This is a genomic window from Brevibacillus sp. SYP-B805, from assembly GCF_011059135.1.
GTDB lineage: Bacteria > Bacillota > Bacilli > Brevibacillales > Brevibacillaceae > Brevibacillus_F.
This window is the reverse complement of record NZ_JAALGD010000023.1, coordinates 1-53,782: the sequence shown is the minus strand read 5'-3', so window position 1 is coordinate 53,782 and position 53,782 is coordinate 1. Positions and strand designations below refer to the sequence as shown.

The window sequence follows — 53,782 nt, the reverse complement described above, 5'->3', positions numbered from 1 at the left end:
CCCCTTTAGGGGCCGGCCCGAGGCAACACGCGGTTGGCAGACTTTCAGCGCGCCTTTGAGGCGCTTGCTTGCAACATGCCCTTATAGGGCTAATGGAAGCCACCGGCTAAGCCGGTGGTTATGACTATCACTTTTGGACTTTGACGCCTTTTTGCTCCAATTGCTGACGAATCCGGTTCGCCTGCGCATCCGTCTTCCAATCGACAGCAATCTCAATCAGGCTGACTTCCTTCAGAGAGGGGAGGGAGGCAAGCGGCGCCAAGTCCTTCACTGGATTCTTGTAGATGGTAAGGCGTTCCAGTTGGGGCAAGCCTGCCAGCGGTGCCAGGTCCGTGATCTGGTTTTGCTCCAGGTCAAGATCCCGCAGCTGCGTGAGACCGGCGAGCGGTCGGATATCCTTGACCGGCGCCTGATTCACCGTCAAGCTGGTCAATTCGGCCAGCTTTCCAACGGGGGTAAGGTCCTCCACCGGCACACCGGACAGGCGGAGGGTATGCAAATGCGGCATGCCTTCCACAAAACGGATCTCTTTGGTCTGGACATAATCCAGGCTCAACTCTTCCAGCGAGGAAAGGGAGCCCAGGACGTCCAGATGAGCCGCCTGCGCCGCATTAAGGAACAGGTGTTTGAGATTGGTCGCATGCTCCAGGCCGGTCAGGTCTTTGACGCCCATAAGCATGAGCGAATCCAGGGATGTCAGATCCTCCTTGGTAAGAGGCCCTGTCGGTTTGTTGAGCCGCTCACGGATGGCCTGCTCCAGCACGCTGTCCTTCAGAAACGATGCGGGCTGGGCGGTCGTGATCAGGACAAGCCGCTGGTTGGGAACCCATTCCACTTTGGCGCGGAAACTTTCGCTGACAAAGCGGAGCGGCACCAGCGTCCGTCCATTCCGGATTTCGGCAGGGACATCCAGGCCGACGGGATACTCCTTTGCTTCTCCCATGGAAGACGAGCGGACATAGGCCGTCGTCGAACCGATCTGCATGACGATATTGCCCACCGCTTCCTTGGTCGCCGTTACCGTTCTTGTTTTCGGATCCCACGCTACCTGGGCCCCCAGGCTTTCAAAGATTTTGCGGAACGGCACAAGCACACGCCCGTTTTTGATCACGGGCGGGACGTCAAACGTCTGCACGGCGCCGTTGATTTTTACCGTCACGTCAGGCTCTCTGGCCGAGACGGCGGGATGATTGCCTGTCACGAGCACGCTTGCCGCCAGCAGCAGGCCGATCAATCGTTTCATGTTTCTCCTCCTCGATCCTTTTTCATGAAGCGTCCTGCAATTGGACGGCATCAGCGGCGGAAATGTTTCATGGGAGTGGATATGTAATATTTATTTTACAAAATGTAAAAAATAGTTTACAAAAGACAATAACTGGAATATGATGGAACATAGGGGGTGATGGATGGGTGAAGCGCAACGGTTGTCTAAAAAACGAGCTGCCGGCCTTGCGTGCATCGCGGCGGTGGACGCAGCAGGAACTGGCGGATCGGCTGGGGGTTAGCCGACAGACGATCATCTCGATCGAGGCGAATCGGTACAATCCCTCGTTGATCCTTGCCTTCGAAATCGCGCGGCTGTTTGAAGTGGATATCAACCAGGTGTTCCAATACGAAATAAGGGAGGAACTGTCATGAAAGATGCTGTGATGATCGTTTTGTCGGTCCTGTTCGGCGCTAGTATTCTTTATGTGATGTGGTTCCAGGTGAGGGAGGGAAGGGACGAACGGGGACAATTTATCCTCAGGAGGACCTATGGCATTGCGTATGGCGTGATCGTGCTGGGCGTCATCGCGCTCATCACCTTGTGCAACTGGGCGACTCCGGAGATTTACCCCGGTTACACGCTCAGGGATGCGCTGTATCTGGTGCTTTGTCTTTCGGGCATTGCCGCCGGTGTCTCCCTGATCGCCGTCAAAGCAAAATACTGAACGTGCAGCATCCCGGCTGAAGCGGTGGCGGCATGGCGGGTGGGATTCTCCGTGGGACTCGCCGATAGTAGCCGAGTGTAGCAAAAGATAGTAAAATGGGAAAGAAAGATTCGGCGGCAGGTGGGGCCCATGACCCGGGATCGGCGCGCAGCCGATTCCATCTTTCAGCCGAGGCTGTAGCCCGGGAACGGGGAAATGGAAGCTGAATCCAGGAGACTTGGAATGAAATGGAGGAATCGTCATGAAAATCATGGTGATCAACGGCGGAGCACGAGCCATGTCCCGCACGCGCGAGTTGACGAAAGCATTTGAACAGGCGCTGACGAAAAAAGGGGTGGAGATCCTGCCGTTCGATGTGGGCAAAGATATGCTTCCAGTCTATACCGGCAGCGAAGCGGAAATGGAAACGGCAACGGTGAAAAAGCTGATCACCTTCGCGGAGCAGGCGGATGCCTTCATTATCTGCACCCCCGAGTACCACGGCAGCATGAGCGGAGCCCTGAAGAATGCGCTCGATTTCCTGGGAGGCAAGCAGTTCAAGGGAAAACCGGCCATCATCGGTGCCGCTGCCGGCGGTGGAAAAGGCGGGATCAATGCGCTGAACAGCCTGCGGCAGGTGCTGCGCGGCCTCTACACGCTGGCGCTGCCTGACCAGATCGTGGTGGACCCGGAGCATTTTGACGAGAACCTCCGGCTGGTCAACCAGGATGCGCTGGAGCGGATCGAGGCGATGACGGACGAATTGCTGCGGATCACCCGTTGTGTGGGCAGGCGGGAGGAAGCGGCGGCGAAATAACATTTTGTAACGGAATTTGAACACCTCCGTTGATTATGCAGCGGAGGTGTTTTACATTGTAGAGAGAAGGCAGTTCCAGCATAAGGAAATGGAAGGGCCATGAACTTTGCATGGTTGTGCCGTTCGGAAAATTCGTGCAAATCCGGCGGCACCGGCCGTCATGCCCTCCTTTACAGCGGATGACAAGCTGCCCAGGCTTGCGGAGATCCTGCCGCGGATCGCCAGCGGCAAAGTCGTGAAACATGGGCTGAGAGAAAAGAAAGGAAGGGAAGAAGGATGACAAACGTACAGGCGCTGGTTAACGAAAGGGCGTACGCCGACAATATTCCCCCGGAACGCGACCGGCAGACAGACAATTTCTTTACGGCTGATCCCAACATCCAGTATCTGCTGCGCCGCTATCTGCCGCCTCATTTTCAAGCGTGGGCGGCCCGCGAGCTCGGCAGGATGGGGGCGCTTGCGGCAGGCCCGATGGATGAAAGGGCGGCATTTACGGATCGGGAAGGTAAGCCCCGCCTGCGCAAATACAACAGGCTGGGGGAAGACATCTCGGAGATTATCACCAATGACGGTTACAAGCAGACGGCCGCCGAGGTGTATGGCGCGGGGATCGTGCACTATCTCTACCATCCGGTGCCGGAAGTGGGCGAAAAAGCCCCGTACCTCTATTCCTACCTGATGGGCTATCTCGTTTCCCAGACGGAGCCCGGCTTCTATTGTCCGGTCACCCTGACGATGTCGGCCGCGTATCTGGTGGACCGCTTCGGCAGTCAGGAACTGAAGGAGCGGTATGGCAAAGGGCTGACCTCCAAAGAATACGATTCGCTGTACGAGGGAGCCACCTGGCTGACGGAGCGGCAGGGAGGTTCCGATGTGGGGGCCAACGCGACGGTTGCGGTTCCGGTGGAGGGGCGGCCCGGGGTGTATCAGCTCACCGGGGAAAAATTTTTTGCCAGCAATGCGGGAGCGATGGTGGCCACCGTCCTGGCGCGGGTTAATCCGGAGCGGCCGGGGACAAAAGGGCTGGGCCTGTTTCTCGTTCCCTGGATCAAACCGAACGGGGAGAAAAACAGCATCTCCGTCCGCCGCCTGAAAGAGAAGCTGGGCGTCAATGCCGTTCCCTCCGCGGAAGTGCTGCTGGAAGGGGCGGAAGGGTATCTGATCGGGGAGGCGGAGAACGGCTTTCGGTATATGGCGGAAGCGCTCAATATCTCCCGGATCTGCAATGCGGTCGCTTCCGTCGGCATCATGCGGCGGGCTTTCCATGAAGCCAGGTATTACGCCGCCTACCGGCAGGCGTTTGGCGCGCCGATCACCGATTTTCCCATGGTGCGGGATATGCTCGTCTCCCTGCTGCTGAATGCGGAGGCCAGCACCGGCGCGGTGTTTGACATGATCCATTATTATGACAAGGTGCAGACCTACGGCAGCGCGACGGAGGAGGAACGCCGGCTGGCCCGCGTTCTCATTCCGCTGCTGAAGTACCGGACGGGAGAAGAAGCGATCAGTTCCGCCCATACCGCCATCGAAGTCCATGGGGGCAACGGATACATCGAGGAGTATGTGACCCCCCGCCTGCTGCGCGACGCCCAGGTTCTGACCGTGTGGGAAGGGACGGCCAACATTCTGGGGCTCGACCTGCTCCGGGTGATGAGAAAAGAGGAGGGGCATGTGGCGTTCGACCGGCTGATCCGGGAGAGGGTCCGGCAGTGGAAGCAGCCGCTGTCGCAGCCGTTTGCCAGGCGATTGCTGGAGGAGGCGGACCAGCTGCGGGAGAATGTGGCCTGGCTCATGCAGCAGCCGGAAGCATACATCACCTACAAATGCAAAACGATCGCCGACCAGATGGTTGATTTGTATACGCTTTCCTGCCTGGTGGACGAGGCGGAGGATCAGCTGGCGCAGGAGGGGAATGCGCGAAAATACCTGCTGGCACAGCTGTATTGGCACAAGCATTTCGCGGTCAAACCGGATCGTGGACTCCGGGGCGATCACATGCTGGACGTACGTTTTTTTCAGGAACTGGTTGACTACGGGTTTGTCCCGGAAGAACGGGCGAAGCCTTTCCTGCCGGCGTGAACAAGCATGGCGAAGCGCCCCGTTACTGGATAACGGGGCGTCAGTGTGCCGACAAAGTCGGTCGATCATGGGTAATGGTTCCTGCTCGCTCTCTTGACGACCCGCGAGGAAGTGGGCCGTGTCCGCTCCGAAACGCGACGCGGGCAGGGGGCTCAACATCTGGGCGTCTCGGCGAAGTGAGACTCACGCCCCCTGGGACCCCGCGTCTTTGTTTCTCCGCTGAGTCGGTCGTCAAAGGAGCTCGCCTGGCCCCATTCCTCCATGCCCCAAATCAAGTACCTGCCATCATCTGCTTGTCCAGCTGCTCCAGTACAAACGGCCATGCCTGTTCGTGCCGATCCCTCGACTCCTCATCCGGAAAACCGGCATGCGTAAGACGCAAAAGCGTGCCGCTGCCGCGGGGCTCAAGCTCAATCGTGACAACCGTCTCCGCTCCCTTTGTTCCCGCTGTCCCTGTCACCCACGTCAATTCGACGAGACGATCCTGTTCCAGCCTCAGAAATCGCCCGTAATGGGGATGACGCTGTACCTCCTGCGTCTCGGATGTGAAGATGGTCTCAAAGAAGAAGACGGTGTTGACTTCTCCTGCCATGATCACCGTTCCCGGCGCCGCAAACCAACGGTCGAACTGCTTCGTCCACGCCCGGAACAGGATGTCGGGCGATGATTCCATCAAACGTTCCACCGTCAGATGAAAGGGTCTTGCTGATAGATCGGGTATGGAAACAGGCATTGACATCGTTTTCTCCATCCTTTCGGTCAATTGGAGCCTATGAGTGATCCTTCCCTCATTTTAACCATAAAAGGCGGTAGGCAGAAGAGGGGGCTGAAGGCATCTGCCCAATTGGCAAACAGGAGCCGTCTCCAAAAAAAGAATTCACAAAATATTGACAAAGCAAATGCCCGGTGTTATTTTTTGGATAGGAAAACGTTTTCCTGTTTTCCTGATTGCTGCGGAAAGAGAGTGAAGAACCATTTCTGTCACCATTAAAGACATCGCCCAACTGGCCAATGTATCGATCGCCACCGTCTCCCGCGTCCTGAACAACTCGAAGCCGGTCAGCCCGGAACTGCGGGAAAAGGTGATGCGAATCGTGGAAGAGACCGGCTTTCAGCCCAATGCGGTGGCCAGAAGCCTGGTCAGCAAGGAGACGCGGCTCATCGGGGTGATGATCCCGGATATCGCCAACAATTTTTTTTCCCAACTGTTGTATGGCATCGACAGCGTCATCAGTGAGTACGACTACAGCCTGTTTCTGGCGATTACCGACGAAGAGGTGGAAAAGGAGCTGAAGTACCTGCGGCTCTTCAAGGAGAAGCAGGTGGATGGCATTATCGTGGGCAGCGTCCATTTCCTGGACGAACACGGCCATTATCTGAAGGAGAATCAGGTTCCCCTGGTCGTCACGGGCCATGATTTGCCCGGCTACGACATACCCACCGTGAACGTCAACAACGTGCAGGCCGCATTCGATGCCACCTCCTATCTGATTTCGCAGGGGCATCGGCGCATCGCCTGCATCCCGGGGCCGCTGTGGGATCCGCCGTGCGGGCTGGACCGTTTGGGCGGCTACCGGAAGGCCATGCGGGCGCACGGTCTCTCCATCCCGGACGGCTACGTGGCGGAGGGGGATTTCACCGCCAAGAGCGGGTACGAAGCGATGGCCCGCATCATGCAGGCGGCGGAGAGGCCAACTGCCGTCTTTGTCGCGACAGACCTGATGGCGGTCGGTGCGATGAACTACCTGCACGATCAAGGGATCCGCGTCCCGGAGGACATCTCTGTCATGGGGTTTGACAATCTGGAGATCGCCTCGCTTACCCGGCCCATGCTGACCACGGTCCACAACGATCCGTACATGTACGGACAGGCAGCCGGACAGAATTTGCTCAAACAGCTGCGCAGCGAGCCGGTGGAGAGAATCAGCACGGTGCCCCACAGCCTGGTGATCCGCCAAAGTGTAAGCGCTTTACCAACATAGCGCGATATTTGTGAAAAAGGTTGTGCAATTGAGGAAAAAGGGGTGGAGCGGCATGAAGCTTGGTGTGTTTACCGTTTTGTTTGGAGAAAAGTCATTCGAAGAAATGCTGGATTATGTCAAAGCGGCCGGATTGGAGGCGGTGGAGATCGGCACGGGCGGCTATCCCGGCAGTGCCCACTGCAATCCGGATGAGCTGCTGGAGAATCCCGACAAGCTGCGCGCCTACAAGAAAGCGGTGGAGGACCGCGGACTGATCATCAGCGCGCTCAGCTGCCACGGCAATCCGCTGACGCCGGACAAGGACTTTGCGAAGGCTTCGCATGAGACCTTCGTCAAGACGGTGCAGCTGGCGGAAAGGCTGGAAGTGCCCGTGGTCAACTGCTTCTCGGGTACGGCGGGCGACCATGAAGGGGCCAAATACCCGAACTGGCCGGTAGCGCCGTGGCCCAACGAATATCGCGACGTCCTCAAGTGGCAGTGGGAGGAGAAGCTGATCCCCTACTGGCGGGAATGGGGTGCCTATGCCGCTTCCCACCGCGTGAAGGTTGCCCTTGAGATGCACGGCGGCTTTCTCGTCCATACGCCCGGAACGCTCCTGCGGCTCCGCGAGCAGGTGGGCGAGGTAATCGGCGCCAACTTCGACCCCAGCCACATGTGGTGGCAGGGCATCGATCCGGTAGCCGCGGTCAAGATTCTCGGCAGGGAAAAGGCGATCCACCATTTCCATGCCAAGGATACGTACATCGATCAGGAAAAAGTAAATCTGCATGGGCTGACGGACATGACCTCCTATGCCGATCTGACGGAGCGGGCCTGGTACTTCCGCACCGTCGGCTACGGGCACGACCAGCAGACATGGGCCAACATGATCAGCGCCCTGCGCCTGTACGGCTACGATTACGTGATCAGCATCGAGCATGAGGATGCCCTGATGTCGATCGAAGAAGGCTTTCAGCGGGCCGTTGCCAATCTGCAGCAGGTCATGTTGAGGGAGCCGGTAAAAAATCTCTGGTGGGTATAGACCCGCCGGGCACCCGGAGTTGACGTGGAACGGCTCCGCCATCGCCCATGGCCCGGCGCTCGCCGGGTGGAGCGTTCGCTATCGGCAGTGGGCAGAGCGTTCGCTTCAGTCGGCGGGGCTTTTGAACCGGGGAAGGATTTCGACGCAGAAGCGCCTAGAAACAGGAGGGGAAACATGACAGGACAGCGCAAGTGGAAAATCGGCATCATCGGAGCAGGAGGCATCTCGGAGGCCCATCTGGAGGCGATCAGGGACGAACCGCGAGCGGAGGTGGTCGCCATTGCGGATGTGTCGGAGGAGACGGCCGCAATGCGGGCCGCCCGCCACAACATCCCCCGCGTCTTTGCCGACTATCGGAAGATGCTGGAAGAGACGGAGACGGACGCCGTGGTAATCTGCGTCCCCAACTATCTGCATGCCGCAGCGGCGAAGGCGGCCCTGGCGGCGGGCAAACACGTCCTCTGCGAAAAGCCGATGGCGATGAACAGCCAGGAGGCGGAAGAGATGATCGCCGCGGCCAAAAACGCGGGCACCATCCTGATGGTGGGGCAAAACAACCGCTTTCGCAGCGAAGCCCGTTACGTCAAGCGGCTGCTGGATGAAGGGAAGCTGGGGCATGTCTACCATGCCAAGGCGGGCTGGGTGCGCCGCAGCGGGATTCCCGGCTGGGGAAGCTGGTTTACCCGCAAGGAGATGGCGGGTGGCGGTCCGCTGATCGATATCGGCGTGCATATGCTGGATTTAACCTTATGGCTGGTGGGACACCCGAAGCCGGTTACCGTACTCGGTCAAACGTACGCCCAGTTCGGCCCGCGCAAACGGGGCCTGTCGGAATGGGGAAGGATCGATGACGGCGGCTACTACGACGTGGAAGATCTGGCGGTGGCGATGATCACTTTTGAAAACGGATTCACGCTGAATCTGGATGCCAGCTGGGCTTCCCATATCGAAAAGGAAAACGTTTTCCTGCATCTCTACGGCAGCGAAGGAGGAACCTCGCTCCACCTGCTGGATGAGCGCCTCAGCCTGTATCACGAGTGGAACGGGGCGCCTGCCACGACAGACATACAGCCCAAGAAAGAGAAGGAAAGGGTCCTGCTGTTCCGCAATTTTATCGATTCGATCGAAGGGACCGACACGCCGGTCTGCACGCCGGAACAGGCGCTGTACATCAACAGGCTGATCGACGCCATCTATCTGTCCGCCCAAACGGGTGAAGCCGTCAAACTGTGAAGATAGGCCCTGTCAACCAGGGTCATATCGATAAAACATGCAGAAAAATGTTAGGGGGTACATTGCGTGAATGTCATGAATGTTGTGAGAAAACTTTCGTCTGTCGGACTTACCTTGTCCGTCGCTTTCTCGCTGGCTGCATGTTCGTCAACGCCGCAGCAGTCGTCCTCGCCCGCACCGCAGCAGCCGACGCCCGCAGAAGCACCCAAGGCAAGCGACTCCACCCAACCCTCCGGGGAAAAGGTGAAGATCGTCTACGCACGGGGGCAAGATGCCACGGGTTCCACGCTGAAGGTGATTGAGGCGTTCGAGAAAGCCCATCCGAACATCGATGTGGAATTCCGGGAGATGCCGACAGACACCGGCCAAAGCCATGACCAGTATGTCACCATGTTCAGCGCGCAGTCTTCCGAGATCGATGTGTTTGACCTCGATGTGATTTGGCCGGCGGAATTCGCCCAGGCTGGTTATCTGCTGCCGCTCGACCGTCTGATCGAACAGGATGGCATTGAAACCGACAAATACATCAAGGGAGCGATGGAAGCCGGCAACTTCGGCGGCCAGCAGTGGACGCTGCCGAAGTTTGTGGATGCCGGGCTGCTCTTCTACCGCAAGGATCTGGTGAAAGAACCGCCGAAAACATGGGATGAACTGATCGCCCAGGCGAAAGAACTGAAAGGCAAGGGCGGCACCAAGTTCGGCTACCTCATGCAGGCCAAGCAATATGAAGGGCTGGTCTGCAACTTCATCGAGTTCAGCGCAGCCTACGGGGGCAAGATTCTCGATGAACAGGGCAATGTGGCCGTCAACAATCCCGGCACCATCAAAGGCCTGAAGAAGATGATGGAGATCGTGAAGTCCGATTTCGTGCCGAAAAACATCACCACCTTTACCGAAGTGGAGTCCCACACCGCTTTCCTGGAAGGTCAATCGGCGTTTATCCGCAACTGGCCTTATCAATATGCGCTTGCGCAGGATCCGGCGCAGTCCAAAATTGTCGACAAAATCGGGTTGGCACCGCTTCCGGCGGGGGATACGCGCTCCGCTGCGGCACTGGGCGGCTGGATGGGCGGCATCAACAAGTACAGCAAACATCCCAAGGAGGCATGGGAACTGCTGAAATTCATGGCCGGTCCGGAGGGGCAAAAGATCTCCGCCATCTATGGCAGCCTTACGCCCACGTACCTGCCGGTCTTTGACGATCCCGAGGTGCAAAAGGCCAATCCGCTGTTCAGCAACAAGGACTTTGTCAACGGGGTAAGCGCGGCGGTTTCCCGTCCGACCACGCCCATCTATCCGAAAATCTCGGAAGTTATCCAAATCGAAGTGTCGAAAGCGCTTGCAGGCCAGCAAACGGCTGAACAAGCGGTGCAAAACATGGAAACGAAAATGAAAGAATTGATGAAGAAGTAAGAAGCAGGAAGGCTGCCGGAGAAAAGCTCCCAGGGATGCTTGTCAGGCATCCTTGGGAGGCGGCAGTCCTTTCTTTGAAGAATATAGGAAAATTAAAGATCTTTAAAGCACGAAAGCGAAGTAAGAAAGGTTGGGGGCCCCGCCGACACCAGCAAGGGCCCCCACTCGTCGATCGCGATCGACGAGTGGGTAGAGCGTTCGCTTCAGTCGGCGGGGTTTTCTTACATCGGGAGGGTAGCGGATGTACGGATGAACAGAGAAAGCAGAATAACATTGTCGGAAAAGCAGATGGGCTATCTGCTGATCTTCCCCGCGTTGCTGCTCATACTTGTGATCGCGATCTGGCCGGTCATACGTTCATTCTGGATCAGTCTGCACGACATACGGTTAAACGACCCGACGAAGACGGAGATCCACAATGCCTATGGCCTGGATATGGAGCGGTATGTGAATACCCTGCCGAATTTGCTCCGTTACCTGAAGAAGGAAGCGGAAACGGCGCAGGGGCCTGCCAAGGATCAGCTCCTGGCGCTGCGACAGCAGGTGGAGCAAATGAATGCCTCGCTCAATCAGATCGGCGAGTTTGCGCATCGGTACGAACAGATCGATCAACTGCTGCTGCAGTTTCAACCCGTCCCAGCGGAATGGAAGTATATGGAATTAACCGATGAACAGACCGAGACTGTCCGGAAAACCCTGGAGAATGTCGAGGCGCAGTTAAGGGAAATGATCAATGGGAAGATGCTCCAGAAGCCGGAAGGGGCGATGGGCGTCATCCAGGGCGTATCCTCGTCCATCATTGAACCCAACTATGTCGGCTTTACCTATTACAAGCAATTCCTGACGGAAGGCAGAATGTGGGCGGCTCTTTGGAATACGCTGTTCTTTACCGTGGTATCGGTGGCGGTGGAGCTGGTCCTGGGCTTATGGATCGCCATGCTGATCAACAAACAATTCAGGGGGCGCGGACTGATCCGGGCTGCCGTACTGGTTCCCTGGGCGATTCCGACGGTCATTTCCGCGCTGATGTGGAAGTTTCTGTACGATGGCCAGAATGGGATCGTGGCCTATTTGTTTGAAAAGACCGGCCTGATTGCCGATATGGGAACGCTGCTGACGACGAAAGCGGGCGCCATGTTTTCCGTCATCTTTGCGGATGTGTGGAAGACGACGCCGTTTATGGCCCTGCTGTTGTTTGCCGGACTGCAGACCATCCCGCACAGCTTGTACGAAGCGGCGGAGGTGGACGGGGCGTCCAAGGTGCAGCAGTTTTTCCGCATTACGCTTCCCATGCTGAAATCGACGATTCTGGTTGCCCTGCTGTTCCGCACGCTGGATGCGTTTCGGGTGTTTGACCTGATCTACGCCCTGACAGGGGGAGGACCCGCCAACTCCACCGAGACGATTTCCATCTACGCCTACAAAACCATGTTTGCCCAAATGAGCTTTGGGGAAGGGTCCGCGCTCGCCGTCATCGTCTTTGTGTGTGTGGCGTTGATCTCCATCGGCTACATCAAAATCCTGGGTGCTGACCTGATCAGCGACTCCAGCGGCAAATAGGGAGGGAGAAGCATGCAGAAAAAAGCCGGCCCCTTGTTTTATCTGTTTCTCATCCTGTTTGTCTTCGCCATCATGTTTCCGTTCCTCTGGATTCTTATTGCCGCCCTGAAGCCGCCCGCTGAACTGTTCGGGGAACGGGCATTCAGCGCAATCATCCAGCATCCGACATGGGAGAACTTTCGCCTGGTCTTTACGGAGCGCCCGTTTGGCCGATATCTGCTCAATTCCACCATCGTGGCTTCCCTGACCACGCTGTATGCCATCACGATCGCGTCATTCGCCGCCTATGCGATCGCCTGGCTGAAATTCCGGGGAAAAACCATCGTGCTGGGGATTGTGCTGGCGGTCTCCATGTTTCCGCAGATCGCCACCATCTCGCCGATCTTTATGTTTATGCAGTCGACGGGCTTGACCAACAGCTATCTGGGGCTGATCATTCCGTACACGACCATTGCCCTGCCGCTTGCGATCTGGAACTTGACGGTCTTTTTCCGCAAGATCCCCGTCGATCTGGGGGAAGCGGCCAAAGTGGACGGTGCCACCGTCTGGCAGACGATGGTCAAGGTGTTCTTCCCGCTGGCCATGCCCGGCGTGTTTACCACCGCCATCCTGGTGTTTATCGCCGCCTGGAACGAATTCCTCTTCGCTCTGACCATCAACACGAAGGAGATGATGAAGACGGTTCCGGTGGGAATTGTAATGTTTCAGGGACAGTTCACGATCCCGTGGGGGGAAATTTCCGCCGCTTCCATCATCGTCACTGTCCCGCTGATCATCATGGTGCTGATATTCCAGAAACGGATCGTTTCCGGCCTTACCTCCGGCGCGGTGAAGGAGTAAGCCATCCCTGCCGTCTGCAAGCGGCGGGGATTGCTGTTCGACCTCATGGGCCCGAAGCAGAAAATGATTCTGCAAAAAGAACGGTTGCTGGAGCAGTTGAAACGGTTCCGATTGCTGTAATGGAACCATCGCGGCTCCCAAACGAAAAGGGTGCGAAAGGGAAGATGATCCCTTCCGCACCCTTGCTATTTGCCCGAAATGCCCTGCTCCTGAAACATCCGCTCCACGTCGGCCCGTCCCCTGCCGATCTCCGGATGAAACTGGATCGTCGCGCTGCGGCGGACCCGCTTCACATGGGCGATCGCATCCGCCAATGCAGTCCGGTCTCGCAGCCGCCCGAGGTGCTCCGCGATGGCAAGTCCGGCGACGGCTCCCTGCGCCATGGCAACCTTGGCGCTCTCGATGCCGGTGATGTTGCCCGCGACGTACAGGCCGGCAAGCGGCGTTTCCATCCGTTCATTGTGCAGCGGCACGTGTCCGCCCAGCTCGGGCAGATACGCAAACGGACAGCCGGCCACCGCCGCAAGCTCTGCGAGCGGATGCAGTCCGCCCGCGATGCAGACGAAGTCGGCAGGGATGTCATGCTCCGTGCCGGGGAGCGGTTCACCGTCGGGAGAGACCCGGGCCAGCCGGACGCCTTCCACCTTGGAGGTCCCCAAAATCTCCACGGCGGCCGTGCGCAGATGGATCGGCATCCGCCACATCTTCACGCCGCCAGCTGGATAGCAGCGAACGGCCAGGCGCAGCAGCGGATCGCTTTTTACCAGCCTGCTGCCATAACGGATGAAGGCGGACGGGGCCAAATGGGCGACGCGCAGCAGGGATTGCATCACATGATACGGGCTGGCGGCCTCCTGTGTGACGGGATTGCGCGGCGGGAGCACCATCCGGTCGACATGGATCCCGGCGAGCTGCAGCTCGCGGGCGATTGCCACCGCCAAAATATTGACACCGATGATCACCCCGCGCTCTCCCACCCGGACCCGGTGGACGTTGGTCATCACCTGCGCCGCGCCGATCGACATCACGCCGGGAATCGTCCAGCCGGGGAGGGGCAGGGCCGTTTCCGCCGCGCCGGTGGCCAAGAGGAGCACCGGCGCCTCCAGGATCCCCTCGGTCGTCGAGACGACCCATCCTTCTTCCCCCCGCGCGGCATCGTAGACGGATACTCCGCACGCCACGCTGGCTCCGAGCCCCACGGCCTGCTCGTACAGGCGGCGGGCTTCCTCGATCCCGTTCCACCAGGTGCCGTCCGGTTCTTCATGCAGCTGGCCGAGCAGGCGTCCGCCCGGTTTCATGAATTCATCCACCACCCGCACGGAGAGCCCGTGCCTCGCACAGGTGGCGGCAGCGCTGAGTCCGGCAGGCCCGGCCCCTACGATCAACACGTCCGTCATGCCGGATGCCCCCCTTTTTTCAAGGGCGTCGGCAGGATTTCTCCCGCCGTGATCTCCATCCCTTCTTCGACGAGGGTCAGGCAGGCCCGGATCCCCGTCCTTCCATTCACGGTGACGCGGCATTCAAAGCAGTGGCCGATGTTGCAGTAAATGCCGCGGGGCGTGCCTTTCTCTTCGTGGAGACGCAGCGTGCGGATGCCCGCTGCCAGCAAGGCTGCGGCGATGGTCTCCCCCTGGTAGGCCTGCATGGGGACGCCGTTGAAACGGAACGTGACGACGCTTCGCTCGGGCAGCGGTCCCAGGATGGGATGCTCCTCGATCCGTCCGGTTGCGCTCATCCAATCACCCCTCCAAGCTGGCCGAAGGCAACGGGGCGAACAGGAGGCTGATAGCCGAGCGGGATCCCGTGGGAAGGCGCTTCGCCGGTCGCCTGGCGCGCCACCATGTCGATGAAGCGGCGGCAGGTTCGTCCCCCGCAGCAGCCCATCCCGGCTCTTGTCCGCAGTTTCAACTCCCGCGCCGAACAGCGGTAGGTTTCCGCCGCGGCGATCAATTCCTTCAATGTTACTTCTTCACAGCGGCAAATCACGATGTTTCCTTGATCCATGTGCAGATTCCTCCCTTTCTCCGCTGCCCACCCGTTTTTGCAAGTATCGTGCCGACAGCAGGATGTATCGACGCGCCCTGCCTCGCATGGCCGAAAAGGGGGCAACTGACCAATTCTTTATACACGCCAGCGTTTGGTGTACAGGCTTTTATACAGAAAAAGGGGCTGCTGCTTCGTCCAGGGTATTGGCACGGGTGTTGCAATATTTTGAAATTGCAAAAATTCTCAAAATGAAAATGGGGGGATTTCCATGAAACGAATCTGGCAAAACATCGGTGTGCTGTCGCTGCTGCTCGCATGCGTGGTCAGCGGGTGTGGGGGAGGATCGTCCGGGTTCGGTGCGGGCGGCTCGGGGCAGGGGGCCGACAGCGGAGAAATCGTGGTCGGCGCCATTTTGCCGATGACGGGCAACAATGCGACGGACGGCAAGGATATGTACAATGCGCTTGACATGGCGGTGAAGGAACTGAACGAGGCGGGCGGCGTGCTCGGCAGGAAGCTGAAGATCGAGGTGGCGGATGACGGCTGTGATCCGCAGATGGCGACCAGCGCCGCCAACAAGCTCGTTTCGCTCAATGTCACGGCGGTGGTGGGCGGCTACTGTTCCGGCGCCACACTGCCGGCTTCCGGCGTGTTCAAAAACGCCAACATACCGATGATCGTAACGGCGGCCAACTCCTCGAAACTGCCCGCCCAAGGGTATGACACGCTCTTCTTGATCAACGGCCTGGTGCCCGATCAGACGCAGAAGGCAACCGAGTATTTCATGGCTCACAACGCGAAAAGGATTGCGCTGGTGCACGACAACTCGGCCTATGCCAAGGATATGGCCGACTCCGCCAAGGCGCAAATCGAGAAGGCGGGCGGCAGCGTCATCGCCTATGAAGCGATCAATCCGGAAGAGAAAGATTTCAGCGCCCTGGCAACCAAATTAAAGGGACTGTCGCCGGACGCCACCTATTTCACCGGCTATTATGCGGCGGGTGGGCTGATGATCAAGCAGTTCAAGCAGAAAGGGGTGCCGGGCCTGTTCATGGCTGGAGACGGTTCGTTCAGCGAAGACCTGATCAAGATCGCCGGGCCGGAGAACGCGGAAGGGGCCTTGATCTCCGCGACGCCGACCGCAGAATTCATCGAGGGAGCGGAAGAATTCGTCAAGGAATACAAGCAGGCTTACAACCTGGCGCCCGGGCCGTTCTCCGCGCTCACGTACAACGGGATGAACCTGCTGGCGGACGCCTTGAAGCGGGCCAATTCCACGGATCATGAAGCCGTGAAAAAGGCGCTCAAGGAGACGAAAGATTTCAAAGCATTGGGGGAAACGATCACTTTCAATGACCAAAACACGCTGAACGAATCCAACTTCGCCATCCTGAAGGTGGAAAACGGCAAGTTTACGCTGGCGAAATAACGACAGGCGGCCGCTTGGAACGACCGTTGGGAAGGAACCTTCCATCCTGACGGTCGCTCTGCCGCCGGACAAGCAGGAGGTCACATGAATACACTCGTGCAAACCTTGATAGACGGACTGGTGATCGGCGCGTTTTACAGTCTGATCGCGCTGGGCTACACCATGGTATTTGGCATCATTAAGCTCCTTAACTTCGCCCATGGCGATCTCTACATGCTGGGCGCATTCATAGGCTACAGCCTGCTTTCCCTCGTGACGGGCAACGGGGAGGGGGCGGCCGGCCTGCTGGGCATCGCGGTTGTTTTGCTCTTGACGATGACCGTTGTGGGCGTCATCGGGATGGGGATCGAGCGGATCGCTTACCGTCCGCTGCTGTTGGCACCGCGTCTCTCCATTCTGATCACGGCCATCGGGGTGTCGCTTATTCTGGAAAACGGTTCCATGGCGATCTGGGGCGCGCAGTACCAGGTGTATCCGCTGCAGCTGCCGCAGACCGGCTGGTCGTTTGGGGGGGCGCAGCTCACCTATACGCAGGTGGCGATCATCGCGATCTCGGTCCTCCTGATGGCCGGATTGCAGTTGTTCGTCCGGCACAGCATCTACGGCAAGGCGATGCGGGCCATCGCTCTGGATCAGACGGCGAGCAGCCTGATGGGCATCGATGTGCATCGGGTGATTGCGCTCACCTTTTTCATCGGGGCTGCGCTGGCTGCCGGAGCGGGTGTCATGGCGGGCGCTTATTACGGAACGATCAATTTCATGATGGGCTTCATCATCGGCTTGAAGGCATTCACCGCGGCGGTGCTGGGAGGGATCGGCAATCTGCCGGGGGCGATGGTAGGTGGGCTTCTGCTCGGCCTGATCGAGACGGCCGGCACGCTGGTGCTGGGCGGATCGTGGAAAGATGTCGTCGCCTTCTCCATTTTGATCGTGATCCTGGTGTGCAAGCCGACGGGCATTCTTGGCGAAAAAGTGACGGAGAGGATGTAAGCGATGGGACCCAAAACCACCAAGCTGCTGCGTCTCCTGCTGCTGGCGGCCGCAATTCTGCTGCCGTTTGTCAGCAACAACTACTGGCTGGATGTGGCGACCCTGGCGCTGTTCTATGTCGTGCTCGGCCAAGGGCTGAACATCGTCGTCGGCTTCGCCGGGCTTCTTGATCTGGGATACGCCGCGTTCTTTGCGGTGGGGGCGTATACGACGGGCATTCTGATGACGGTGTACGGCTGGTCTTTCTGGCTGACGCTGCCTGTCGCCGCGCTGCTTGCCGCGGGATTCGGGGTGGTCATCGGAGCGCCCACCCTGCGCTTGCGCAGCGATTATCTGGCGATCGTCACGCTGGGGTTCGGGGAGATCATCCGCATTTTGGCGATTAATCTGAGCATCACGGGTTCCGCATCCGGGATTTACGGCATTCCCCGCCCGGCCATCGGCGGCTATCCCTTTTCCAGCCAGAAAGATTTCTACTTCCTGATGCTGATCATCGCCTGTCTCGTCATCGCGGCGGTCTCCCGGCTGGGCCGCTCCCGCATCGGCCGCGCCTGGGCGTACATCCGCGAAGACGAGGACGCAGCGGAAGCGATGGGGATCGACCGGGTGCGGATGAAGCTGCTGGCCTACTCCATCGGCGCGATCATCGGCAGCCTGGCCGGCTGTGTGTTTGCGGTGAAGATGAGCGCGATCGCGCCGCTCAGCTTCAGCTTCATGCAGTCGATCATGATCCTGCTGGCGGTCGTGCTCGGAGGTTTGGGAAGCATTTCCGGCGTGGCGCTCGGCGCGGTATTGGTGATTGCGCTGCCGGAGATGCTGCGGTCCGCGGAGGAATGGCGTTATCTGATATTCGGAGCGGCCCTGATTCTGATGATGATCTATCGGCCGCAGGGTCTCTGGCCTGCCGGACAGGAGCAGGCGGCCGACGAACGGGAAGCCGCCGGGGATGGGGCCAAGTCCGTTCCGATGTAGAAGAGGAGGAGCATCATGGCGATATTGAGCGTACAGAATCTGACGCTGCGCTTCGGCGGGGTGGTCGCCGTCAGCAATCTCTCCTTTGCCGTGGAGGCGGGGACGATTGCCAGCGTGATTGGGCCGAACGGAGCGGGCAAGACGTCGGTGTTTAACATGATCACCGGCTTTTACCAGCCCTCGGAAGGGCGGATCCGGCTCGGGGACGACGATCTGGTCGGCAGGAAGCCGAGCGAGATCACCCGGCTGGGCCTCGCGCGCACCTTTCAGAATCTGCGCCTGTTTCCCAACCTGAGCGTCCTGGACAATGTGAAATCGGGGATGCACAGCCGGACGCGGCAGGGGGTCTGGGGGGCGATCTTCCGGACCGGCCGGCAGCGGCAGGAAGAGCGGCTGATCACGGAGACGGCGGAAGCGTGCATCCGCTTTGTCGGCATTGAGGAATATGCGGGTCGGGCGGCCAAAGCCCTGCCGTACGGGGCGCAGCGCAAGCTGGAAATCGCCCGGGCGCTGGCGACCCAACCGAAGGTCCTGCTGCTTGACGAACCGGCTGCCGGGCTCAATTACGAAGAGAAGGAACAGCTGATCCGCCTGATCGGGGAGATCCGGGACAGCCTGGGCATCACCGTGCTGATCATCGAGCATGACATGGGTCTTATCAAACGCATCTCCGACAAGGTGACCGTGCTGGATTACGGCCGGAAAATCGCCGAAGGCAAACCGGACGAGGTGCTGCGCGATCCGCGCGTCATCGAAGCCTATTTGGGAAGGGAGGAAGCCTAGATGGATGCACAGGTGCTGCTGAACATCTCCAATCTTCACGCCGGCTACGGGAAAATTCGCGCCTTGAAAGGCATCAATCTGCAGGTGAGGCAGGGCGAGATCGTGGCGCTGCTGGGCAGCAACGGCGCGGGAAAAAGCACGACGCTGAAGGCCATCTCCGGTTTGCTTCTCCCAGAGGAGGGCAGCATCGAATGGGAGGGCGCATCGATCCGCGGGTTGGCACCGCACCGGATCGCCGAGCGCGGCGTGATTCATGTGCCCGAAGGCAGGCGCATCTTTTCCGGCCTGACCGTGCTGGAAAACCTGGAGTTGGGCGCCTTTACCATCCGCAAAGAGAAGCGGCTGGTGAAAGAGGGCATCGAGCAGGCATTCGCGCTGTTTCCGCGCTTGAAGGAGCGGGCCAAGCAATTGGCCGGTACCCTGAGCGGCGGCGAGCAGCAGATGCTGGCCATCAGCCGGGGATTGATGGCAAGACCCAGGCTGTTGATGCTGGACGAGCCGTCCATGGGGCTCGCCCCGATCGTCGTGCAGGAGATCATGGCGATTATCGCCGAGATCAACAGGCAGGGCGTGACGATCCTTTTGATCGAGCAAAACGCGAAGGCCGCGCTTCGGCTGGCCCATCGGGGGTATGTGATGGAAACCGGCCGGATCATCATGGAAGACGAAGCAGACGTGCTGTACCGCGACGAGAAAATCGTGAAAGCGTATCTGGGAGCGTAAGCCGCCCGGAGAGAAGCGGGAGGTATCGACAGTGGAAGCGATTCGGATTCTCAATGAGATTCTCATGGGCGGGAAAAAGGGAAAGGTGGTGCCCATTCCCCCGAAGCGGAAGAAGGGACGGCCCTCCAGGCGAAAATCGCTGCAGTCATGAGAACGGGATTTTCAGCTTGTGCATCTTGTTGTACAGGGTGGCCCGGGAGATGCCGAGGCGCTTGGCGGCCGCCTGCTTGTTGCCGTTCTCCTGTTCCAGCGCAAGCAGAATAACCTGCCGTTCGTGCTGGTCCAGTTCCTCCTGCAGCGCCATCCGTCCGCCTGCAAATGCGGGGGGAACGTTCTTCTGCCGGGCCTGGACGGAAAAGGGCAGATCTTCTTCCTTGATGATCCCGTCCGTGGCAAACACGACCAGGCGTTCGATCGTGTTGCGCAGCTCGCGGATGTTGCCGGGCCAGCTGTAATGGAGAAGATCCTGCATCACGGTTTGCGAGACCCCCTGAATGGCCCTGCCGTACAGCAGAGAGAATTCGTAGAGGAAGTAGTGGGTTAATTCGATAATGTCTTCGATCCGCTCGCGCAGCGGCGGTATTTTGATGGTAACCACATTGAGGCGGTAGAACAGGTCTTCGCGGAATCTGCCCTCCTTGACCAGCGCCTCCAGGTCTTTGTTGGTGGCGGCGATCACACGGAAATCCGCTTCGATCTGGCGGGTGCCCCCGACGGCATAATATTTTTTCTCCTGCAGGACGCGGAGCAGCTTCACCTGCATGTCGAGCGGCATTTCGCCGATCTCATCGAGGAACAGGGTGCCGCCGCGCGCCAGCTCGATCATCCCTTTCTTGCCTTTCTGGTCCGCTCCCGAGAAGGCCCCTTTTTCGTAGCCAAACAGCTCGCTTTCGAACAGGGTCGGGGGAATCGCCCCGCAGTTGATGGCAATGAAGGGCGCCCCCGCTTTTTCCCGGATATCATGCGTCGCCTTGGCGAACAGCTCCTTGCCGACGCCGCTTTCCCCGAGGAAGAGGACGGGGGCGGAGGTGGTGCCCAGCTTCCTGATCAGTTCCTTGATCTGCCGGATGGCCGGGCTTGTCCCCTTGATGGAGGCAAACGGATCGGACGCCGGGCTCAGCTTGGCCATCTCCTGCTGCAAATGGTGCACCTTTCTGGTAGCGTTGTACAGCTCCTGGTTGAGACGCACCTGGCTGGTGATATCCGTCTCCGCCGCTACCGCGCCGACGATGCGGTTGTTCAGCCGCACCGGGTTGGTATTGATCAGCACGAACAGGTCTTCGCGCGGCTGATGCTGCCGGCGGTAGACCGATTCCCCCGTGCGCAGCGTCTTGAGCGTCTGAATCATCTCCGGGGGGAAGAACCGGGTGATGGGCCTGCCGATCGCTTCTTCCGCCTTCAGGGAGAAAATCTGCTCCGCCCCCTGTGTCCAAACGACGATATTAGCGTTTTCATCGATCACTGTGACGGAGGCATCCATGGTTTGCAGGATCGTATGGAAATAGGCTTCCAGGTAGAGATAGCTTTCCAGCACGGCCTCCAGCACATCGGACTTTTCCAGATAACCGAGGAGGCAGCCGGATTGGTCTTTGACAAGGATACGTTCGTGCTTGCGAAACAAGGGGATCAGCGAGACAAGGGAGTGGTCAGGCCGGACAGCAGGGTATGTGTGGACATCATCGAGGAGGGTCAGATCCGTCTTCATCAATTGTTCCAGTGCAGGCAGCTTATGTTTCATCATCAACACCGCCTTTCTTTGTGTAATAAAAATTTTACACTTTCCAATAAATTAAACACATTTCGATAATTGCGTCAAATATTTTAGACGATCGTGACGAAACAGGGTGGTAGGTTACCTTGGCACACGTTTTGCAAAAGAGGAAAGGCAGGCCGTATTCAATTCGCATAAAGGAGCAACGAGCATGACGAAGAGAGCCCATACGGAAGTGGCGGTGATCGGCGGCGGCATTATCGGCGGGGCGATTGCCTACTATGCAGCCAAGGCGGGAATGGAGGTTACGGTGATCGAGAGGGGGGAGCTTGCGTCCGGCACCTCTTCGCGCTGTGACGGCAATATCCTTGCCATTGACAAAGATCCCGGCTTCGACAGCCAGATGTCGCTCAAAAGCCAGCAGCTTGTGGCGGAGCTGAGCCGGGAGCTGGAGCATCCGTTCGAATACCGGGCGCCGGGCAGCATCCTGGTGTGCGAGAGCGAAGAAGAGATGCGGGCAGCCGAAGAATGGGTGAGGCGGCAGCAGGAGGCGGGCCTTCCCTTCCGCATGCTGGATCGCGCCGACATCCGGCAGGAGTCCCCTTATTTCGCCGATGATCTGTTGGGCGGGCTGGAATGCGCGACCGACTCCACGGTCAATCCTTACCTGCTGACATACGCCTTGTTTGCCGGTGCGCAAAAGCGCGGGGCGCAGGTGCGGCTGAGGAGCGAGGTGACGGCCGTGACTCGCGAGGCTGCCGGCGGGTTCCGCATCGAGACATCGCAGGGGGAGCTGACCGCCAAACAGGTGGTGAATGCCGCCGGCGTCTGGGCGCCGCAGATCGGCCGGATGCTCGGCGTGGAGATTCCGATCAAGCCCCGCAAAGGTCATCTGATCGTCGCCTCCCGGCAGGCGCCGGTGGGGCTGCGCAAGGTGATGGAGTTCGGCTATCTGATCACGAAGTTCGGCGGGAAGCGGCAGGTGGACGAGGAGACGGAGCGGTACGGGGTGGCGCTGGTTTTTGAGCCCACCGAAAGCCAGAACTTTCTCATCGGCTCCAGCCGCCAGTTCGTCGGGTTCGACACCAAGGTGGATTTGCGGGTGGTGCGCTGCATGGCGCGGCGGATGCTGCGCTTTTATCCCAGGCTGGCCGACTTCACCCTGATTCGCACCTATGCGGGACTGCGCCCCTGGACGGTGGATCATCTGCCGATCGTCTCGCGGGTGGAGGAGGTGCCGGGCTTTTTCATCGCCGCCGGCCATGAAGGGGACGGCATCAGCCTGGCTGCGGTGACGGGCAAGTTGATGGCCGAACTACTGCAGGGCCGGGAAGAGACGATCATCCCGACGGCGCCGCTGCGTCACGACCGGTTTACCAGGAGAGGAGGGACGTAAGCGATGAAAGCCAGCAAAACGTTTACCACGGTGGATACCCATACGGGCGGCAATCCCACACGCACCGTGCTGAGCGGGCTGCCGAAGCTTGAGGGGAGCACGATGGGGGAGAAGATGCTTCACATGAAGCGGGAATATGACTGGATCCGCAAGCTCCTGATGTTTGAGCCGCGCGGGCATGAGGTGATGTCGGGCGCGCTGCTGGTGGAGCCGTGCGATCCCGAGGCGGACGTAGGCGTGATCTACATCGAAACGGGCGGCTACCTGCCCATGTGCGGCCACGATACCATCGGCTTTTGTACGGCGCTGGTGGAGACCGGCATGATTCCCGTGACGGAGCCCGTGACCGCGCTGAAGCTGGATACCCCGGCGGGCCTGGTGGAGGTGCGCATCGAGGTGGAGAATGGCAAGGCGAAGCAGGTGACGTTCCGCAATATTCCGGCCTTCCTGTACAAACGGGATGTGACCGTCGAGGTGGACGGCCTAGGGGAAGTGACGTGCGACATTGCGTACGGCGGCAACTTTTACGCCATCACCGACGCGCGCAAGCTGGCGCTGCCGCTGGTGCCGTCCAACGCTTCGGCCATCGTCGAGACGGCCGTCCGCATTCGCCAGGCGATCAACCGGACGCTGGAGGTGGTCCATCCGGTTCATCCGTATATCAAAGGGCTGACCCATGTCGAATTCTACAGCGATCCGACCCATCCGGAGGCCCACGTGAAAAATGCGGTGGTCGTTCCCCCGGGCGGGATCGACCGTTCCCCCTGCGGCACCGGAACGTCCGCCAAGCTGGCGGTGATGTATGCGCGGGGTGAGATCGGCGTGGGGGAAGAGTTTGTGCATGAAAGCATCGTCGGCACCATTTTTCGAGGAGCGGTGCTGGCCAGCGCGGAAGTGGGGGGCCTCCCGGCGGCGGTGACCCAAATCACCGGCTCGGCCTGGCTGATGGGGATGCATACCTTTCTCTACGATCCGGAAGACGAATTCACCGAAGGCTTCCTGCTGATTCCACCGGCGGAAGACCATTGATACTTGAGAGGAGAGGAAAAGAATGGCAAGGTTTGAAGGCGTGTATGTGGCAATTGTGACTCCGTTTACCAAGGATTTCGAGGTGGATTACAAACGGCTGCACGAACTGGCGGAATGGCTGATCAGCCAGGGCGTTCATGGGCTGGTGCCGGCGGGCTCGCTGGGCGAGTATGCGTCGCTGACCGCCGAGGAGCGGGCCAAGGTGGTGGAGACCGTCATCAAGGCGGCGGCCGGGAAAGTGCCGGTTGCGGTAGGCTCCGGCGCTCCGTCGACCCAACAGGCGGTCGGCTGGGTGCGGCACGCCAAGGAAGCGGGCGCGGTGGGCGTGATGGCGCTGCCTCCCATCAACTACAAGCCGCTGGAGCATGAGATCATCGCCCATTACGAGGCGTTGGCGTCCGTCGGGCTGCCGATCATCGTCTACAACAATCCGCACGATTACAAGACGGATCTGACCCCCGACCTCCTGGCCAAGCTGGCGAAGATCGACAATGTGGTGGCGGTGAAGGAGTTCTCCGGCGATGTGCGCCGCATGCACGAGATTCTGGAGAAGACCGATCTGGAAGTGATGGTGGGCGTCGACAATCTGGCGGTGGAAGGGCCGCTCGTCGGCGTGACCGGCTGGATTGCCGGCGTGCCCAACGCGCTGCCGAAGGAGGGCGTGGAGCTGTTCAACCTGGCCAGGGCGGGGAAGGTGGCGGAAGCGATGGCCCTGTACCGGCGCATGCTGCCGCTCTACCGGTATGATGCCAGCCCGCAGCTCGTGCAGGCGATCAAGTACATGCTGGAGCTGGCCGGATTCCCGGTGGGGCCGACCCGTCCGCCGCGCCTGCCGCTGCCCCAGGCCGATTATGCCGCGATCCGGGAAGCTTTTCAAGCTGCGGCAGGCGGTCGATAACAGATAAGAGAGCGTCGAAGGAGGGATGGATCGGATGGAAACGAAAAACTGGATCGGCGGGGAGTGGATCACTCCCCAGGGGGACAGCGCGGTGGTGAAAAACCCATCCGCGGTGCATGAGGAGGTCGGGATCGTCCGCTTCTCGGCTGCCGACCATATCGAAGAGGCCGTCCGTGCGGCACGCGCGGCGCTCGGGACGTGGGCCAGGCTGACGGGGGCGGCGCGGGGAGAGCATCTGTACAGGATGGCGGCCGTCCTGGAGCGGCATGCTGACGAGCTCGCAAAGCTTGCCAGCCGCGAGATGGGCAAACCGATCGCGGAGATGCGCGGCGAAGTGACGCGCGGGGTCAATCTGCTCCGCTATTACGCGGCGGAAGGCGTGCGGGCGATCGGCAGCGTCATTCCCTCGGCGGAAGCGTCTGTCCTGCAGTACAGCAAGCGCGTGCCGCTCGGCGTCGTCGGGGTGATCACGCCGTGGAATTTCCCCGTAGCCATCCCCATCTGGAAAATCGCGCCCGCCCTGATCTGCGGCAACACGGTGATCTGGAAGCCGGCGGAGATCGCCTCGCTCACCGCCACCCGGATGGCGGAGATTTTCGCCGAGGCGGGGCTGCCAGCAGGCGTGCTGAATCTGGTGATTGGCAGGGGCGGGGTGATCGGCAGCGCAATGGTGGAGGAGGCCGATTTGCAGGCGATCAGCTTCACCGGCTCCACGGCGACCGGCACCAGCATCGCCGCAGCGTGCGCCCGACGCAACATCAAGTACCAGACGGAGATGGGCGGCAAAAATGCGGCGGTCGTGCTGCGGGATGCCGACCTGGACAGCATCGTTCCCATGGTGGTGAGCGGCGCATTCCGCTCCGCCGGCCAGAAATGCACGGCCACCAGCCGCATCATCGTCGAAAAAGCGGTCCTGCAGCCGTTCCGGCAACGTCTGCAGGCAGCCGTCGCCGCCCTGAAGGTGGCGCCGGCCCTGGACCCGGCCGCCTATCTGGGCCCGGTGGCTTCCGCCGATCAGTACGAGAAGGTGGGGGCCTATGTGGCGCTGGCCCGGTCGGAGGCGAAAGTGGTCGCCCAGGCGGCCGTCGCCGCAGCAGACGAAGGCTATTACATCGCCCCCCTGGTCGTAGAGGGAGTAGACGCGCACCATCCCCTGGCCCAGGAAGAGATATTCGGACCTCTGGCCGTCATCCTGGAAGCGGAAGACTTCGACCATGCGGTTGCGCTGTGCAACCAGACGGTCTATGGCCTCAGCGCTTCCGTCTTTACCAGCGATCTCGGCAAGGCCCACCGTTTCCTGGACGAAGCGGAAGTGGGCATGGTGCGGGTCAACCAGGAAACGGCGGGCGTCGAGTATCAGGCGCCGTTCGGCGGGATGAAGATGTCCAGCTCCCATACGCGCGAGCAGGGGCAGGCCGCGCTTGATTTTTACAGCGCCGTCAAGACATGTGCGGTCAAATACACGCTGTAGGCGAGAATTGACGTTCTTCGGAGGGTTGCCATGAAGGTGACGAAACTGTATACGACGATTGACGCTCATACCGGCGGCGAGCCGCTGCGCATTATCACCGGGGGACTTCCTCCGCTGAAAGGAGAGACCATGCTGGAGCGCCGGGCCTATTTTGGCGAGCATCTGGACCATATCCGCCGGGTGCTGATGCACGAACCCCGCGGCCATCACGGGATGTACGGCTGCGTCATCACGCCGCCGGTCAGTCCCGATGCGGATTTCGGCGTGCTGTTCATGCATAATGAAGGCTTGAGCACGATGTGCGGCCACGGCATTATCGCGGTGGTAAAGGCGGCGCTGGAAACCGGGTACCTGCCGCGCAAAGGACAGGGGGAGCAGGAGCGCGTGGTGATTGACAGCCCGGCGGGAAAAATCATCGCCCATGCCCGTATGGCGGGAGACGAGGTCAAGGCGGTGTCGTTTCTCAATGTGCCGTCGTTTCTGTTTGCCAGCGATGTAGAGCTTACGGTGGACGGGGTGGCGCTGTCGGTGGACATCGCATTCGGCGGCGCTTTTTACGCGATCGCGGAAGCGCGCGATCTCGGCCTGCGGGTGGAGATCGCGCAGCTGCCCGCCCTGCAGCGATGGGGAGCGGCCATCAAGCGGGAGATCGAATCGCGCATGGAGGTGCGGCACCCGCTTGAACCGGAACTGCACGGCATCTACGGGGTGATTTTTTCCGATACCCCCCAAAAAGCCTCCTCTCATCTGCGCAACGTCACCATCTTTGCCGACCGCCAGATTGACCGCTCGCCCTGCGGAACGGGCACCGCGGCAAGAGTGGCGGCGCTGTACCGGCGCGGGCTGCTGGACGTGGGAGAGCCGTTCGTCCACGAAGGGATCACCGGCAGCCAGTTTGTCGGCAGGGTGACCGGTACCACCCGGGTCGGCGCGTATGACGCCGTCATTCCCTCCATTGAAGGCAGGGCGTTTCTCACCGGCCTGCATCAATTCGTCGTCGATCCGACCGACCCGCTGGCGGACGGCTTCCTGCTCGGGTGAGCGCGATGCTGATCCTGAATGAGGCGGATGTCCGGCGGCTGGCGAGCATGGAGGAGGCCATCGACGCGGTGGCGGCTGCGCTGCGCGAGTATTCGCGAGGCCGAACCGTCACCCCCGTGCGCGCGCATGTCCAGGTGGAAAAGGCGGGCGGCACGTCGCTGTTCATGCCCTCTTACGTGGAAGCGCGCGACAGCCTGGGGATCAAGGTGGTCTCGGTCTTCCCCGGCAATCAGGCGGTGGGCAGGCGGACGATCAACGGGGTTATGCTGCTGGCCGATGTCCACAGCGGCGAACCGCTGGCGCTGATGGAGGCTTCCTATCTGACCGTGCTGAGAACCGGTGCGGCGGCGGGGCTTGCGACACGCTGCCTGGCACGGGCGGCGGCGGAGATTCTGGCGGTGATCGGCACGGGCGCGCAGGCGGAGGGAGCGGTGGCGGCCATCCGAGCTGTGCGGCCCATCCGACAGATGCGGCTGTACAACCGCAGCCGCGGGAAGGCGGAAGCGTTTGCCGCCCGCATCGCCGGCCAACCGGGCGGGTCTTTGGCGGTCAAGGTGTGTGACGATCCGGATGAAGCGGTCGCGGGAGCCGATATCGTGGTGACGGCAACCACTTCCCCCACTCCTGTTTTCGCGGCGGACGCCGTCGCCCCCGGCACTCATGTGAACGCGATCGGCTCGTACCGGCCCACCATGCAGGAGCTTCCCTCCGCGCTTCTCTCCCGGGCGCAGAAAGTGGTGGTGGAATCGCGGGAAGGGGCGCTGGCGGAAACGGGGGATCTGCTGATTCCGATCGGGCAGGGACTCTTTTCCGCCGACCGCATCCACGGGGAGCTGGGCGAGATCGTGGACGGCCGTCTCCCGGGGCGCGAGCGGCAGGACGAGATCACCGTGTTCAAGTCGGTCGGGCTTGCGGCCATGGATGTGGTGGCAGCCAAACTCCTGTATGACCGGGCCGTTTCCCTGGGTGTGGGCAGCAGGATTTCTTTATAAAAGGTGATGAGAAAACGTACGGGCATCCCGTTCGGCACAGCTGCGCTGGCGCCGGGCGGGTTTCTTGTTTGCACCTTATTTACAAAAGGTCTTGGCGATTGTTATATTTACCTAGTATTGAGTTGAAATTTTCAGGAAAATGAGAGATTGCCATGAAGACGATTATCCAACTGCACGAAGTGGAAAAGCAATTTGGACAGCAGACGGTGATTCCGCCGCTTTCCCTTGCCATTGCGGAAGGGGAATTTCTGACGCTGCTCGGCCCGAGCGGCTGCGGCAAGACCACGCTGCTGCGCATGATTGCGGGGTTCGAACAGCCCACATCCGGAGAAATCCTGCTGGACGGGCAGCCAATCAGCCAGGTGCCTCCCTACAAACGGGACATGAACATGGTGTTCCAGCATTATGCCCTGTTTCCGCACATGACGGTGGAAGAGAACATCCTCTTCGGCCTGAAAATGAAAAAGGTGCCCGCCGCCGAGCAGCAGCACCGGCTGGAGGAGGTGCTCCAGCTCACCCGTCTCGGGGAACTGCGCAGGCGGATGCCCAGGCAGCTTTCCGGAGGACAGCAGCAGCGCGTCGCCATCGCGCGGGCGATCATCAACAATCCGAAGGTGCTGCTTCTGGACGAACCGCTGGGAGCGCTCGATTACCAGCTGCGCAAGAACCTGCAGCTGGAGCTGAAAAACCTGCAGAAAAATCTCGGGATCACGTTCATCTACGTCACCCATGACCAGGAAGAAGCGATGGCCATGTCGGATCGCATCGCCGTCATGAACCGGGGCGTCATCGAACAGCTGGGCACCCCGCAGGAGATCTATCTGCGTCCCAAGAGCCTGTTCGTGGCGACGTTTATTGGGGAAAACAACCTGTTCCGGCACAGGGATGCCATTCTGGCGGTGCGGCCGGAGAAGGTGAAAGTATACAAGATGGCTTCCGGCGGCGAACAGCCGCGCCGGACAGGCCGGATTGCCGACATTGTGTTTCTGGGTAGCCTGCGCAAAATCTTTATCCAGCTGGAGGCGGAGGAGACAACGGTACTCGCTCATGAAAACGGCGACGCCGACCCGGTCTGGCAGATTGGCGAGCGCGTCGGGCTGGGCTGGGCGGCGGAAGACGAGGTGACGCTCCCTTGCTGAGCAGAACCAGATGGCTGTCTGTTCCCGCCCTGCTGTGGCTTGCGTTTTTCTTTCTCATCCCGCTTCTCCTCGTGATCGCGCTGTCGTTTCTTGAGCGCGGCACATACGGTCAGGTTGTCTATGCGTTTACGCTGAACAACTACAGCCGCATTGCCGACCCCCTCTACGGGGAGGTTCTGCTGGAGACGCTGGCCGTGTCGCTGCTGACGACGTTCCTCACCCTGCTGATCGGGTATCCGTTGGCCTACCACATCGCCCGCCTAGAGAGGGGCTGGCAGCACACCTGGCTGCTCTTGGTGATGATGCCGTTCTGGATCAATTTTCTCGTCCGGTCGTACGCCTGGGTGGTGATCCTGCGGTCGCAGGGGGTGATCAACACCCTCCTGCTGTCGCTCGGGCTGATCGACCAGCCGCTGTCGCTGCTGTACAATTCCGCGGCGGTGCTGCTGGGCATGGTCTACGCCCTGCTGCCGTTCATGGTGCTTCCCGTCTATGTATCGCTGGAGCAGCTGGACCGGCGCAAGCTGGAGGCGGCGTATGATCTGGGAGCCTCCCCGTGGCGCGCGTTCTGGCACATCACGCTGCCGCTGACCAAGTCCGGCGTTGTCACCGGCAGCATTCTGGTGTTCGTCTCGTCCATCGGCATGTTTGTGGTGCCCGATGTGATGGGGGGCGCCAAGTCGGCGCTCATCGGCAACGTGATTCAGAACCAGTTCCTGTCCGCACGGGACTGGCCGTTCGGTTCGGCCTTGTCCATCGTGCTGATGCTCTTGTCCGTGATGCTGATCTTCCTTTATTTTCGCGCCATCCGCGTGCAGGAGCGGGAAGGGAGGGAGGAACGATGACAGGGAAACGATCGCGGCTGTTTTCCGCCTACGGGTGGTTCGTGCTGGTGTTTCTCTATCTGCCCATCATCGTGCTGATGCTCTATTCCTTCAACCAGTCACGCATCAATGCCGTGTGGACAGGGTTTACCTGGAAGTGGTACCTCTCCCTTTTGGAGAACCGGCATGCAATGGAGGCTTTGGCCAACAGTCTGACCATTGCGGCCTGGAGCAGCCTGCTGGCAACGCTCCTGGGAACGTTGGCCGCGCTTGCCCTGCACCGCTATGCGGCGGGGGTGAAGGCGGTGCTGAACGGGCTGATCTACCTGCCGATCATCATCCCGGACATCCTGATGGGCCTGTCGCTGCTGGTGCTGTTCAGCCAGATCGGCATGTCGCTCGGAAAGCTGACGATGATCGCCGCCCATGTGACGTTTGGCATCTCGTTTGTCGTGGTGATCATCTCCGCCCGCCTGGCCGGGATGGGGAACGAGCTGGAAGAGGCGGCGCAGGACCTGGGGGCTTCGCCATGGCAGACGTTTCGCCATGTCACCCTGCCCGTCATCGCGCCGGGCGTGGTCGCCAGCCTGCTGCTGACGTTTACGATGTCGCTGGATGATTTTGTCATCTCCTTTTTCGTGGCCGGGCCCAATTCCACAACGCTGCCCTTGTACATATACGGCCTCGTGAAGCGGGGGGTATCGCCGGAAGTCAACGCGCTCTCCACGCTGATGATCGCCGTAACCATCCTGCTGCTGGTGGCGGCGGAGGTGTTCCGGCGCAAAGGAATGGAGAAGGAACCGGGCAATTCGCTCATCATGTAAGGAGGGTTATGAGGATTGAAAAAGATTCATTTGATTCTGAGCTTGCTGCTGGCTGTCGGCCTCGCCCTGGGGGCTGCCGGCTGCTCGCAGGAGGAGGAAAAGGTTCTCAACATCTACAGCTGGGCGGACAACTTCGATCCGGACGTGATCAAAGGCTTCGAGGAGAAGTTCGGGGTAAAGGTGAATTACGACGTGTTCTCCAGCAATGAGGAGATGCTGGCCAAACTGCAGGCCGGCGCGACCGATTACGATCTGATCCAGCCGTCGGACTACATGGTTTCCACGATGATCAAGCTGGGCCTGCTGGAAGAACTGAACAAGGCGAACATCCCCAACCTGAACAACATCGTCTCCACCTTCCAGACCCCGGCGTTCGATCCGGAGAAGAAGTACTCCATCGTCTACACCTGGGGGGTTACCGGCATTGCCTACAACAAGAAATTCATCAAGGAGGAGATCACCAGCTGGAGCGATCTGTGGAACCCGAAATACAAAGGCAGGGTGATTCTCCTGAACGACCCGCGCGAGGTGCTCGGGATGGCCCTGATCAAGAACGGTTTCTCCAACAGCACCAAGGACAAAGGCCAGCTGGAGAAGGCGGCCGCCGATCTGAAGACGCTCGTTCCCGGCGTCATCGCCTTCGACACCGACAACATCAAGCAGAAGATGATTGCCGAGGAAGCATGGATCGGCACCGTCTGGTCCGGCGACGCCGCTTTCATCCACGCGGAAAATCCGGATGTGGAGTACGTGGTGCCGAAAGAAGGGGGCACCATCTGGGCCGATACGCTGGCTATCCCAAAAGGGGCCAAGCATAAGGAATGGGCGGAGAAGTTCATCAACTATCTGCTGGAACCGGAGATCAGCGTGAAAAACTACGAGTCGATCGGCTACAGCAATCCGAACGAGAAGGCGTACCCGCTGCACAGCGAGGAATATCGCGCCAACAAGATGATTTTCCTGGACAAGAAGGATCTGGACCGAACCGAATGGTTGACGGATGTGGGCGATCTGCTGCCGGAGTATGACCGCTACTGGACGGAACTGAAAAGCGGACGGTAGAGGGGAAAATATCGGTATCCAACAAGCAGCTCCCGGATTTCTAACCGGGTGCTGCTTGTTTTTGTCATGGCAGCCGCGGCGTCTTTACAAACAATTGTTTGTTTGATAAACTTTTGTCCACGAACAGGAAGGAGGGCTGCGGATGGAGCCAACGGGAAAAGAAGAGCAGATCCTGCACTATATCCGGCTCAACCCTTTCATCAGCCAGCAGGAACTGGCGGAGAAAGTAGGCATTTCGCGCTCGGCCGTGGCGGGCTATATCGCCAGCCTGACGAAACGCGGCATCATCAAGGGACGCGCCTATGTCCTGAGTGAGGAAGCGCTGATCGTCTGCATCGGCGGGGCCAATCTGGATCGCAAGGCGCACAGCAAAGGGAAGGTGCGGCTCCACTCGTCCAATCCGGTGACGGTTACCGAGGCGTGCGGCGGCGTGGCCCGCAATGTGGCGGAGAATCTGGGACGCCTCGGCTGCCATGTCTCGTTGATCACCTGCATCGGGGATGACAGCGAAGGCAGATGGGTGCTGAAGGAGACCCAGGCGTCGGGGGTCGATGTGAGCCGGTCCCTGATGCTGCCGGCGGAGCGGACCGGAACGTATACCGCCCTGCTGGGCACGGACGGCGAGATGGTGATCTCCCTCGCCAACATGGACATCTACGACCGGTTTGTTCCGGAGATGCTGGCGGAACGGTGGTCCTTCATCGCGGGGGCCAAGGCGGTGTTTCTCGACACCAATCTGCCGCCGGCGTCGCTTTCCTATGTGATCGAGCGGTGCCGCGACGAAGGGATTCCGCTGTACATCGACCCGGTCTCGTCGGCCAAAGCGGCCAAGCTGCCGGAGCGGCTGGAGGGCGTCCGGGCGCTTCTGCCCAACCGGGAGGAAGCGGAGATTCTGGCCAGGATGAAGATCAAGACGCTGGAAGATTGCCGGACGGCGTGCGAGCGGATTCGGGCGCGCGGGGCGCAGAGCGTCGTGGTCACCCTCGGCGCGCGGGGAGTCTGCTATGCGGCGGAGGACGGTTGGGAGCATCTGCCGCCGCTCCCCGTGGAGGTCGTCGATGTGACGGGGGCGGGGGATTCGTTTGCCGCCGGCTTCCTGTACGGCGTCATGCAAGGGGAGCCCATCCCGCTTGCCTGCCGCCTCGGGCTGGCGGCGGCCAGTCTGACACTGGCCTCCGAACATTCCGTATCGCCGCGGATGCAGGCCGAACGGTTATATGAACAGATAAAGGAGCGATCGTGATGAAATCATACCTGAGCTACACGGAAGAGGTGCGCCACGCCCTCGAAAACAACCTGCCCATCGTCGCGCTGGAGACGACGATTATCTCCCATGGGATGCCGTACCCGCAAAACATCGAGATGGCGAAGGACGTAGAGCGCATCATCCGGGACAACGGCGCGGTTCCGGCCACAATCGGCCTGCTGGACGGCAAGATCAAGATCGGGTTGACGGAAGCCGAACTGGAGCGCTTCGCCACCGACAAAACGGTGGAAAAAGCAAGCCGTCGCGATTTTCCCTATCTCCTGGCCTCGGGACGAATCGGGGCGACCACGGTGGCCGCCACGATGATTGCGGCCCAACTGGCCGGCGTGAAGGTATTTGCCACCGGCGGCATCGGCGGCGTCCACCGGGAAGGGGAGATTACCTGGGATGTCTCGGCCGATTTGACCGAGCTGGCACAGACGGATGTGGCGGTGGTCTGCTCCGGGGCCAAATCGATTCTGGATATCGGCCGGACGCTGGAATATCTGGAGACACAAGGGGTACCCGTCGTCGGCTACCAGTGCAGCGAGTTCCCGTCCTTCTATTCGCGGGAAAGCGGCTTTGGCGTCGACTTCCGCCTGGATACGCCGGAAGAGGTAGCCACCTTGATGGACACCAAGTGGAAACTGGGCCTGCGCGGCGGATTGGTGATCGCCAACCCGGTGCCGGAAGCGGATGCGCTCGATCACCGGGAGATCGAAGGGGTGATTGAGACGGCCCTGCGGGAAGCGAAGGAGCAGGGTATCACCGGCAAGCAGGTGACGCCGTTCCTGCTGGACAGGGTAAAACAGCTGACGGCGGGCAAAAGCCTCGCCACCAATATCGCCCTGGTGAAAAACAATGCCAGGGTGGCGGCCCAGATCGCGGTGGCGTATCAGCAAAAACAATAGCGCATGTGAACCGCACATGTGCACAGACTGCAAAACGCTTCCGTTCATGGGAAAACTCTACCACCTAACAAAAAAAATCGCCGGGTGGGTCAATATTAAACCGGCGATGGTGGGTCAAAAAATAATCGCAACAGAAAATCCCCCGTTTTGGGGGATTTTCTGTTCCCTTACATTCTATTCCTTTTCAGAATCCCATACTTCTGTAAATACCCAACCTGTAATGCCGTTTTCGATTACTACCTTCCGAAACTCATCCGACACCAATTTATCTCCTCTTGTCATTTGGCTGATCCGAAAAATATGTTGGCCCTTGACTGCCTCTTCCCGAAATGCATACTTCGGTATTGACATGATTCGTTCGGGGTCACTCGGAAAATACTTCACCTCCGCTTTCGTAAAATCTAGTCCATCCACCAGGTTCGTGATATGCATGATCGCATATCCTTCCTCGTGTTCATTACGCTTACTCTCTAGAATGATGGGAAGCCATTCCACCTGATCATCGACAAGCGGCCCTAATAGCCCTCTTACCTTTGGGCTGCAAACGGACATGCTTAGATAGGAGAACACATCCCCCTCAGCCATTCTCCTGTCCTTCACAATTTTCATCACAGGGTTGTGCCAAGTATCCAGCCACCTGTTTATTGAATCAGAGATGGGGTTCCCTACATCCCAGAAGTCAATAAGGGGGGTAACTGACAAATATCGGTTTACGTCAAGGTCGAGCTTCCAAATCTTCATCGTCTCCTCCTTAGCAGGGAATCGTTCCGTTCAAGAATTGCTCCCTTCTTTCGTCTGATATGAAAATTGCCTGTTCGATGATTCGTATGCTGGAGATCGTGGAAGCGGTTCTGGACGGGCGGGCTGACGCGGGCATCCTCTATGTGCCTCCCCAGCACCCGGACATGGAGGTGATCCCGCTGTATGAGGACGATGTCCGGCTCGTTGCCCATCCGTCCTTTTCACCGGCGAAGCAGCCGTTGACGGCAGCGGATCTGGCCAGTCTGCCGCTAGTGTACCTCGATTGGGGAGCCCCCTTTCCCCAGTGGTTTGAGGCCGAAGCGGGCCGGCAGTTTCTGCCCGGTCTGCAGGTGGATCATGCGAGTCTGCTGATGCGGTATCTGCTTGATGGCGGGGGAATCGGGTTTGTGCTGCAATCGGTTTGCCAGCGGGATGTCGACGCGGGGCGCCTGCAGGTGGTGGCATACGAGCCGCGTGTTCCCGTGCCGAGGCATACGGTTTATCTGGTTTATCTGAAACGCAGCGGTCAGCAGGAGACGGTGAAGGCGTGGAGCCGCTTTCTGCAGGAACGGGTGGGCCAAAAGGAAAGCAGCCGAAAGCAAACGTCCGGGTCTTGACGCGAGTGCGTCAGGCCCGGACGTGTTCATTGCGGATCAGCACCGACATGCACGCCAGCGAGTCGAACTGCCCGTCCCGCAGCAGACGCAGCGTTTTGCTGTAAAACGCCACGTCATGTTCATAGGTGCGGGAGAAGGACTGCATGAGGATGAGGGCAAGATCCGGCGTCATCCCCTGGTGGGCAGCAGCCATGCCGATGAGATGCATCCGCATCAGCGCATAGCGTAATATCAGCACCAGATATTCGGCAAACAGCGTCTCACCCGGCATCGAAAAGGGGAAGAGCTGGGCAAAGACGGAATGAACGAGGTAATTTTCCAACATGTATGCGTGCTCACGCTGAAAAGGAACAAAATAACGCTCATACGCCGCTTGATAGCGTTCGGCAGACCCTTCCGTTCCCGCCCGGAAATCCTGGTAGCACTGCAGATATCGGGCGCTGCTGATGCGGGTGTCCGCCACATACTGCGCAACGATACCGGACAGGAGTTGGAACTGCCGCTTGGGATCGATCGGGAAAGAGGCCAGTTCCTCCGGCCATCTCTTCTCCGCCAGGCGGGCTTGCCAGCCGCGAAGCATCGCTTCCAGCTCATCATCCTCTACTGCCCGGGCAGCCTGTTCCAGATCCCGGATAAACAGGCCCAGTGCCAGGAGCCGGGAATCCAGGGATAGGGAGCGCTCCTGCAGGAGACGGATGATGCAGGAGCGGATGGCGCTGAACGTGTCGCGAAACCCTTCTTCCTCCAGCAGCTTGTCCAAGAGGGGATTGTCGGGGATCTCCATGCGGAAGGTTGCAAACGACAGACCCTGCGGATTCAGCAGTGCCAGCCGGGCGATCTCCGGGCAGGATAACGCGCCCGACGATTCATAGGTGTCATAAACTTTGTTTAACAGGCGCGGATACGAGGCGCAGGTTGACGACAGATAGTTGGGGCCGAGGGAAAGGTGAATGGAGCAGAGCCGGTCCTCGTTCAAAAACGGGCAGTAACCGCCCTCTCCCATGGCAATCGTGGCATAGGCGGAGAAGGACGTCTCGTATTTGTTGCGCCGGATATGTCTGGTCAGCGTTCGCTTCCACTGGGCGTCCTTGAGCTTCTTGTATTTGACGAACGTTCGCTTGTCGACGTTCACATTCCAGCCGTGGCAGCACGTATCTGCGCAGGCCGAACCGGTGCACCGGAATGCCTGCAGATAATCGGTGGCAACGACTCTTTGTTTCATGGGACACTTCCTTTCCTGCCGGGCGGTTCGTGCAGCCAAAATAAATGGGTCGGGTCTATTCTATCACGTTTGCCACCCATTTTTCTTGCATAGCGTACATATGTTAGGATAAAATAAGAACAAATGTTCCTATATGGAAGGTGAGCGTATGATACGGCGGGATTTGCAGCGTTTCTTCGCGGCGGGCGAACGGATTGACATCATCTATCTCGACCGGCGCGGCCAGGTGACAAAGCGCATGCTGCGGATTTTGGGCCTGACGGACAGCCGGCTGAAGGCATACTGCTACACCCGGCGCGCCCCGCGTGTTTTCGATATTGCCAACATTCTGGCTGTCAGCCCCGCGCAAAGGCGGGCGGCGGGCAGGTGAGCCCGGCGGCTGCTGCGATCCAATTGACCTGCTGTCAGGAGTGGGTTAAGCTTATGGAAAATCCATACAGCGGGAGGCTATTAATGAAAACGATCGGTCTGCTGGGCGGCATGAGCTGGGAATCGACGAGCGTTTATTACCGGATGATCAATGAGTTGGTGAAAGAAAAGTTGGGGGGCTTGCATTCTGCCAAATGCCTGATTTGCAGTGTCGACTTTGCCGAAATCGAAGAATGCCAGCGAGCAGGGGAATGGGAAAAAGCGGCAGACATCCTGGCGCGGGAGGCGCAAAAACTGCAGCAGGCAGGTGCAGAATGCCTCGTCATCTGTACCAACACCATGCATAAGGTTGCGGACCACATCCAGGAGGCCATCTCCATTCCTCTCCTGCACATCGGCGATACGACCGCGGAAAAAATACGGGCGCGGGGAGTCAACCGGGTGGGCCTGCTCGGCACGAAATACACATTGGAACAGGATTTTTACAAGGAACGACTCCGACGATACGGTCTGGAGGTTATCATCCCCAGACCGGATGACATCGAGACGGTCAACCGGATCATTTACGAAGAGCTGTGCCTGGGAAAAGTGTTGCCCGAGTCCAAACGGGAGTACCTGCGGGTGATCGACGATATGGTGGAGCGGGGAGCGGAGGGCATCATCCTTGGCTGTACGGAAATTACGCTGCTGATCGGGCAGGAAGACACACCGCTGCCGGTGTTTGACACCACATTCCTGCATGCCGAACGGGCGGTCGAATTTGCGCTGTCTGGTGTCGACGCTGCCAGTCAGAAAGGAATGAAAATTTTTTGATATGGAGGGGCTTATGAACAGCAAACAGGATGTGATCGAGCAATTTGGCGCATTGATTCCCTGGGTGGAGTCCTTGCGTTCCGTGGATGACAGTCTCTGGCTGAAGCCGATTGCAGAAGGAAAGTGGTCGATCGGGGAAATCATCGCCCATTTGACGGCTTGGGGTCGTTTCATGGCAGAAGAACGGCTGCCATTGATGAAGCCGGGGGCGAAGCTGACTTTCGGTAAAGTGGATGTGCAGCAGATCAATGATGCAGCCGCAGCATACGCCCGTTCGAAGGCCAGCAAAGAGGACGTGATCGGGGAGTTCGTACACATGCGGGAAGTGATCTTGCAACAATTGTCTAATATTCATGAAGACGACTTTTTTTCCGAATTTTTGATTAACGAAAAACCTCGTACCTTGGCCCAATATCTGCTGGGGATGGTTGAGCATGACAGGCATCATCGCAAACAGATTGACGATTTTTTGAAAATGAAATAAGCCCCCTTTCCATCCGTTTTGTCCAAAAATGTTCGTGATGATCCTTGATCGAGGGATGAAAGGTATGGTAGTGTAGAGAAAAGTCATCAATCGCATAGCGACTCGTATAATTTTGGGAATATGGCCCATAAGTCTCTACCAGATGACCGTAAATCGTCTGACTACGAGTGAAAGAGCGTCTAGGGTTCCGCTCTTTTTTCCCGTTCGGATGCGTGCGGGAAGAAAGGGGGCAGGTCCGAGCGGCGCAGGTGCGAAAACGGCGGACGCGTCCGTTTTGGTGCCACACCTTAGGGAGAAAAGCCCAGGAGGACAGGTTTCACTTGGATGAACATGCACAACCAAGTGGACTGTCCTGCTGGGCTTCTTGATTTTTTCCGAGGGTTTTCGATTTTTCATGCAGAGGAGTCGTGGACATGAAAGCATTGCAAGAGCGGATCCTCCGTGACGGCAGGGTATTGTCCGACAAGGTGCTGAAGGTGGATGCGTTTTTGAACCACCAGGTGGATCCGGTGCTGACGATGGAGATCGGCAGGGAGTTCGCGGACCGCTTCCGGAGGGAGAACGTGACCAAGGTGCTGACGATTGAAGCGAGCGGCATCCATTTTGCGCTGGCGACGGCAGTGGCGCTCGGTGTTCCGTTCGTCTATGCCAAAAAGAAAAAGGCGGTGACGCAGACGGAAGAGGTGTATACGGCGCCCGTCTACTCGTACACCCGGCAGACGGAGTATCAGGTAAGCGTGTCCCGGCAGTATCTGTCGCCGGATGACCGCGTGCTGATCGTGGACGATTTCCTGGCGACCGGCGCTGCCCTCCTCGGCTTGGCCGAGATCGTAGCACAGGCGGGCGCCCATCTGGTCGGCATCGGCGCCGTGATCGAAAAGAGCTTTCAGGAAGGACGGGGGCTGCTGGAAAAAGCGGGGGTCCGGATCGAATCGCTCGTGCGCATTGCCGGGATGTCGCCGGAGGGCGGCATCCGGTTTCTCACTGAGAACAACCGAGAGGAAGCTGGAAAGGAGAATCATTTCGTATGTTAAGCAAACAGAAAATCGTGACCCTTGGCTTGCAGCACGTGCTCGCCATGTATGCCGGCGCCGTCGTCGTGCCGCTGATTATCGGGGGTGCGCTGAAGCTCTCGCCGGCGCAGATGGCGTACCTGATCGCGGCGGACCTCTTTACCTGCGGGCTGGCCACCCTGCTGCAGGTGATCGGGAACCGGTATATCGGCATCAAGCTGCCGGTTGTGCTCGGCTGTACGTTTACCGCTGTCGGGCCGATCATTGCGATTTCGCTCTCGTCCAATCTGGCTACGGTTTACGGGGCCATCATCGTGGCCGGCATCGCCGTCATGCTGGCGGCGCCGCTGTTCGGCAAGCTGCTCCGCTTTTTCCCGACGGTCGTCACGGGATCGGTGGTGACCATCATCGGCTTGTCGCTGATTCCCGTCGCGATGAACAATGCGGCGGGCGGCCAGGGAAGCCCTGATTTCGGCCAACCGCGCAATCTGCTCCTGGCATTGGGAACGCTGGCCCTGATCCTGCTGATCAACCGCCTGTTTACCGGATTCATTCGTGCGATTTCCGTCCTGCTTGGGTTGATCGCCGGAACGGCCGCTGCCTATTTCATGGGCATGGTGAGCTTTGCGTCGGTTGCCGATGCGTCCTGGATCAATATCGTGCAGCCGTTCTATTTCGGCGTGCCGCAGTTTAACATCGCGGCTATTCTGACGATGCTGCTGGTCTGCGTGATCAGCATGGTCGAGTCCACCGGGGTGTATTTTGCCCTCGGCAAAGTAACCGGGCAAGAGGTGGGGGAAGCGGATATTGTCAAAGGCTTGCGGGCGGAAGGCGTCGCGATCCTGCTCGGCGGTATCTTCAATGCGTTCCCTTACACCACATTCTCGCAAAACGTGGGGCTGGTCTCCCTTACCCGGGTGAAGACACGCGATGTGATTGTGGCGGCAGGGCTCATTCTGGTCGTGCTGGGGCTCCTGCCGAAGCTGGCGGCGCTGACGACTGTCATCCCCAATCCGGTGCTGGGGGGCGCCATGGTTGCCATGTTCGGCATGGTGGTCGCTTCCGGCATCAACATCCTGTCCAGCGTCGATTTCCGCCAAAATGAAAATCTGCTGATCGCCGCGTGCAGCATCGCGGTCGGCCTGGGGTCCGCCGCCGTGCCGCAAATGTTCGATCAGCTGCCCGACATGGCCAAAATGCTTTTGCAAAACGGCATCGTCACCGGTTCGTTAACCGCCGTGATCCTCAACCTGCTGCTCCTGCACACGCAAAAGAAAGGGAACCTGCCGGTGCAGGCAACAACCGCTCCCAAAGCGGGATAACCCGGATATCAGGAAATGGCTCGCTTCTGCAGGGGCCATTTTTTGTCCCCCTGTCAAAAGGGCGGGATGGTGGGCAGGGACGCGCCGGGCGGGGGGATCCGCTAAGCGGAGAACATGTCGATAAACCGGCGGGCGGCCTTGGAGAGATGGCGGTCCTTCAGCCAGACGATGGCGGCCGACGAGGTGATGGAGGTCCCGGTAATCTGCAGGCAGCGAACGGCGTCGCTCGCCTGCGCCAGCGAAGCGGAACGGGGAACAATCGCGGCCGCCACTCCCGCCCCTACCATGCTGACGGTCAGCGAGATGTCGGGACATTCACAGATGACCTGCGGCGTTACTCCCAGGCGGGCAAATTCCTTCACCAGCATGTCGTAGATTCCTAAACCGGTGGTGCTCGGCATGATCAGCGGGTGCAGCGCCACGTCCTTCATCGCGATGGCGGTTTTGGCGGCGAGCGGAGAGGAGGCGGGCACCATCAGGACGAAAGGCTCCTCTTCCAGCGGAATGGTGGTGCAGTTGGCGAGGGAATGGGGGAGTCGGACAATGGCCACTTCGATCGTCCGACGCTCCAGCCATTCGCTCAAGAGCCGGGTGTCGCCTTTCCATACCTTGTAGGTGATCAGCGGGTAGCGCTGCTGAAACTGGCGGATCTGTTCCGGCAGGCTGTAGGCGGACAAGGCGCTGACGCCGATGGAGAGCGTCCCCCGCACCCCTTCCCCGGTTTCCTTCACTTCCGCAATCGCCTCATCCAGCTGATGGATGAGGTTGAGCGCCTGTTTGTACAGGGTGGCCCCCGCCTCGGTCAGCATCATTTTTCTTCCGACCCGCTCCATCAGGGTGACGCCCAGTTCCTCTTCCATCTGGCGCAGCTGCTGGCTCAGCGGGGGCTGGGCCATTTTCAGGCGTTTGGCTGCCCCGGTGATCTGTCCTTCTTCGGCGATCGCCACAAAGTAGCGCAGTTGACGGATGTCCACAGCCATGCTCCTTTCTTTCCATATGAAAAACGTATGGAAAACAGATTTCCTTAATATTTTTCCTATCATTCCTGCTATGATAGCATAATTTCCTGGAGTCAGCATGAAAGAGCAGAAGAGGAAAGAAGGGAGATTTGCGTGCGGAACTGGTTGGATCGTGTATTTCGGCTGCGTGCGAACGGGACGACGGTGGGGCGGGAGATGCTCGCCGGTTTCATCGGCTTTGTTACCGTGGTATATATCGTGGCGGTCAATGCCGCCATTCTGCAGGATGCGGGGATTCCGCTGGAGGCGGGGATTCTGGCAACCGTCCTGAGCGCATTCGCCGGTGGCCTGATGATGGCGTTCTGGGCCAATGCGCCGGTGATTCTGGTGCCGGGGATGGGGATCAACGCGCTTTTTACCTATACGCTGTGCCAATCGTTGGGGTTATCCTGGCAGGAGGGCCTGGGCGCCGTCCTGCTGTCGGGGGTGATCTTTGCCCTGATCGCCTTCACGCGGGCGGCGGACATGCTCTCGGAAGCGATTCCCGCTTCCCTGAAAGAAGCGATTACTGTGGGCATCGGGCTGTTTCTTACGTTTATCGGGCTGCAAAAAGGAGGGCTGATTGTCGCCAATCCCGCCACGTTTGTGGCCTTGGGGGATCTGACCAGCGCCAAGGTCGTCGTCACGCTGGTTACGCTCCTGTTGACGCTGCTGCTGTTTATCCGCAACGTGCCCGGTAATTTTTTGCTGGGGATCGCCGGCGGGACCGTGCTCGGCTGGGGGATGGGCCTGGTTCATCCGGAAAGCGGACAGATCGGGAGCTTGTCGCTGGACGCCTACGCTTCGGTGATTGGCGGGTTTTCTGCGGCGGGGCTGGGAACCCTGCCGTTTTGGATCGCCACGTTTTCGCTGGCCATGGTGATCGTCTTTGAAAACATCGGCTTGATTCACGGCCACATGGGGATGCTGGGGACGCCGGAGAAGACGCGGCGGGCGCTGCAGGCCACCGCCCTTTCCGCTGCCGTCTCCGGTGTGCTCGGGACAAGCCCGACCGTCGCATCCGTGGAAAGCGCGGCCGGGATCGCGGCAGGGGGCCGCACGGGACTAACCGCGCTCGTCACCGGCGGGCTTCTGCTGCTGTCGCTGGCGGTGCTGCCTGTCGTCAAGCTGATTCCCGACAGCGCCGTTGCCCCGGTGCTGATGATCATCGGCGCCCTGATGCTGCAGAAGGTGGAAAACATCAATCTGCGCGATTTTTCCGAAGGGTTTCCCGCCTTCCTGATCATTGCGGTCATTCCGCTCTCCTACAGCATCGTGGATGGCATCGCGTTTGGCTTTGTCGCCTATCCGCTGCTGAAGCTCGCGCTGGGCAGGCGGAGGGAAGTGCCGGCGCTGTTGTACCTCATTGCCGGTCTGTTTCTGTTAAGCATGCTGCTGCCGGCGATGGCGTAAGGAAGAACCTCCTCTGCATGGGCAGGGGAGGTTTCAGTGTGCAGACAAAGTGGGTCGATCATGGGTAATGGTTCCTGCTCGCTCTCTTGCCGACCCACGAGGAAGTGGGGCGTGTCCGCTCCGAAACGCGACGCGGGCAGGGGGCTCAACATCTGGGCGTCTTAGCGAAGTGAGACTCACGCCCCCTGGGCCCCGCGTCTTTGTTTCTCCGCTGAGTCGGTCGTCAAAGGAGCTCGCCTGGCCCCATTCCTCCATGCCCCAAACAGAAGTTTGTCATCAGTCTGGAACCTCCTCACCATGGGCAGGGGAGGTTTTTGCATGGGGCAGGGGATGCTTTCCGGGTTCATTCCTGCGTGAGCTGCATCGATCCCCTATTCATAAAACGTCATGTGGGGTTTCGCATCCCGGTAATACGCCAGCCGGTCCGCCAGCGTGCCCGTGTGGAATTCGAACTTGTGCCCGTCGGGATCGGTGAAATAGACGGAGCGTTTATCCCGCTCATCCCTCTCCCGGCCGGGCAGGATGTTGACGCCGTGCTTGCGAAGATGCTCCACGATCCGGTCGAAATCCTGTTCATCTACACTGAAAGCGATATGGGTATAGGAGCGGTGGATCTCGTTGCGCGGAATCTCTTTCTCTTCGTTCAGCGCCAGCCAGATGCCGTTCAGATCAAAGTAGGCAAGGGAGCGGCCTTTTACCAGCAGACGGGCCTGAAAGACGTCCCGGTAGAAGGCGATCGACCGCTCCAGATCGGATACGGAAAACAGCAGGTGGTTGATGCCGGATATTTTCATGGGCGTTCTCCTTCCGTAAGGATGGGTCTTTCGTTAATCACGCGGCAGCCGCCTTTGTCCGGCAGCGAACGCAGGGCGGCGCAACCATTCGTCCGGGAGACCGAAACGCAACTTGGCGGCTTCATCGCCCGTCAGGTTGGTTTCTTCATGGAGGGCGAAAGCGCAGCGCGCCTCCCGTTCCAAAGGCCGAGCCGTTTCAGAAGTTCGATCAAGGGCATACCTTCTCCTTCTTAAAGGCAATATACTACGATAAAGCGGAGCAGGTAAGAATGCGGAAGGAGGAGACGGTGGCGCTGGCAGGCAGCAGCCGGAAAAAAATAGTTGACGAGGGTTCGAAACCTTTGTAATATTGTGATCAAACAAATGCAATGTTGAGTGAAATACTTGGAATTTAATACCTACTCTTATCCAGAGCAGGCTGAGGGACTGGCCCGATGAAGCCCGGCAACCGACCGACCCTTTGCGCGGACAGCGCGCATGGCGGCACGGTGCTAACTCCTGCAGGATTTATTCCTGAGAGATGAGAGGTAGCGTGTCAGCATATACCTCTTTCCTCAGGAAAGAGGTATAGCTTTTTTCCGGCATTTCACGACAACCAGGGGGGAAACCAGATGTTGAAACGAACAAGTCTAGTTATCGCTGCGGTTGCAGTGCTGCTTGCAGCCTGCACCAATGAACAGCCGCCTGCGCCGGGCGCGCAGCAGGCGGCCGCACAACCGGCCCAACAGCAGGGGACGGCTCCTGCATCCGGCACGGCCGCCCCGGCGGCGACCCAGGCGGCGGATGTGCAAATTCCGAGCGCTGTCGACAAAAAGCTGAAAATCGCGCTGGTCAGTGAATTTTCGATCGGGACGTTCTCTGCCCAGTACTTGCAGGGCGTGAAAGATCAGGTGGAGCGCTTCGGCGGCGAGCTGATCGTCTACAATGCGGACGGTGACCTGGCGAAAATGGCGGCCAATCTGGATACGGCCATCAACCAGAAAGTGGACGGCATCCTGATCAACCACGGCCGCGCGGAAGCCCTGCAGGCGGGTGTGCAGCGCGCCGTGCAGGCGGGCATCAAGGTCGTGGCGTTTGACAACGACCTGGATCAGGTGGACGGCGTCACGGTGATCGACCAGGATGACTACAGCCTGGCGTGGCAGGGACTGAAAAATCTGGCGCAGAGCATCGATGGCAAAGGAAACATCGTCTACATCTGGGTGGGCGGCTTCGCTCCGATGGAGAAGCGCAACCGGGTCTACAACATCTTCCTTCAGCGCTATCCCAACATCAAGGAAGTGGCCCGCTTCGGTTCCGCCACGCCGAATACGGCGCTGGACACGCAGGCGCAGATGGAAGCAATCCTGAAGAAATACCCGAACAAAGGGGATATCGCGGCGGTATGGGCGCCGTGGGATGAGTTCGCCAAAGGCGCGACCCGCGCGATCAAGGCGGCCGGCCGCACCGAGATCAAGGTGTTCGGGATTGACTTGTCCGATGAAGACCTGCAGATGATTCAGGAAAAAGACAGCCCGTGGAAAGCTTCGGCCGCGACGGATCCGGCCGATATCGGTCGTGTGCAGGCACGTTTCCTGTATCAAAAGATCGCGGGTGAACAGACGCCCAAATATTTCTCGCTTGATCCGCATCTCGTCTCCCGCGACAAACTGCCGGAAAAACCGGTGAACATGAGCGAGCTGGCCAATTACATCAACGGCTGGGGCAAAAGCGACGCGGCGGTATCGCCGTGGATGGCCGCGCTGGAGAGCAAGAACAAAAAGTAAACCGGAGGGAGTATCATGAGCGCCCCCGTATTGGACATGATACAAATCAGGAAACAGTATGGAGGAGTTGACGCCCTGCGCGGCGTCGACTTTTCTGTCAGAGGCGGCGAGGTGCACGCGATCCTCGGCGCGAACGGAGCGGGGAAAAGCACGCTGATGAAGATCCTCTCCGGTGCCGAGGAAGCGAGCGGGGGAACGATCTCCGTGAACGGGGAGCCGGTCCTGATCAGCAGCCCGCGCGACGCCAAGCGGGCCGGCATCCATCTGGTGCAGCAGGAGGTGGATACGGGGCTCGTTCCGTATTTGAGCGTGGCGGAAAATATCTGTCTCGACAGCCAGGCAGCCAGGGGGAATTTCTGGTTCTCCCCGCGCCAAAACGCCAGGGAAGCCGCCCGGGTGCTGGCGCGTTGCGGCTTCACGCTGCCGCTGCACGAAAAGGTGGAAAACCTGACCCTCGCCGAGAAACAGCTGGTGCTGATCGCCCGGGCCATGTCGCAGGAGGTGCGGTTCGTCATTTTTGACGAACCGACGGCGCCGCTCAGCCTGACGGAGACGGAAGCCCTGTTTGCCCTGATCGGACACCTGAAGGCGGCAGGCATCGGGATCGTCTACATTTCCCACCGGCTGCCCGAAGTGTTCCGCATTGCCGATCGGATCAGCGTCCTCCGGGACGGGCAAAAAGTGCTGGAGGGCGACACCTCCTCCCTGCGCATGGAACAGGTGGTGACGGCCATGCTGGGCAAAAGCTTTGACGAGGAGTTTCCCAAAGAAACAACCGTCATCGGCGACCTGTTGTACGAGGTGCGCGATTTGCGGGCGGGGCGCAAGGTGAAGCGGTTTGATGTGAAGCTGCATGCCGGCGAAGTGGTGGCGGTCGTCGGACTGGTGGGTGCCGGCAAGACGGAAGTATCCCGTCTGCTGTTCGGCGCTGACAGGCGGGAGAGCGGCCGGTTTTTCCTCGAGGGGAAAGAGATCCGCTGCCAGACGCCGCAGGAGGCTGTGGAGCAGGGCATCGTGCTGGTGCCGGAAGAGCGGCGGCTGCAGGGGATTCTGGTGGAGGAATCGGTGAAGGACAACCTGACGCTGGCCGATCTGCGCCGCTATACCGCCGGAGGATTTATCCGGGCGGGTGCAGAGCGCAGCGCGGCGGAGTCGCTGGTGAAACGGCTGGGAATCAAGACGGCGGGGCTGTGGCAGGCGGTCGGCCGGCTGTCCGGCGGCAACCAGCAGAAGGTGGCGATCGGCAAATGGCTGCTCACCGACGCGAAGGTTTATCTCTTCGACGAGCCGACAAAAGGCGTCGATGTCGGGGCAAAAAGCGATATTTTCCGGCTGATCAACAGGCTGGAGGCCGAGGGCAAAGGCGTCCTCTATTTTTCGAGCGAGATCGACGAAGCCATGGGGATAGCGGATCGGCTGGTGGTGATGGAGAACGGCCGCCTGGTGAAAGAATGGGTGCGGGCGGATTGGACGGAAGGCGGCGTCACCGCGGAGACCATCATGTATTATGCAAGCGGGGGTGGCAGTGTTGGAAGCGAATCTGCATAGAGAGAGGCTTGAGCCCGTTCAGGCAGGGGCGGAAGCCGTCAGCGAAAAGAGAAGCCTGCCGGGTGTGGTGCAGCGGTACGGATCGCTCCTGGCCATTGCGGCGGTGGTCGTCTTTTTCAGCATCGTAAACGAAAACTTTTTGAGCTATGACAATCTGGCGGACATTTTGCGCTCCATTTCGATTGTGACGCTGGTGGCGATCGGTGTGACGTTTTCCCTGATCGTCGGCGGCTTCGATCTGTCGGTCGGCTCCGCTGTCAGCGTCTCGACGGTGCTGTCCGCCTCGCTGATGGTGTGGTACCGTCAGGAGCTTTTGGTGGCGGTGCTGGTGCCGCTGCTGTTTGGGCTGGTGATCGGGCTGGTCAACTCGTTCTTGGTGGTGAAAGTGCGCATCCCGGATATTTTGGCCACCCTGGTGACGCTTTACATTTTTCAAGGCATTCATCTGAGCTATACGCACGGCTATTCCATTTACAACAACATGCCGCTGACCGACGGCAGCATCGCGCCGGGAATCATGATCCCATCCTTTCTGTACATCGGACAGGGCAAGCTGTGGGGGATTCCGGTTCCCGTGGTGATCATGGGGCTGGTGGTGATCGCGGTCCACATCTTTTTGAGCTATACCAAACACGGCCGGTTCCTGTATGTCACCGGCGGCAACAGCGAGGCTGCCCGCTTGTCCGGCATTCCGGTCAACCGCTACCGGACCCTCGCCTACCTGCTGTCCGCCTTTTTCGCCTCGCTGGGCGGCATCGTGCTGGCGGCCCGGATCGGCACGGGGCAGGTGATGGCCGGTTCGCCGCTGCTGATGGATGCGGTGGCGGCCTCCTTCATCGGCTTCTCCATCCTGGGACAGGGCAAGCCCAATGCGCTCGGCACCTTTTGCGGGGCCATCCTGATGGGGGTGCTGATGAACGGGCTGACGATGATGAACGTGCCGTACTATGCGCAGGATATCGTCAAGGGGGTCGTGCTGGCCGCCGCGCTCGCGGTCACCTATCTGCCGAAGCTGCGCAAGACGGCATAGAAGAGGGATAAGCGCTGATGAGAAGCGCTGCCCGGGGGACGCCCGGCGGCGAAATTCACCATTGTCCCGCGAAAATATGGTTGACACCTTCAGCCGTCCGTGTTACCTTACCTCTGTAACAAAAAATTTACATTATTGGAAAGGAGTGATCGATCATGGTGTTGATTGCCCGTCTTTTTGGAGCCCAACCAACTGGAATCCATCATGACGTGACCTCCTGTCCATACCGGAGAGGAAAACAGCTGTAGTGCGTTTTTTCCGGTTCATCTGGCGCAGGTCACGCACCCTCGTGACATGCGCTTTTCCTGCGTAGACGACAAAGCACATCGCTCACGAGCGGTGTGCTTTTTTTACGGAGAGGAGGGAAGTTCATGCTTGCGGTCTTGACGAAGCTGGGATGGTTTTTCAAGCAGGAATGGAAGCGGTATACGCTCGCCGTGTCGCTGCTTGTGTTGGCCGGTTTTCTGGAAGTGATCCCCCCGATGCTGGTCGGCCGCTCGATCGATGCCATTCAGCTGGGAACGTGGACGTGGAGCGCCCTGGCGCAGACGCTGCTGCTGCTGGTCGGCATCACGGCGGCCATTTACCTCATGACCTTCGTCTGGCTTTATCAGCTGTTCGGGGGGGCGTTCGTGGTTGAGCGGCTGATGCGGTCGCAGCTGATGCGCCATTTTCTCTCGATGACCCCTCCCTTTTTTGAACGCTACCGCACCGGGGATCTGATGGCCCGCGCGACAAACGATCTGCAGGCGGTCTCCCAAACGGCGGGCCTGGGGATCTTGACGTTTGTGGACTCCACCGTCTGGATGGCGACGCTGCTGCTGACGATGGTCGCCTTCATCTCCTGGAAGCTGACGCTGGCCGCGATTCTGCCGCTGCCGATCATGGCGGTCCTGATGAAAGTGTACGGCAAATGGATTCATGCGCGGTTTACCGCGGCGCAGGACGCATTCGGCGCGATGAATGACGGGGTGCTGGAAACGATTTCGGGCATCCGCGTCATCCGGGCGTTTGTGCGGGAGCGGGCGGCGGAGAAGCATTTTGCCGACGTCACCCAGGACGTGCTCGACAAAAACCTGGCCGTGGTCCGCATCGACTCCCTGTTTGAGCCGACGATCAAAATCCTGGTTGGTGCCAGCTACCTCATCGGACTGGGATACGGCGCCCATCTCGTCTTTCACAACGAACTGACCATCGGCGGCCTGGTGTCGTTCAACGTGTATCTGGGGATGCTCATCTGGCCGATGTTCGCGATCGGGGAACTGATCAACGTGATGCAGCGGGGCAATGCCTCTCTCGACCGGGTCCAGGAGATCCTGAGGGTGAAACCGGACGTTCCCGAACCGGCGGAAACGATTCCGCTGGAGCATCCCGGACGGATTGCCTTCAGCCGGGTGACGTTCCGCTATCCCCTGTCTTCCCGCCCCAATTTGCAGGAGATCACCTTTACCCTGGAGAAGGGGCAGACCCTGGGGATCGTGGGCCGCACCGGCAGCGGCAAAACAACGCTCATCAAGCAGCTGCTGCGGGAATATCCGCCGGGGAAAGGGGCCATCACCATCTCCGGCGTTCCGATCGACCGGATTGACATGGACCGGCTGAAATCGTGGTACGGCTATGTTCCCCAGGAACAGTTCCTGTTCTCGCGATCGGTCCGAAACAATATCCTGTTCGGCAGCGGCGAGGCGTCGGAGGAGCAGCTGGATCAAGCGATCGCGGCGGCGGCCTTCAAGAAAGACGTGAAGGATTTGCCGAACGGGCTGGAAACGCTGGTCGGCGAAAAAGGCGTTGCGCTCTCGGGCGGCCAGAAGCAGCGTGTGGCTATTGCGCGCGCTCTCCTGGCCGATCCGGAGATTCTGATCCTCGACGATGCGATGTCGGCGGTGGACGCCCGCACGGAAGCGGAGATCGTCGCCAACATCCGCCAAGCGCGCGCCGGCAAAACGACCATTATCACGGCGCACCGACTTTCCGCCATTCAGCATGCCGATCTCATCCTGGTGCTTGACGAGGGGCGCATTGTGGAGCAGGGCACGCACGATCAGCTGATGGAACGGGGCGGATGGTACAGGAAACAGTACGAGCGTCAGCAAATCGAAGAAAACGGAAGCGGGAGCGGGTGAATCCGGCGTGGACTTGGAACGGGAATACGATCAGGGGGAATTTGTCGGGGCCAGGGGGAGCATTGCCCAAACAGGCAGGCGGCTTTTGACCTACGCCCTGCAGGTAAAAAAACAGCTGGCCTTGGCGCTTCTGATGCTTGCCGTTGCCGTGGGTACGGATTTGGCCGGGCCCCTGATCGCCAAACGGATGATCGATGTGCATATTTCCGGCATCGAGATGCCCTGGCACGAGACGGCTGAGGAAGGGCCGTACACGGTCTCGTATGGCGGCAAGCGGTACAAACGGGCCGACCATTTTGCGGCAGGCGAACCTCGCGGGGCGGAAGTGCGGGTGCTGCAGGTGAAGCAGGCGTTTTATTTCGTGGGAGAGCCCGTCTCTTTCGACGGCGAACGGACGATAACCGGAGAGGGGAGCCTCGCGATTTCCAGGGGTTCCCGGACGATTACGTATCAGGCGCGCATGCTGACCACGGAGGAGTTGTTCCGCTTTTTCCGCCCGGAAATGAGCGGGGTGCTGCAGTTGTGCTGGGCGTATTTCGGGCTGCTTGCGGTATCGGCGCTGTTCAGTTACGGGCAGCGATACTGCCTGCAAGCCTCCGCCAACCGGATCATTCGACACATGCGCATGGACGTCTTCCGCCAGATCAACCGCCTGCCGATTCGCTACTTTGACAACCTGCCAGCCGGGAAGGTGGTATCGCGGATCACCAACGATACGGAATCGATCCGGGAGCTGTATGTCACGGTGCTGGCCAACTTCTTTTCGGGTGCCATATATATGCTGGGGATCCTGGGGGCGCTCTTTCTGCTTGACGTCCGGCTGGCGGCCATTTGCCTGTTCATCATTCCCGTGCTGGCGGCATGGATGGCGATCTACCGGAAATGGGCCAGACGTTACAACCGCGTGATCCGGTCTGCCGTCAGCGAAATCAACGGCATGCTCAATGAATCCATCCAGGGGATCTCCGTCATCAAGGCGTTCCGCCGGGAGAAAAAAACGGCGCAGGAGTTCGAGGAGGTCAACACCCGACATTTCACGTACCGGAGCAAGCTGCTCCGGTTAAATTCCCTGACCGGCCACAATCTGGTCGGGGTGATCCGAAACATGGCTTTCGTGGCGGTGATTTGGTATTTTGGCGGGGTTTCCCTGGGGAACGGGCAGGGGGCCATCTCCCTCGGCGTGCTGTACGCGTTTGTCGATTATTTGAACCGGCTGTTCCAGCCGATCGTGAATATCGTGAATCAGCTGCCCAACCTGGAGACGGCGCTGGTATCCGCCGAACGGGTATTCGCGCTGCTCGACGAAGAGGGGGAAGACGTATCGGACCGCAAAATGGCCCGTTTTCGCGGCGACGTGGCGTTTGAAGACGTATGGTTCGCCTACAAGGGTGAAGAGTATGTGATCAAGGGCATCTCCTTTGAGGCGAAGCAGGGACAGACGGTGGCGCTCGTCGGGCATACCGGTTCCGGCAAAAGCTCCATCATCAATTTGCTGTTCCGCTTTTATGACGTCAGCCGCGGACGCATTATCATCGACGGCATTGATATCCGGGATCTTCCCCGGCAGACACTGCGGGAGCACATGGGGATTGTGCTGCAGGACCCGTTCCTGTTCACCGGCACGATTGCGTCCAACGTATCCCTGGGCAATCCTGCGATCTCTCGTGAACGGGTGGAGCAGGTGCTGGCCGACCTGGGGGCGGATCGCGTGCTGCAGAATCTCTCCCGGGGCATCGACGAGCCGGTTCTCGAAAAAGGAAGCACCCTGTCGGCCGGGCAGCGGCAGCTTATTTCGTTTGCGCGTGCGCTCGCGTACGATCCCGCTGTCCTGATTCTGGACGAAGCCACCTCCAACATTGACACGGAGACGGAGGCGATCATCCAGGACGCGCTGGAAGTGGTGAAGAAAGGACGCACGACGTTTATCATCGCCCATCGGTTGTCGACGATCAAGAATGCCGATCTGATCCTGGTGCTGGACCGTGGTGAAATCGTGGAGAGCGGAGACCACGACGCGTTGATGAGGCGGGGCGGCCGGTATTATCACATGTATCAGCTGCAGCAGAGCGAACATGCGCCTGTCGCCGCAGAGGAGGGCGAGCTGTTTTCAGAGCATCGGTAGCGGAGGTCTGATGACAAACGTCTGTGTAAGGCATGGAGGAATGGGGCCAAGCGAACTCCTTTGCCCATGCGAAAAAAAGACTTTGTCTGCACACGGAGGGGCTCCTTTTGCAAGGAAGCCCCTTTTACCTGTTGGAATGCTCGCGAGTCCGTGAGCGGGCGGCCGGATCTTCAGCCTCCCCATCCGTCTGGCAAACGTTCGAAAGGGAAAGGGGAGGAGCGTACACGTTTATCGTCACAACCCGTTTGTCTGTATGGTTGGCGATGCTGTGAAGCTCCTGCGGATCTACCGAGCAATGCTGGCCCGGGTGGACAAGTTCGATTTTTTTCAATACCGGCCTGCTGCCTGAAGAAAGGGTGTAGGTCGCATGTGTCAGCTTCCCTTCCACAACCCGTTCACAGGCTGCCGAACCGCCGTGATCGTGGATGGGAGACTGGGTAAAGGGCGGCAGATGAATGACGACCACCTCCACATGCTCGTTTCGGAAAACGGTATTTCTGCCATACGGAAGGGTTTCCGGCTCTGTCACATATGGCGCAATCTCCGTGATGGTAAACGGTAAGGATTGAAGGGCGTTCCACAACGCTTCCTTTGCCGGTTGCACCATGTCCTGAAATGCTGCCTCAATCTTTCTCCGTACATCCAAGCGAATCTCCTCCCAAGAAATGAAGATGACATTGAGCATCTGCTATATCCTATGGAGGATGACAGGGAGGGTGTTTGACCATTGACAGCCATTGTGCTTTTTGCTGCACGTGAAAAATCAATTGCATTTGGAAAAAATTACGGGTTGCACAGGAGCGGCAGGCATGCTAATATACTTTTTGTCGCTCCGAGAGCGGCCGGCAGAAATGCAGAGAAAAAATTATAAAATACCTCTTGATTTTTAGATCGAAAGGTAGTATAGTACTGAATTGTCGCCGCTGTGTTTAGCGGCAGCGAAAAACGAATGCTCTTTGAAAACTGAACAGCGAACGCGTGAAGCGAGCCAAGTCATTTTTTTGAGAATGAAGCTTTGATCAATATCTTTCGATTTATTGGAGAGTTTGATCCTGGCTCAGGACGAACGCTGGCGGCGTGCCTAATACATGCAAGTCGAGCGGGGGCCTTCGGGCCCCAGCGGCG

Annotated in this window: 51 protein-coding genes, 1 rRNA gene and 2 riboswitches; of the genes, 40 read left to right on the top strand and 12 right to left on the bottom strand. The window is 59.3% G+C overall.

Annotation, left to right across the window (positions count from 1 at the left end; all coding sequences use genetic code 11):
- Positions 1–127 precede the first annotated feature (127 nt).
- A complete protein-coding gene (locus G3578_RS20180; protein WP_165215533.1) occupies positions 128–1,243 on the bottom strand; it encodes a stalk domain-containing protein in 1,116 nt (371 codons plus the stop codon).
- A gap of 167 nt (positions 1,244–1,410) precedes the next feature.
- Between G3578_RS20180 and G3578_RS20175 the strand changes: the two genes are divergently transcribed.
- The 4 genes from G3578_RS20175 (at position 1,411) to G3578_RS20160 (ending at position 4,806) form a co-directional block, all read left to right on the top strand.
- A complete protein-coding gene (locus G3578_RS20175) occupies positions 1,411–1,638 on the top strand; it encodes a helix-turn-helix domain-containing protein (protein ID WP_165215531.1) in 228 nt (75 codons plus the stop codon).
- Positions 1,635–1,931, top strand: coding sequence for a hypothetical protein (locus G3578_RS20170; RefSeq protein ID WP_165215529.1), 297 nt, complete (start codon positions 1,635–1,637; stop codon positions 1,929–1,931). The genes G3578_RS20175 and G3578_RS20170 overlap by 4 nt, the downstream gene beginning before the upstream one ends.
- Positions 1,932–2,172: 241 nt before the next feature.
- Positions 2,173–2,727, top strand: a complete 555-nt coding sequence (locus tag G3578_RS20165; RefSeq protein ID WP_165215527.1) for an NADPH-dependent FMN reductase — start codon at positions 2,173–2,175, stop codon at positions 2,725–2,727.
- A 276-nt stretch (positions 2,728–3,003) separates the two neighbouring features.
- Entirely contained in the window at positions 3,004–4,806 is a 1,803-nt protein-coding gene (locus G3578_RS20160) for an acyl-CoA dehydrogenase family protein (protein WP_165215525.1), read from the top strand.
- A gap of 271 nt (positions 4,807–5,077) precedes the next feature.
- Here G3578_RS20160 and G3578_RS20155 read toward each other — a convergent pair whose 3' ends face one another.
- Both G3578_RS20155 and G3578_RS20150 read right to left on the bottom strand, forming a co-directional pair.
- Complete coding sequence (locus tag G3578_RS20155; protein WP_206529904.1) at positions 5,078–5,545, bottom strand: SRPBCC family protein; 468 nt, start codon at positions 5,543–5,545, stop codon at positions 5,078–5,080.
- A 138-nt stretch (positions 5,546–5,683) separates the two neighbouring features.
- Positions 5,684–5,833 (bottom strand): hypothetical protein, encoded by a 150-nt coding sequence (locus G3578_RS20150; protein WP_165215521.1) that lies wholly within the window; start codon positions 5,831–5,833, stop codon positions 5,684–5,686.
- Between G3578_RS20150 and G3578_RS20145 the strand changes: the two genes are divergently transcribed.
- From G3578_RS20145 to G3578_RS20120, 6 genes are all read left to right on the top strand, one after another.
- Entirely contained in the window at positions 5,793–6,788 is a 996-nt protein-coding gene (locus G3578_RS20145) for a LacI family DNA-binding transcriptional regulator (protein WP_346774041.1), read from the top strand. The genes G3578_RS20150 and G3578_RS20145 overlap by 41 nt on opposite strands.
- A gap of 52 nt (positions 6,789–6,840) precedes the next feature.
- Positions 6,841–7,809, top strand: coding sequence for a sugar phosphate isomerase/epimerase family protein (locus tag G3578_RS20140; protein WP_165215519.1), 969 nt, complete (start codon positions 6,841–6,843; stop codon positions 7,807–7,809).
- A 174-nt stretch (positions 7,810–7,983) separates the two neighbouring features.
- Positions 7,984–9,042, top strand: coding sequence for a Gfo/Idh/MocA family protein (locus G3578_RS20135; RefSeq protein ID WP_165215517.1), 1,059 nt, complete (start codon positions 7,984–7,986; stop codon positions 9,040–9,042).
- Positions 9,043–9,117: 75 nt separating this feature from the next.
- Positions 9,118–10,455 carry an ABC transporter substrate-binding protein gene (locus G3578_RS20130; protein WP_165215544.1) on the top strand — a complete coding sequence of 446 codons (1,338 nt, stop codon included), beginning with the start codon at positions 9,118–9,120 and terminating at the stop codon, positions 10,453–10,455.
- Positions 10,456–10,704: 249 nt separating this feature from the next.
- Positions 10,705–12,015, top strand: coding sequence for a carbohydrate ABC transporter permease (locus G3578_RS20125; protein ID WP_165215514.1), 1,311 nt, complete (start codon positions 10,705–10,707; stop codon positions 12,013–12,015).
- Positions 12,016–12,027: 12 nt separating this feature from the next.
- Positions 12,028–12,855 (top strand): carbohydrate ABC transporter permease, encoded by an 828-nt coding sequence (locus G3578_RS20120; RefSeq protein ID WP_165215512.1) that lies wholly within the window; start codon positions 12,028–12,030, stop codon positions 12,853–12,855.
- A gap of 185 nt (positions 12,856–13,040) precedes the next feature.
- Here G3578_RS20120 and G3578_RS20115 read toward each other — a convergent pair whose 3' ends face one another.
- The 3 genes from G3578_RS20115 to G3578_RS20105 are packed head-to-tail and all read right to left on the bottom strand — an operon-like array spanning position 13,041 to position 14,859.
- Positions 13,041–14,252, bottom strand: coding sequence for an NAD(P)/FAD-dependent oxidoreductase (locus G3578_RS20115; RefSeq protein WP_165215509.1), 1,212 nt, complete (start codon positions 14,250–14,252; stop codon positions 13,041–13,043).
- Positions 14,249–14,590, bottom strand: coding sequence for a (2Fe-2S)-binding protein (locus G3578_RS20110; protein WP_165215507.1), 342 nt, complete (start codon positions 14,588–14,590; stop codon positions 14,249–14,251). The genes G3578_RS20115 and G3578_RS20110 overlap by 4 nt, the downstream gene beginning before the upstream one ends.
- A complete protein-coding gene (locus G3578_RS20105) occupies positions 14,587–14,859 on the bottom strand; it encodes a (2Fe-2S)-binding protein (RefSeq protein WP_165215504.1) in 273 nt (90 codons plus the stop codon). The genes G3578_RS20110 and G3578_RS20105 overlap by 4 nt, the downstream gene beginning before the upstream one ends.
- 250 nt (positions 14,860–15,109) lie before the next feature.
- Here G3578_RS20105 and G3578_RS20100 point away from each other — a divergent pair, with 250 nt between their 5' ends.
- From G3578_RS20100 to G3578_RS20085, 5 genes are all read left to right on the top strand, one after another.
- On the top strand, positions 15,110–16,270 hold the full coding sequence (locus G3578_RS20100) for a branched-chain amino acid ABC transporter substrate-binding protein (protein WP_165215502.1): 1,161 nt from the start codon (positions 15,110–15,112) through the stop codon (positions 16,268–16,270).
- An 84-nt stretch (positions 16,271–16,354) separates the two neighbouring features.
- On the top strand, positions 16,355–17,260 hold the full coding sequence (locus tag G3578_RS20095; protein ID WP_165215499.1) for a branched-chain amino acid ABC transporter permease: 906 nt from the start codon (positions 16,355–16,357) through the stop codon (positions 17,258–17,260).
- A 3-nt stretch (positions 17,261–17,263) separates the two neighbouring features.
- Complete coding sequence (locus G3578_RS20765; protein ID WP_206529903.1) at positions 17,264–18,232, top strand: branched-chain amino acid ABC transporter permease; 969 nt, start codon at positions 17,264–17,266, stop codon at positions 18,230–18,232.
- Positions 18,233–18,247: 15 nt separating this feature from the next.
- On the top strand, positions 18,248–19,015 hold the full coding sequence (locus G3578_RS20760; protein WP_206529902.1) for an ABC transporter ATP-binding protein: 768 nt from the start codon (positions 18,248–18,250) through the stop codon (positions 19,013–19,015).
- Positions 19,016–19,738, top strand: coding sequence for an ABC transporter ATP-binding protein (locus tag G3578_RS20085; RefSeq protein WP_165215497.1), 723 nt, complete (start codon positions 19,016–19,018; stop codon positions 19,736–19,738). It abuts the gene before it with no gap.
- A 145-nt stretch (positions 19,739–19,883) separates the two neighbouring features.
- Here G3578_RS20085 and G3578_RS20080 read toward each other — a convergent pair whose 3' ends face one another.
- Entirely contained in the window at positions 19,884–21,476 is a 1,593-nt protein-coding gene (locus G3578_RS20080) for a sigma-54 interaction domain-containing protein (protein WP_165215542.1), read from the bottom strand.
- Between the two features lie 184 nt (positions 21,477–21,660).
- Here G3578_RS20080 and G3578_RS20075 point away from each other — a divergent pair, with 184 nt between their 5' ends.
- The 12 genes from G3578_RS20075 (at position 21,661) to G3578_RS20020 (ending at position 34,282) form a co-directional block, all read left to right on the top strand.
- Entirely contained in the window at positions 21,661–22,845 is a 1,185-nt protein-coding gene (locus G3578_RS20075; RefSeq protein WP_165215494.1) for an NAD(P)/FAD-dependent oxidoreductase, read from the top strand.
- A 3-nt stretch (positions 22,846–22,848) separates the two neighbouring features.
- The gene (locus G3578_RS20070) at positions 22,849–23,874 is read left to right on the top strand and encodes a 4-hydroxyproline epimerase (RefSeq protein WP_165215492.1); all 1,026 of its coding nucleotides are present in this window, start codon (positions 22,849–22,851) and stop codon (positions 23,872–23,874) included.
- A 22-nt stretch (positions 23,875–23,896) separates the two neighbouring features.
- Positions 23,897–24,772 (top strand): dihydrodipicolinate synthase family protein, encoded by an 876-nt coding sequence (locus G3578_RS20065; protein ID WP_165215489.1) that lies wholly within the window; start codon positions 23,897–23,899, stop codon positions 24,770–24,772.
- Positions 24,773–24,806: 34 nt separating this feature from the next.
- Entirely contained in the window at positions 24,807–26,243 is a 1,437-nt protein-coding gene (locus tag G3578_RS20060; protein ID WP_165215486.1) for an aldehyde dehydrogenase family protein, read from the top strand.
- Between the two features lie 30 nt (positions 26,244–26,273).
- Positions 26,274–27,284, top strand: a complete 1,011-nt coding sequence (locus tag G3578_RS20055) for a proline racemase family protein (RefSeq protein WP_165215484.1) — start codon at positions 26,274–26,276, stop codon at positions 27,282–27,284.
- A gap of 5 nt (positions 27,285–27,289) precedes the next feature.
- Positions 27,290–28,276 carry an ornithine cyclodeaminase family protein gene (locus G3578_RS20050; protein WP_165215481.1) on the top strand — a complete coding sequence of 329 codons (987 nt, stop codon included), beginning with the start codon at positions 27,290–27,292 and terminating at the stop codon, positions 28,274–28,276.
- A gap of 152 nt (positions 28,277–28,428) precedes the next feature.
- Positions 28,429–29,415 carry an ABC transporter ATP-binding protein gene (locus G3578_RS20045; RefSeq protein ID WP_165215479.1) on the top strand — a complete coding sequence of 329 codons (987 nt, stop codon included), beginning with the start codon at positions 28,429–28,431 and terminating at the stop codon, positions 29,413–29,415.
- The gene (locus G3578_RS20040) at positions 29,412–30,260 is read left to right on the top strand and encodes an ABC transporter permease (protein ID WP_165215539.1); all 849 of its coding nucleotides are present in this window, start codon (positions 29,412–29,414) and stop codon (positions 30,258–30,260) included. The genes G3578_RS20045 and G3578_RS20040 overlap by 4 nt, the downstream gene beginning before the upstream one ends.
- Positions 30,257–31,063, top strand: coding sequence for an ABC transporter permease (locus tag G3578_RS20035; protein WP_165215476.1), 807 nt, complete (start codon positions 30,257–30,259; stop codon positions 31,061–31,063). The genes G3578_RS20040 and G3578_RS20035 overlap by 4 nt, the downstream gene beginning before the upstream one ends.
- A 15-nt stretch (positions 31,064–31,078) precedes the next feature.
- Positions 31,079–32,125 carry a polyamine ABC transporter substrate-binding protein gene (locus tag G3578_RS20030; protein ID WP_165215474.1) on the top strand — a complete coding sequence of 349 codons (1,047 nt, stop codon included), beginning with the start codon at positions 31,079–31,081 and terminating at the stop codon, positions 32,123–32,125.
- 142 nt (positions 32,126–32,267) lie between these two features.
- The gene (locus G3578_RS20025) at positions 32,268–33,368 is read left to right on the top strand and encodes a carbohydrate kinase (protein ID WP_165215471.1); all 1,101 of its coding nucleotides are present in this window, start codon (positions 32,268–32,270) and stop codon (positions 33,366–33,368) included.
- Entirely contained in the window at positions 33,368–34,282 is a 915-nt protein-coding gene (locus G3578_RS20020; protein ID WP_165215469.1) for a pseudouridine-5'-phosphate glycosidase, read from the top strand. Before G3578_RS20025 ends, G3578_RS20020 begins: the two co-directional genes overlap by 1 nt.
- A 174-nt stretch (positions 34,283–34,456) precedes the next feature.
- On the opposite strand, the gene G3578_RS20015 is transcribed toward G3578_RS20020, so the two are convergent.
- Entirely contained in the window at positions 34,457–35,023 is a 567-nt protein-coding gene (locus G3578_RS20015) for an imm11 family protein (RefSeq protein WP_165215466.1), read from the bottom strand.
- A gap of 77 nt (positions 35,024–35,100) precedes the next feature.
- Here G3578_RS20015 and G3578_RS20010 point away from each other — a divergent pair, with 77 nt between their 5' ends.
- Positions 35,101–35,640: a substrate-binding domain-containing protein gene (locus G3578_RS20010; protein ID WP_165215464.1), complete on the top strand. Its 540-nt coding sequence runs from the start codon at positions 35,101–35,103 to the stop codon at positions 35,638–35,640.
- A gap of 10 nt (positions 35,641–35,650) precedes the next feature.
- Here G3578_RS20010 and fliB read toward each other — a convergent pair whose 3' ends face one another.
- Positions 35,651–36,862: a flagellin lysine-N-methylase gene (gene fliB / locus G3578_RS20005; RefSeq protein ID WP_165215461.1), complete on the bottom strand. Its 1,212-nt coding sequence runs from the start codon at positions 36,860–36,862 to the stop codon at positions 35,651–35,653.
- A gap of 148 nt (positions 36,863–37,010) precedes the next feature.
- On the opposite strand from fliB, the gene G3578_RS20000 reads away from it, so the two are divergent.
- The 5 genes from G3578_RS20000 to G3578_RS19980 all read left to right on the top strand — a co-directional run bounded on the left by G3578_RS20000 (position 37,011) and on the right by G3578_RS19980 (position 40,863).
- On the top strand, positions 37,011–37,232 hold the full coding sequence (locus G3578_RS20000; protein WP_206529901.1) for a WYL domain-containing protein: 222 nt from the start codon (positions 37,011–37,013) through the stop codon (positions 37,230–37,232).
- Positions 37,233–37,315: 83 nt separating this feature from the next.
- Positions 37,316–38,044, top strand: coding sequence for an aspartate/glutamate racemase family protein (locus tag G3578_RS19995; RefSeq protein WP_165215459.1), 729 nt, complete (start codon positions 37,316–37,318; stop codon positions 38,042–38,044).
- 13 nt (positions 38,045–38,057) lie between these two features.
- Positions 38,058–38,528 (top strand): DinB family protein, encoded by a 471-nt coding sequence (locus G3578_RS19990; protein ID WP_165215456.1) that lies wholly within the window; start codon positions 38,058–38,060, stop codon positions 38,526–38,528.
- 82 nt (positions 38,529–38,610) lie between these two features.
- Positions 38,611–38,712: riboswitch (purine riboswitch) on the top strand.
- A 229-nt stretch (positions 38,713–38,941) separates the two neighbouring features.
- Positions 38,942–39,562 carry a xanthine phosphoribosyltransferase gene (locus G3578_RS19985; protein ID WP_165215454.1) on the top strand — a complete coding sequence of 207 codons (621 nt, stop codon included), beginning with the start codon at positions 38,942–38,944 and terminating at the stop codon, positions 39,560–39,562.
- The gene (locus G3578_RS19980; protein ID WP_165215451.1) at positions 39,556–40,863 is read left to right on the top strand and encodes a nucleobase:cation symporter-2 family protein; all 1,308 of its coding nucleotides are present in this window, start codon (positions 39,556–39,558) and stop codon (positions 40,861–40,863) included. The genes G3578_RS19985 and G3578_RS19980 overlap by 7 nt, the downstream gene beginning before the upstream one ends.
- Before the next feature lie 101 nt (positions 40,864–40,964).
- Here the strand turns inward: G3578_RS19980 and G3578_RS19975 are convergent, their stop codons facing one another.
- Complete coding sequence (locus tag G3578_RS19975; RefSeq protein ID WP_165215448.1) at positions 40,965–41,837, bottom strand: LysR substrate-binding domain-containing protein; 873 nt, start codon at positions 41,835–41,837, stop codon at positions 40,965–40,967.
- Positions 41,838–41,975: 138 nt separating this feature from the next.
- Here G3578_RS19975 and G3578_RS19970 point away from each other — a divergent pair, with 138 nt between their 5' ends.
- The gene (locus G3578_RS19970) at positions 41,976–43,274 is read left to right on the top strand and encodes a solute carrier family 23 protein (protein WP_165215445.1); all 1,299 of its coding nucleotides are present in this window, start codon (positions 41,976–41,978) and stop codon (positions 43,272–43,274) included.
- Between the two features lie 371 nt (positions 43,275–43,645).
- Here G3578_RS19970 and fosB read toward each other — a convergent pair whose 3' ends face one another.
- Positions 43,646–44,068 carry a metallothiol transferase FosB gene (gene fosB / locus G3578_RS19965; RefSeq protein WP_165215442.1) on the bottom strand — a complete coding sequence of 141 codons (423 nt, stop codon included), beginning with the start codon at positions 44,066–44,068 and terminating at the stop codon, positions 43,646–43,648.
- A 401-nt stretch (positions 44,069–44,469) separates the two neighbouring features.
- A riboswitch (SAM riboswitch) is annotated at positions 44,470–44,595 on the top strand.
- Between the two features lie 84 nt (positions 44,596–44,679).
- Here fosB and G3578_RS19960 point away from each other — a divergent pair.
- The 5 genes from G3578_RS19960 to G3578_RS19940 all read left to right on the top strand — a co-directional run bounded on the left by G3578_RS19960 (position 44,680) and on the right by G3578_RS19940 (position 52,657).
- A complete protein-coding gene (locus tag G3578_RS19960; protein ID WP_165215439.1) occupies positions 44,680–45,834 on the top strand; it encodes a sugar ABC transporter substrate-binding protein in 1,155 nt (384 codons plus the stop codon).
- Between the two features lie 15 nt (positions 45,835–45,849).
- Positions 45,850–47,382, top strand: a complete 1,533-nt coding sequence (locus G3578_RS19955; protein ID WP_165215437.1) for a sugar ABC transporter ATP-binding protein — start codon at positions 45,850–45,852, stop codon at positions 47,380–47,382.
- 55 nt (positions 47,383–47,437) lie between these two features.
- Positions 47,438–48,412 carry an ABC transporter permease gene (locus G3578_RS19950; protein ID WP_241254733.1) on the top strand — a complete coding sequence of 325 codons (975 nt, stop codon included), beginning with the start codon at positions 47,438–47,440 and terminating at the stop codon, positions 48,410–48,412.
- 371 nt (positions 48,413–48,783) lie between these two features.
- On the top strand, positions 48,784–50,535 hold the full coding sequence (locus G3578_RS19945) for an ABC transporter ATP-binding protein (RefSeq protein WP_165215431.1): 1,752 nt from the start codon (positions 48,784–48,786) through the stop codon (positions 50,533–50,535).
- A 13-nt stretch (positions 50,536–50,548) separates the two neighbouring features.
- On the top strand, positions 50,549–52,657 hold the full coding sequence (locus G3578_RS19940) for an ABC transporter ATP-binding protein (protein WP_481752759.1): 2,109 nt from the start codon (positions 50,549–50,551) through the stop codon (positions 52,655–52,657).
- Positions 52,658–52,781: 124 nt separating this feature from the next.
- On the opposite strand, the gene G3578_RS19935 is transcribed toward G3578_RS19940, so the two are convergent.
- Positions 52,782–53,303, bottom strand: a complete 522-nt coding sequence (locus G3578_RS19935) for a cysteine dioxygenase (protein WP_165215429.1) — start codon at positions 53,301–53,303, stop codon at positions 52,782–52,784.
- Between the two features lie 388 nt (positions 53,304–53,691).
- Here G3578_RS19935 and G3578_RS19930 point away from each other — a divergent pair.
- Positions 53,692–53,782, top strand: a 16S ribosomal RNA gene (locus G3578_RS19930); the annotation flags it as partial.

Coding starts and splice junctions, on each gene's coding strand:
- G3578_RS20180 (WP_165215533.1), bottom strand. CDS start 1,243: ATGAAACGATTGATCGGCCTGCTGCTGGCGGCAAGCGTGCTCGTGACA.
- G3578_RS20170 (WP_165215529.1), top strand. CDS start 1,635: ATGAAAGATGCTGTGATGATCGTTTTGTCGGTCCTGTTCGGCGCTAGT.
- G3578_RS20165 (WP_165215527.1), top strand. CDS start 2,173: ATGAAAATCATGGTGATCAACGGCGGAGCACGAGCCATGTCCCGCACG.
- G3578_RS20160 (WP_165215525.1), top strand. CDS start 3,004: ATGACAAACGTACAGGCGCTGGTTAACGAAAGGGCGTACGCCGACAAT.
- G3578_RS20155 (WP_206529904.1), bottom strand. CDS start 5,545: ATGTCAATGCCTGTTTCCATACCCGATCTATCAGCAAGACCCTTTCAT.
- G3578_RS20140 (WP_165215519.1), top strand. CDS start 6,841: ATGAAGCTTGGTGTGTTTACCGTTTTGTTTGGAGAAAAGTCATTCGAA.
- G3578_RS20135 (WP_165215517.1), top strand. CDS start 7,984: ATGACAGGACAGCGCAAGTGGAAAATCGGCATCATCGGAGCAGGAGGC.
- G3578_RS20130 (WP_165215544.1), top strand. CDS start 9,118: ATGAATGTTGTGAGAAAACTTTCGTCTGTCGGACTTACCTTGTCCGTC.
- G3578_RS20125 (WP_165215514.1), top strand. CDS start 10,705: ATGAACAGAGAAAGCAGAATAACATTGTCGGAAAAGCAGATGGGCTAT.
- G3578_RS20120 (WP_165215512.1), top strand. CDS start 12,028: ATGCAGAAAAAAGCCGGCCCCTTGTTTTATCTGTTTCTCATCCTGTTT.
- G3578_RS20115 (WP_165215509.1), bottom strand. CDS start 14,252: ATGACGGACGTGTTGATCGTAGGGGCCGGGCCTGCCGGACTCAGCGCT.
- G3578_RS20110 (WP_165215507.1), bottom strand. CDS start 14,590: ATGAGCGCAACCGGACGGATCGAGGAGCATCCCATCCTGGGACCGCTG.
- G3578_RS20105 (WP_165215504.1), bottom strand. CDS start 14,859: ATGGATCAAGGAAACATCGTGATTTGCCGCTGTGAAGAAGTAACATTG.
- G3578_RS20100 (WP_165215502.1), top strand. CDS start 15,110: ATGAAACGAATCTGGCAAAACATCGGTGTGCTGTCGCTGCTGCTCGCA.
- G3578_RS20095 (WP_165215499.1), top strand. CDS start 16,355: ATGAATACACTCGTGCAAACCTTGATAGACGGACTGGTGATCGGCGCG.
- G3578_RS20765 (WP_206529903.1), top strand. CDS start 17,264: ATGGGACCCAAAACCACCAAGCTGCTGCGTCTCCTGCTGCTGGCGGCC.
- G3578_RS20760 (WP_206529902.1), top strand. CDS start 18,248: ATGGCGATATTGAGCGTACAGAATCTGACGCTGCGCTTCGGCGGGGTG.
- G3578_RS20085 (WP_165215497.1), top strand. CDS start 19,016: ATGGATGCACAGGTGCTGCTGAACATCTCCAATCTTCACGCCGGCTAC.
- G3578_RS20080 (WP_165215542.1), bottom strand. CDS start 21,476: ATGAAACATAAGCTGCCTGCACTGGAACAATTGATGAAGACGGATCTG.
- G3578_RS20075 (WP_165215494.1), top strand. CDS start 21,661: ATGACGAAGAGAGCCCATACGGAAGTGGCGGTGATCGGCGGCGGCATT.
- G3578_RS20070 (WP_165215492.1), top strand. CDS start 22,849: ATGAAAGCCAGCAAAACGTTTACCACGGTGGATACCCATACGGGCGGC.
- G3578_RS20065 (WP_165215489.1), top strand. CDS start 23,897: ATGGCAAGGTTTGAAGGCGTGTATGTGGCAATTGTGACTCCGTTTACC.
- G3578_RS20060 (WP_165215486.1), top strand. CDS start 24,807: ATGGAAACGAAAAACTGGATCGGCGGGGAGTGGATCACTCCCCAGGGG.
- G3578_RS20055 (WP_165215484.1), top strand. CDS start 26,274: ATGAAGGTGACGAAACTGTATACGACGATTGACGCTCATACCGGCGGC.
- G3578_RS20050 (WP_165215481.1), top strand. CDS start 27,290: ATGCTGATCCTGAATGAGGCGGATGTCCGGCGGCTGGCGAGCATGGAG.
- G3578_RS20045 (WP_165215479.1), top strand. CDS start 28,429: ATGAAGACGATTATCCAACTGCACGAAGTGGAAAAGCAATTTGGACAG.
- G3578_RS20035 (WP_165215476.1), top strand. CDS start 30,257: ATGACAGGGAAACGATCGCGGCTGTTTTCCGCCTACGGGTGGTTCGTG.
- G3578_RS20025 (WP_165215471.1), top strand. CDS start 32,268: ATGGAGCCAACGGGAAAAGAAGAGCAGATCCTGCACTATATCCGGCTC.
- G3578_RS20020 (WP_165215469.1), top strand. CDS start 33,368: ATGAAATCATACCTGAGCTACACGGAAGAGGTGCGCCACGCCCTCGAA.
- G3578_RS20015 (WP_165215466.1), bottom strand. CDS start 35,023: ATGAAGATTTGGAAGCTCGACCTTGACGTAAACCGATATTTGTCAGTT.
- G3578_RS20010 (WP_165215464.1), top strand. CDS start 35,101: ATGATTCGTATGCTGGAGATCGTGGAAGCGGTTCTGGACGGGCGGGCT.
- fliB (WP_165215461.1), bottom strand. CDS start 36,862: ATGAAACAAAGAGTCGTTGCCACCGATTATCTGCAGGCATTCCGGTGC.
- G3578_RS20000 (WP_206529901.1), top strand. CDS start 37,011: ATGATACGGCGGGATTTGCAGCGTTTCTTCGCGGCGGGCGAACGGATT.
- G3578_RS19995 (WP_165215459.1), top strand. CDS start 37,316: ATGAAAACGATCGGTCTGCTGGGCGGCATGAGCTGGGAATCGACGAGC.
- G3578_RS19990 (WP_165215456.1), top strand. CDS start 38,058: ATGAACAGCAAACAGGATGTGATCGAGCAATTTGGCGCATTGATTCCC.
- G3578_RS19985 (WP_165215454.1), top strand. CDS start 38,942: ATGAAAGCATTGCAAGAGCGGATCCTCCGTGACGGCAGGGTATTGTCC.
- G3578_RS19980 (WP_165215451.1), top strand. CDS start 39,556: ATGTTAAGCAAACAGAAAATCGTGACCCTTGGCTTGCAGCACGTGCTC.
- fosB (WP_165215442.1), bottom strand. CDS start 44,068: ATGAAAATATCCGGCATCAACCACCTGCTGTTTTCCGTATCCGATCTG.
- G3578_RS19960 (WP_165215439.1), top strand. CDS start 44,680: ATGTTGAAACGAACAAGTCTAGTTATCGCTGCGGTTGCAGTGCTGCTT.
- G3578_RS19955 (WP_165215437.1), top strand. CDS start 45,850: ATGAGCGCCCCCGTATTGGACATGATACAAATCAGGAAACAGTATGGA.
- G3578_RS19945 (WP_165215431.1), top strand. CDS start 48,784: ATGCTTGCGGTCTTGACGAAGCTGGGATGGTTTTTCAAGCAGGAATGG.